This window comes from Mesorhizobium sp. B1-1-5 (genome assembly GCF_006443065.1).
GTDB lineage: Bacteria > Pseudomonadota > Alphaproteobacteria > Rhizobiales > Rhizobiaceae > Mesorhizobium.
The window spans coordinates 1-43,151 of sequence record NZ_VFWS01000039.1 but is presented as its reverse complement, the minus strand read 5'-3'; the positions used below and the strand labels follow the sequence as shown (position 1 = coordinate 43,151).

The window sequence follows — 43,151 nt, the reverse complement described above, 5'->3', positions numbered from 1 at the left end:
ATGATCCCGGCCCTGGCCAACTATTTCATCGCCATGTTCAAGGAGACGCCGCTGCTGTCGGCGATCACCGTGCTGGAACTGATGAACCAGGCCAAGAGCGTCGCCAACACCTATTACCGCTACATCGAACCGATGACGTTGGTCGGCGCCTTCTTCCTTGTCATCAGCCTCTGCTCCGTTGTGCTGTTGCGCTGGCTGGAGCATCGCTACGGCAGGATCGAAAGATGAAAGTCATGAACCCATTGCCCGACATCCGCCTCGAAACGGCGCGTCCTGCGCTGGACTCGCGTCCGCTGGAAAAGCGCGTCGGCCTGATCGCGCTTGCGACCGACCACACCAGCGAAGTGGATTTCCGACGCATGGTGGCGAGCGAGCGGATCGGCGTCTATGTCGCGCGCATTCCCTACGCCAATCCGACGACGCCGGATAATCTGCGCAAGATGCAGCCGTCGCTTTCGGCGGGCGCGGCGCTGATCCTGCCGGACGAGGCGCTCGATGCGATATGCTACTCGTGCACCTCTGCGTCGGTGGTGATCGGCGACGCCGAGATCGAGCAGGCAATCCATGCAGCCAAGCCCGGCGTGCCCGTCGTCACCCCGCCGAAGGCCGGCGTGCGCGGCCTGAACGCTTTTGGGGTGAAGCGCATCAGCATCCTGACTCCTTACACCGTCGAGACCAGCCGGCCGATGGCCGCCTATTTCGCCGCGCACGGCTTCGATATCCAAAGCTTCACCTGCCTCGGTTTCGAGGACGACCGCGAGATGGCGCGCATCACGCCGGCGTCCCTGGTCGAGCTGGCGCGCAACGTCACCCATCCGCAGGCCGATGCGCTGTTCGTCTCATGCACCGCGTTGCGCGCCGCACTGGCGGTTCCCGGCATGGAGGAGGCGATCGGACGTCCCGTCGTCACCAGCAACCAGGCCAGCGCCTGGAACTGCCTGCGGCTGTGCGGCGACGAAACGCCCCGGCCCGAATTCGGCCGGCTGTGGACGAAGCCGCTGGCCCAGTGAACGAAATGTCCGTGATCGAAATGATTGTTGAGCTTCAGCATATTCGCGCGGCGCGCGAGCGCATTGCAGGCAAGGTCGAGCGGACACCTATTGTGCTGTCGCAAAGCCTCTCGGACCGCGCGGGCCGTCCTGTTCATCTCAAGCTGGAGCATCACCAGACCACCGGCGCGTTCAAGCTGCGCGGCGCTTCCAATGCGATCGCAGCATTGAGCGCGGAAGAAAAATCGCGCGGCGTCGTCGCCGCCTCGACCGGCAATCACGGCCGCGCGCTGGCGCATGCGGCGAAGCTCGAAGGCATCCGCGCGGTGATCTGCATGTCTAGGCTGGTGCCGGAAAACAAGCTCGACGCCATCCGCCGCCTCGGCGCGGATATCCGCATCGTCGGCAACAGCCAGGACGACGCCCAGCAGGAAGTCGACAGGCTGGTGGCGGAAGAAGGGCTGGTCATGCTGCCGCCCTTTGACCATCCCGATATCGTCGCCGGGCAAGGCACGCTCGGATTGGAGATCATGGAGCAGGTGCCGGATGCCGCGGCCGTGCTGGTGCCGCTCTCCGGCGGCGGGCTGGCGGCCGGTGTTGCGGCCGCCGTCAAAGGCGTGAGCCCGCGCACCAAAGTCATCGGCATCTCGATGGCGCGCGGCGCAGCGATGAAGGCCAGCCTCGACGCCGGCCGGCCCATGCAGGTCGAGGAATTGCCGACACTGGCGGATTCGCTCGGCGGCGGCATCGGGCTCGACAACCGGGTGACCTTCGCCATGTGCCGCGATCTGCTCGACGACGTCGTGCTGCTTGACGAGGACGAGATCGCCTCCGGCATCCGCCATGCGTATGAAGAGGAGCGTGAGATTGTCGAAGGCGCCGGGGCCGTCGGCATAGGCGCGCTGCTTGCCGGCAAGGTCAAAGTGAGCGGCCCCACTGTTCTCATCCTCTCCGGCAAGAACATCGACATGGACCTGCACCGCCGCATCGTCTGCGGCGAGACAATCGCGGAGCGCGCAGCATGAGCCGCATAACCATTCTCACCGAAAGTGATCTGCGCAAGATCGTGACGCTCGATCTGGACGCCGTTGCCTGCGTCGAGAACGCTTTTCGCGCCTTGGCCACGCTGCCGGTGGCGATGCCACCGATCCTGCGGCTCGACATTCCCGAGCATCGCGGCGAGATCGACGTGAAGTCCGCCTATGTGCCGGGCATTGACGGTTTCGCCGTCAAGATAAGCTCCGGTTTCTTCGACAATCCGCAGCTCGGCCTGCCGAGCGGCGGCGGCATGATGGTGCTGCTTTCGGCCAAGACTGGTGTGGTCGAGGCGCTGCTGCTCGACAATGGCTATCTGACCGATATCCGCACGGCCGCCGCCGGCGCGGTCGCGGCCAAGCATTTGTCGCGCCAAGACTCAAGCGTAGCCGCGATCTTCGGCGCCGGCCTGCAGGCCGGCCTTCAATTGGAAGCGCTGCGCCTTGTCAGGCCGATCGAGGAAGCGCGCATCTGGGCGCGCGACGCCGCCAAGGCTGAAACCACCGCCGCGCGCCTGCGCGAGAAGCTCGGTATCCTGGTGCGGACCGAGCCGGATGCGGCGAACGCGGCAGCGGGCGCCGACATCATCGTCACCACCACGCCGTCGACCGAACCGCTGATCAAGGCCGGTTTCGTCTCCGCCAGCCAGCACATCACCGCCATGGGCTCGGACGCCGAGCACAAGAACGAGATCGCGCCGGCGATCCTGCGCATGGCCGATCTCTATGTCGCCGACAGCGCCAAGCAGACGCGGCGCCTGGGCGAGCTCCATCACGCCATCGAGGCGGCGGTCTTCGCCGCCGACGCCGAGGTCACGGAGCTCGGCCAGATCATCGCCGGCAGCAAGCCGGGACGGCGCTCGGCCAGCGACATCACCATCGCCGACCTCACCGGCACCGGCGTGCAGGACACCGCAATCGCCACTTTGGCTCGCGACCGTGCACGCGCCGCCAATGCCGGGCTCGATTTCGAAAGTTGATGCTGGCCGCCAGGCCCAACAAACGAGGACAACAAAATGCAGCCAAATTTGAAATTCTCGCGCGGCGAATATGCGGAGCGCCTCGCCAAGACACGAAAAGCCATGGAGGCTAAAGGCGTCGATCTGCTGATCGTCAGCGATCCCTCGAACATGGCCTGGCTGACAGGCTATGACGGTTGGTCATTCTATGTGCATCAGGCCGTCATCGTGCCGCCTTCCGGCGAGCCGGTCTGGTACGGCCGTGGCCAGGACGCCAACGGCGCCAAGCGCACCGCCTATCTCGCGCATGACGACATCATCGGCTACGCCGACAATTATGTGCAGTCGACCGAGCGGCATCCGATGGATTACCTCGCCAGCGTGCTGGCCGAGCGCGGCTGGGACAAGCTCAGCATCGGCGTCGAGATGGACAATTACTGGTTTTCGGCCGCAGCCTTCGCGGCGCTGCAGAAGCACCTGCCCAATGCCCGCTTTGCCGATGCCACAGCGCTGGTGAACTGGCAGCGCGCCGTGAAAAGCCCGACCGAGATCGAGTATATGCGCAACGCCGCTCGCATCGTCGAGGCCATGCACCAGCGTATCGTCGACAAGATCGAAGTCGGCATGCGCAAATGCGATTTGGTCGCCGAGATCTACGATGCCGGCACGCGCGGCGTCGCCGGCATCGGCGGCGACTATCCGGCGATCGTGCCGCTCTTGCCGTCGGGAGCGGACGCCTCGGCGCCGCATCTCACCTGGGACGACAAGCCGATGAAGGTGAACGAAGGCACGTTCTTCGAGATCGCCGGTTGCTACAACCGCTACCACTGCCCGCTGTCGCGCACTGTCTTCCTGGGCAAGCCGACGCAGGCGTTCCTCGATGCCGAGAAGGCCACACTTGAGGGCATGGAAGCAGGTCTGGCCGCCGCCAAGCCGGGCAATGCCTGCGAGGACATCGCCAATGCCTTCTTCGCCGTCTTGAAAAAGTACGGCATCGTCAAGGACAACCGCACCGGCTACTCGATCGGCCTTTCGTATCCGCCGGACTGGGGCGAGCGCACCATGAGCCTGCGCCCCGGCGACCGCACCGAGCTCAAGCCCGGCATGACCTTCCATTTCATGACCGGACTGTGGCTGGAGACGATGGGGTTGGAGATCACCGAGTCGATCCTGATCACCGACGCCGGCGTCGAGTGCCTGGCCAACGTGCCGCGCAAGCTGTTCGTGAAGGACTGAGCCGATGTCCGCTTTGCGTCCCTCGCCGATCGCGCCGACCGTCGACTTCGAGCGCGACGGCGTCCAGCACGGCTTCCTGCGCCTACCCTACAGCCGCGACGATTCCGCCTGGGGATCGGTGATGATCCCGGTCTGTGTCGTGCGCAACGGCAAGGGCTCCACGGCGCTGCTCACCGGCGGCAATCACGGCGACGAATATGAGGGGCCGCTGGCGCTCTTCGAACTCGCCCGCACGCTCGATCCGAAAAATGTCTCCGGCACGGTCATCATCGTGCCGGCGATGAACTATCCGGCGTTCCGGGCCGGCACGCGCACCTCGCCGATCGACAAGGGCAACATGAACCGTTCCTTCCCCGGCAGGCCGGACGGCACGGTGACCGAGAAGATCGCCGACTATTTCCAGCGCGAGCTGCTGCCGCGCGCAGACATCGTCTTCGACTTCCACTCGGGCGGAAAAACGCTGGACTTCGTGCCGTTCTGCGCGGCGCATACGTTGCCGGACAAGGCCCAAGAGAAAAAGGCCTTCGCCGCCGTCGAGGCTTTCTCGGCGCCGTTCTCGATGCGCATGACCGAGATCGACGCGGTCGGCATGTATGACACGGCCGCCGAGGAGATGGGCAAGGTCTTCGTCACCACCGAGCTCGGCGGCGGCGGAACTTCTCGCGCCGAGACGGTGCGGATCGCCCGGCGCGGCATCCTCAACGTGCTGCGCCACGCCGGCATCGTCGATGGTGCGGTCGAGAAGGGCAGAACTCAGTGGCTGGACATGCCGTCGGGTGATTGCTTCGCCTTCGCCGAGGATGACGGCATGATCGAGACGATGGTCGACCTCGGCGAGCCTGTGGAGAGCGGCCAGGTTGTCGCGTGCATACATCCGGTCGGGCGCACCGGGCAGGCGCCGCAGGAGATCAGGGCCAGGATGTCGGGACTGCTCGCCGCGCGTCATTTCCCGGGCCTGGTCAAGGCGGGCGACTGCGTCTCGGTGCTGGCCGTGGCCGTTCGCGAATAAGGTTGATGCGGTGCCCTACTGCACCACGCGCTTCTCGAGCTTGCGGGCAAGCGTGCGCCGGTGCAGGCCGAGCCGGCGCGCGGTTTCGGAGATGTTGAAGCCGGTCTCGACGAGCGTTTCGTGGATGCGCTCCCATTCGAGGTTCTTGATCGAGGTGGGGCGGCTGGTGAGCGGCACCGAAACGTCACCCTCGGCGCGGCCGAAGGCGGCTTCGATGTCATCGGTGTTGGCGGGCTTGGCCAGATAGTGGCCCGCGCCGAGCTTGATCGCCTCGACCGCCGTGGCGATGCTGGCAAATCCCGTCAGCACGACGATGCGCATCGACGGATTGCGGGCGCTGAGAAGCTTGACGCATTCGAGACCAGATCCCGATCCGAGCTTGAGATCGACGACGGCGTAGGCCGGGACGGCCGTTTCCAGCGCGACCAGCAGCGCCTCGCGATCGTGGCAGACCACGACGTCGTAGTCGCGCTTTTCAAACGAGCGTTTGAGCGTGCGCGCGAAGGTCGCATCATCCTCGACGACGAACAAGGATCGATCAGATTTCACGATCGTCTCCATAGGTCAGCGCCGCCAGCGGCAGCGAAAGGGTAACACGGGCGCCCTCGGCCATGTTGCGCGCCGAAACGTCGCCTCCAAGCTTGCGCACCACGTTGAACACCAGGAAGAGGCCCAGGCCGCCGCCTGGTCGCCCCTTGCTCGACATATAGGGCTGGCCGAGCGTGTCCAGGATATCCTTGTCGAAACCCGGTCCGCGATCCTCGACGGAGAGCACCAGCTTCTCATCCTGCCGCCCGGCGGTGACGCCGACCCAACCGTGCGATGCTTCCTGCGCATTGTCGAGCACATTGAAGATCACCTGCTTCAGCGCCGTGTCGGACACGATCTGCTCGTCCGGCTCGAAGCCGTTGCTGTAGCCGAGCTTGAGAGGCTGACGGCTGACGCGCCATTCCTCGACGAGATCGTCGAGGAAGCTGCGGATCGTGGTGCGGATCGTGCCCTCGCCCCGCGCCTGGCCGGAGGACATGAGAATGCCCGTGACGATGCCTTTGCAGCGTTCGATCTGCGCCTGCATCTCGGCCACGTCGTCGGAAAGCTCGCGGTTGCGCTTGACGCCGCGCATCTGGCGCCAGTCGGACAGGATGACCGATATTGTCGAGAGCGGTGTGCCCAGTTCATGCGCGGCACCCGAGGCCAGCAGGCCCATGCGCACGATGTGATCTTCCTCGGCCGAACGCTGGCGCAGGTCGGCGAGATAGGCATCGCGTTCGCGCAGGTTGCGGTTGATTCGTGTCATGAAGATCACGATCAGGCCCGCCGCGAGCACGAAGCAGATGAACATGCCGCGCAGATGCAGCGCCTGGAGGTCGCCGCCGCCGTGATGCGGAATGGCGATCGGCTGGAAAACGAAGATGAGGAAAACGAAGCAGGCCGAGGCCGCCACCACCAGGAGCCAGGTCGACCATGGCGCCAGCAGCGCAGCGCCGAGCGTGATCTGCAGCAGGTAAAGCGACACGAACGGATTCGAGACGCCGCCGCTCAGGTAGAGCTGCGTCGTCAGCGCCGCCATGTCGAAAATCAGCGCGACGAGGAGCTGCGCGTTGGAGATCCGGCGGTTGCCGCGCAGGGCGAGCAGGCTGAAGATGTTGAGGCCGACGAGGAAAAGCACCACGCCCGCCATCTCGGCGAGCGGCAGCGGGATGGCGAACCAGTATTGCGTGGCCAGGATGGTCAGCACCTGCCCCGCCACCGCCAGCCAGCGCAGCTGGATGAGCAGGAGCAGGTTCTTCCTGTTCGTGACGTCGGCATCCGAGGCTGCGCCTCCCTGCCGCGTTGGAGGAAGCGTCAGGAACGGCTTGTCGTGATGGGGCCACGCGATATTCATCACGCTACATCCCAGTTCCGGCGGCCGGCGAGGACCTGCCTGGCAAGCGCCATCGCCAGCATCCCTGCCAGGGCAAACCAGGTCAAAGCATAGACGAGATGGCTGTTGCGGAAGGTGACGACGGTCAACCCGCCGCGCGGCCAGCCAGCAGCGCCGGATGCCTCGGCATCGATGAAATAGGGCGCGACATCCGCCAGGCCGCGCGCCTTGGCGATTGCCGCGACGTCGCGCGAATACCAACGATCGGCAACCGGATCGTTGCTGCGCAGGAAACCGCCGCCGGGCTCGCTGATGCGCAGCAGCCCGTCAACCGTCGCCGGCGCGGCGAGCGCGGCCTTCTCCCGCTCGAACTCCACCTTGCGCTCCTGCGGGATGAAGCCGCGGTTGATGAGGACGGTGAAACCGCGGTCGTCGCGCATCGGCGTCAGCACCCAATAGCCGCCGCCAAGCTCGGTCACCGCCTGCACCAGCGTGTTGGCGCCGCCCTGCCAGCGCCCGGCCAGCCGCACATGGCGATATTCGTGATCCGGCGCGCTGAACCCGCTCCAGTCCTGCGGACCGGGCGCATCGACGACGGGAGCGTGGATGCGGTGGTCGACGCGGGCGATCAGATCGAGCTTCCAGACCCGTCTTTCCAGCTGCCAGACGCCGAGCCCGAGAAACACCAGAATGCCGAGAAGCCCAAGCGCCACAGCCAAGAATCGCGACGCGGAGCCCTTCGAGCCCGCATGAGAGCCGGTCATGTCCTTTGCCTCGGCTTTGGCCCTCCCCGCGCGCCACACGCCCACGCCCGAAATGGGGCTCATGGCATCTCCCGCATCTCGTGGAGCCCGGGCATCATGTTGGCGTTGAGGTGGTACATCACCCAGAGCGAGCCGCTCAGCACGATGACGACGAGAATCACTGTGAAGATGAGCGCCAGCATCGACCATCCGCCTTCCGACGCAGGGGTCATATGCAGGAAGAAGACCATGTGCACCACGATCTGCACCACCGCGAAGGCCATGATGATGATGGCCGCGGCCTGCTTGTTGTCCATGGCGCCGGTCATGACCATCCAGAACGGGATGGCAGTGAGGATCACCGACAGGACGAAGCCGATCAGGTAGCCCCTCAGCGACCCGTGCGCGGCGCCGCCATGGGTGTGGTCGCGATCGGCATGATCATGAGCGCTCATCTGAGCATCCCCATCAGGTAGACGAAGGTGAAGACGCCGATCCAGACGACGTCGAGGAAGTGCCAGAACATCGAAAGGCACATCAGCCGGCGGCGGTTAGCCTCGATGAGGCCGTGTCTCGCGACCTGCACCATCAGTGTCACCATCCAGACGATGCCGAAGGTCACGTGCAGGCCATGCGTGCCGACCAGGGTGAAGAAGGACGACAGGAAGGCGCTGCGCTGCGGCGTCGCGCCTTCATGGATCATGTGCGCGAATTCGTAAAGCTCGATGGAGAGGAACGCCAGGCCGAACAGGATGGTCACCACGAGCCAGGCTTGCGTCGCGCCGACGCGGCCCTTGTCCATGGTCAGCATGGCAAAGCCATAGGTGATCGAGGACAAGAGCAGCATGGTGGTGTTGACCGCCACCAGACCGAGATCGAACAGATCCTTCGGCGCCGGACCCGCCGCATAATTGCCGCCGAGCACGCCATAGGCCGCGAACAGCATGGCGAAGATCAGGCAGTCGCTCATCAGATAGAGCCAGAAGCCGAGCATGGTGCTGCCGCCTTCGGCGTGCGCGTGCTCTTCTTCCAGGTGGAAGACCGGTTCCGCGACGGCCGTGATCGCGCTCGATGCCATGCTTAATTCCTAGCCCTGAGCGGCGAGGAGCGTCGTTCTCGCCTCTTCCGTTTGCGCGACCTCGGCAGCCGGGATGTCGAAGTCGCGGTGGTAGTTGAAGGTGTGGCCGATCGCGGTTGCGATGAGGCAGACGAAGCTCAGCGCCGCCAGCCACCACATGTACCAGATCAGGCCGAAGCCGAGCGCGACGCTGAACACCGCCAGGACGACGCCGGTGCCGGTGTTGCGAGGCATGTGGATCGGCTTGAAGCCGGACAGCGGGCGCCGGTAGCCGGCCTTCTTCATGTCGAACCAGGCGTCGTTGTCGCGAATGACCGGCGTGAAGGCGAAGTTGTAGGCCGGCGGCGGCGAGGAGGTCGACCATTCGAGGGTGCGGCCGTCCCAGGGATCGCCGGTGTGATCGGCCAGCGTTTCGCGCTTGCGGATGGAGACGAATATCTGGACCAGGAAGGCGGCGATGCCGCAGGCGATCAGCACGGCGCCGAAAGCGGCGATCACGAACCAGATCTGCAGCGAGGGATCGTCGAAGACGCGCATGCGACGCGTCACGCCCATCAGGCCGAGAATATAGAGCGGCATGAAGGCGAGCCAGAAGCCGAGCACCCAGCACCAGAACGAGACCTTGCCCCAGAACGGATCGAGCCTGAAGCCGAAGGCCTTGGGCCACCAATAGGCGATGCCGGCGAACAGGCCGAAGAGCACGCCGCCGATGATGACGTTATGGAAATGCGCGATCAGGAACAGGCTGTTGTGCAGCACGAAGTCGGCGGGCGGCACGGCAAGCAGCACGCCGGTCATGCCACCGACGACGAAGGTGAGCATGAAGGCCACCGTCCACATCATCGGCAATTCGAAGCGGATGCGGCCGCGATACATGGTGAACAGCCAGTTGAATATCTTCGCCCCGGTCGGGATCGAGATGATCATCGTGGTGATGCCGAAGAAGGAATTGACGCTGGCGCCGGAGCCCATGGTGAAGAAGTGGTGCAGCCAGACGAGATAGGACAGGATGGTGATGACTATCGTGGCATAGACCATCGAGGTGTAGCCGAACAGGCGCTTGCCGGAGAAGGTAGAGGTGACCTCGGAGAAGACGCCGAACAGCGGCAGGATGAGGATGTAGACCTCGGGGTGGCCCCATATCCAGATGAGGTTCACATACATCATCGGGTTGCCGCCGAAGTCGTTGGTGAAGAAGTTGGTGCCGACATAGCGGTCGAGCGCGAGCAACGTCAGCACCGCCGTCAGCACCGGGAAGGACGCCACGATCAGCACGTTGGTGCAGAGCGAGGTCCAGGTGAAGACCGGCATGCGCATCATGGTCATGCCGGGGGCGCGCATCTTGATGATGGTGCAGATCAGGTTGATGCCGGACAATGTCGTGCCGACGCCGGCGACCTGCAGCGCCCAGATGTAGTAATCGACGCCGACGTCGGGACTGTAATTGATGCCGGAGAGCGGCGGATAGGCCAGCCAACCGGTGCGGGCGAACTCGCCGACGAACAGCGAGGCCATGACCAGGATCGCGCCGCCGACCGTCATCCAGAAGCTGAAATTGTTGAGGAAAGGGAACGAGACGTCGCGCGCGCCGATCTGCAGCGGCACGACGAAGTTCATCAGCCCGGTGACGAAAGGCATCGCCACGAAGAAGATCATGATCACGCCATGGGCGGTGAAGATCTGGTCGTAGTGATGAGCGTTGAGATAACCCTCGGAACCGTTGAAGGCGATGGCCTGCTGAAGGCGCATCATGATGGCGTCTGAGAAGCCGCGCAGCAACATGACGAGGCCGAGCGCCATGTACATGATGCCGATCTTCTTGTGGTCGACGCTGGTGAACCACTCGCGCCACAGATAGCCCCAAAGCTTGAAATAGGTGACCGCGCCGAGCACCGCGAGGCCGCCCAACGCCACGACGATGAAGGTGACGACGACGATCGGCTCGTGCAGCGGCAGCGACTCCAGAGTGAGGCGGCCGAAGATGAACTTGGTCAGCGTCTCAGGCATCCGTCATCCCTCACAATTCGAAGCGCAGCAGGCCGAGCGACGGCGTCTCGGCGTCGGCGCGGCGGCTGCCTTCCCTGGACTGAGCAGCCCTGCCCCGCGCAGTGGGGAAAGATCGCGCACCGGCCAATATTTCGCGCCGGCATCGCGGGCCGCGCGCGAGGCGGCGGCCGCTTCCTCGGCCGTGCAGATGCTGGCGACATAGGACGGATCGTTGCCGAACACCGCGCCGCGCCGGGCAAGCTTGTCGTATTGCAGCGGCAAGGTGTTGCGCACGCCGGCCAGGCCAAGGCCGCCCTTGGCGTCGATCGACATCATCTCGTTCATGCACATCTTGCCGCGCTCGACGCACAGATTGAGGATCGCGCCATAGAGGTCGGAATCGACGGAGGCATAGTGGCGGACCGGCTCGTTCTCGCTCGGACGCTCGAGATCGAGATAGGTCTCGCGGCTGAGCGTAGCCTGCGCACCTTTGGTCTGCGTCACCCACTCACCGAAGGCCTGATCGGAGAGGCCGTGGAACGCAAAGCGCATGCCGGAGAAGCCGGCGCCGCTGTAGTTGGCCGAGAAGCCGGAATAGGTGCCTGGACGGTTGATGACCGCGTGCAGCTTCGTCTCCATGGCGGGCATGGCGTAGATCTGCCCGGCAAGAGCCGGAATGTAGAAGGAGTTCATCACCGTCGAGGAGGTGATGCGGAAGTCGATCGGCTGGTTGACCGGCGCCGCCAGCTCGTTGACGGAAGCAATGCCGTAATCCGGATAGATGAAGAGCCATTTCCAATCAAGCGCGACGACGTCGACCCTGAGCGGCTTGTGGTTCTGGGTGACCGGCTGTCCTGGTTCGATCCGGTCGATGCGCCGGTAGGGATCGAGCAGATGGGAGCCGAGCCAAGTGAGCGCGCCGAGGCAAATGATGACGAGCAGGGGTGCCGCCCAGATCACCAGTTCCAGCTTGGTCGAATGGTCCCAGTCCGGCGTGTAGATCGCCGTGGTGCTGGATTGCCGGTAGCGCCAGGCGAACAGCACGGTCAGCGCCATGACCGGCAGGATGATGAGCAGCATCAGCAGTGTCGAGACGACGAGCAGGTCGCGCTGCTGCACTGCCACGTCGCCCGCGGGCGCCAGCACGACCAGATCGCAGCCGCTCAGCAGCACGGCGAGCGGAAAAAGAAGCAAGGCTCCGGATCGTCTCATCAAACGCTGCCCTCGATGGCCCTGCAGCAGGATCTGTGCAGGTTGCGATGCGATATGGACCAACGGCTACTGCCGCAGGCACGGCGACGACATTGGACAATTTGTCCAATGCCCAGCCGGTATGGCTTTCGCGAAAGTGTGCACGCATAATGGGATGACGACAACATCGCATCTGGATGACGACAGCGTCGCATCTGGATGACGACAACATCGCGTCTGGATAACGACAACATCGCGTCGGGACGGCGACAATCGCGTTCCGAACTTTAGCTCGACGGAAACGATGGCTGAAACTTCGACTTCCGAAACGGACAGCAGACTGATCGGCTCGCATCACGGCCAGGTCAGCGCTGGCGATATCGCGGTCGGCGTGATCATCGGCAGGACGTCGGAATTCTTCGATTTCTTCGTCTATGCGATCGCTTCCGTGATCGTGTTCCCCAAGCTTGTGTTCCCAACGCACGACCCGCTGGTCGGAACGCTTTACTCCTTCGCCATCTTCGCGCTGGCCTTCATCGCGCGCCCGTTCGGCACCGTGCTGTTCATGGCGATCGACCGCGCCTATGGCCGCGGCGCCAAGCTGACGATCGCGCTGTTCCTGCTCGGCACCTCGACGGTCGCCATGGCGTTCCTGCCCTCCTATGAGGATGTCGGCGCGGTCGCCGCCTGGCTGCTGGCGCTCACCCGCTTCCTGCAGGGCCTAGCGCTCGGCGGGACATGGGACGGACTGCCCTCCCTCCTGGCCCTGAATGCGCCGCAGAACCGGCGCGGCATCTATGCGATGATCCCGCAGCTCGGCGCGCCGATCGGCCTCATCGTGGCAAGCTCGCTGTTTGCCTTCTTCGTCGCCAACCTCTCGGCCGACGACTTCTTCGCCTGGGGCTGGCGCTATCCCTTCTTCGTCGCCTTCGCCATCAACGTCGTGGCGCTGTTTGCCAGACTGCGCATCGTGGTGACGCCCGAGTTCTCTAAACTCTATGAGAGCGGCGACCTGCAGCCGACCCGCATCAGGGACATGATCCGCACGGAAGGCCGTAATGTCGTCGTCGGCGCCTTCGCGCCGCTGGCGAGCTTCGCCCTGTTTCACATGGTGACGGTGTTCCCGCTGTCCTGGGTGTTCCTGTTCACCAATGAAGGGCCGGAGCATTTCCTGGTTATCGAGGCGGTGAGCGCGCTGTTCGGCATCGCGGCGATCGTCGCATCAGGCCCGCTGGCCGACCGCGTCGGACGTCGCGCCCTGCTCGGCGGCGGCGCCGTCGCCATCGCAGCCTTCAGCGGCTTCGCCCCGCAGCTTCTCAATGGCGGCACCTTTGGCGAGACGGTATTCATGGTGCTCGGCTTCATCCTGCTGGGCTTGAGCTTCGGGCAATCCTCGGGCGTCGTCGCATCGAGCTTCTCGCGCCAGCACCGCTATACCGGCTCGGCGGTGACATCGGACCTGGCCTGGATGTTCGGCGCCGGCTTCGCGCCGCTCGCGGCGCTGCTCCTGGCCGGCAATTTCGGCCTCATCGCCGCCGGCGCCTACCTGCTTTCGGGCGCCGCCTGCACGCTGATCGCGCTTTGGATCGACAGGCAGGCACGCCGGGCCGACTGAACGAGCGGCGAGCTCGGTTAGTCGCCGCTCTATCCCTTTGTTTTTGACGCAGTTCCAGACGGAAGGTTATGGCGAAGGCGCCGAACTCAACCGCTCACACTTTTCCCGGAATTGCTCTGACCTGCAATCAGACCTGGTAGAAATCCCGATACCATTCCACGAAGCGCGGGACGCCGATCTCGATCGGAATCCTGGGCTTGAAGCCGATCACCGCCTCGAGCGAAGCGACGTCGGCATAAGTCGCAGGCACATCGCCCGGTTGCAGCGGCATCAGGTTGCGGATTGCCTTGCGCCCGAGAGCGTCTTCCAGAACGTCGATCAGCCGGCTGAGCTCGACAGGCGAGCTGTCGCCGATGTTATGGATCCTGAACGGCGCGGTGCTCGTCGCGGGGTCCGGCGCAGCGCTTGTCCAATCGGGATTGGGCGTCGCTGGATGCTGCATGACGCGGGCCACTCCCTCGACGATGTCGTCGATGTAGGTGAAATCCCGCTGCATGTTGCCATGGTTGAAGACATCGATCGGCTGACCGGCGAGAATGGCCTTGGTGAAGATGAACAAGGCCATGTCGGGCCGTCCCCACGGACCGTAGACGGTGAAGAAGCGCAGGCCTGTCGTCGGCAGCCCGAACAGATGGCTGTAGGTGTGGGCCATCAGCTCGTTTGCCTTCTTGCTGGCGGCATAGAGGCTGAGGGGATGGTCGGCGGAATCATGCACCGAGAACGGCATGCGCGTACTGCCGCCATAGATCGAGCTTGACGATGCATAGACGAGATGGCCGACCGAGGCCTGCCGGCACCCTTCCAGGATGTTGAGGAAGCCGTTTAGATTGCTTTGGGCATAGACATGCGGATTGACCAGCGAGTAGCGGACGCCCGCCTGCGCGGCGAGGTTGACGACGATCTGCGGCGCGACCGACGCAAAGACCCCCGAGATGCCATCGCGGTCGGCGAGATCGACATGCTCGAAATGAAAGTTTGAGAACGCCTTCAGCCGCTCGAGCCGCGCCTGCTTCAAGGTGACGTCGTAATACTCGTTCATGGAATCGAGGCCGACGACCTGCCGGCCTTCGGCAAGCAGCCTCTGGCAAAGGTGAAAACCTATGAAGCCGGCTGCGCCGGTGACCAGGATCGGCCTGCTCGACGTCAATGCATACCCCTAACGCTGCAGTCAGACCTTGCAGGCCATCGAGAACTTGCGCCTTTTACGGCAGGGCTGCAATGAATTCAACGACACGCGTTCTCTCGCCGTCGTCGCCAGCGTGAGGCCAGCGGCAAGATCGGCCGCCAGATGTCTGTATTGCCGAGGCGCACGCAGCCGCCGCCGGGATCCGACAGCGGAAAAGCGATCTCAAGCCAACGCTGATATGCGAGCGTGATCAGCGGTCGGGCACTTCCGTGCGGAACAAGATTGCGCGTACACTCCGGATCGGGAATTTGGTTTTCTTGGTGATCCCTGTTCCTTGGGGCAAACTGCTGGCGGGCTGTCAGGAGGAGAAATGAGAGCACGCGCGGCGACGGTCGGAGACCTGGAAGATGTTTTCCGCGGCCTGTCCAAGCGAATGTCGGACGAATATGTGGCGGCCGGCAAGGACAGCAAAAGCGCCTATGACAATCTGATGATGAACCTGAAGGAAGGCCGGGCGCATGCGCTCGTGCAGGACGACAGGACGGTGGCGATCATCGCCTGGCATGAGCACGCGGACGCCGCCGACACGCTCTTTGCCGCGCAGGAGGACTTCTTCAACGCCACGACTGTCCGCTTCTGCAAGCGCCACATCCGCCATGTCCAGGCGCTGGCCGGCAACCTTCCCGTCCATTCGCGCAGTTGGCTGAACAGGCCCGACGTCGCGAAATGGTTCCGCGTGATCGGTTATGTCGACCGAGGGCGCGAGAACGGCGCCACCTTGTTCGAGCTGCCGTCGGCTGCAAACGGCTGAGGGAAGCTGACAGACCGCCTCCGGATTTGCCGGTGCGCCGCCGTCTGGCGGCGGCGTCCGCGCCCATCACTGCGGTTGTCACAGGCTTACGAGCCGAACCAGCGCGACCGTCGACTTGAGCCGAACTTTTCCTTGTCGGCACGCAACGCCACCGAAGGCTCATAGTAGTTGCCTGTCGGCGCGGGGCCAGAAAAGAAATCGACCTCGACCTTGCCGATGCGGCCGCCACCGAATTCGATGTAACAGGTGCCGAAGCCGTCATAGAGCGTGCCGTTTCCGCTGCCACGCAGCTTGGCGACGAGTGCTGAGGCAACGGCGCGCGCGGCACCTTCGGCGAAGACGCCGGCCTTGGGCGTCCCGGTGTTGGCGCCGTCACCGACCGCGTAGACATTCCGGTATTTCGTCTCGAGCGTGCGCGGGTTGACCGGGATCCAGCCGTTCTCCGACATGCCGCTTTCCAGCACGACCGGCGGCACGCGATGTTTGGGGACGCCGAGGAAAAGGTCGAACGGCATTTCGGTGCCGTCGTCGAGCACCGCCACGTTTCGGCTATTGTCGACCGAGGCGACGCGACGGCTGGGAATGAACTTGATGCCGCGCTCGGCGAAAGCCGCAAGCAGCGCCTTCGAAGTATCGGGCGACGGCGGCACCGGGCTGCCGAGCGGGAGCACCAGCGATACCTCACAGGCCTCGCGCACGCCTTGCCGCACCAGATAGTCATGCAGCATCAACACGCATTCGCTCGGGGCCGGCGGGCATTTGTAGGGCGCGCCGCAGACGCCGACCATCGCCCTGCCTTTCTTGAAGCCCGGCAACACGTCGCGCAGCCGATCCGCGCCGGCAACCGAATAGAACTCGTTGGTGCCCGACAGCCCAGGCGTAGCGTCGAAATCATATTCAGCGCCAAGCGCGACAATCAGGTAATCGGCATCGTAGACACCGTCGTCGGTGGTGACACGGCGCCTTTCTGGATCGATCGCGGTGATGGTGCGCCTCAGCAATTTCACGCCGGGCTTGGCGTAACGGTTGTAGGGCAAGCGGACCGCCTCCGCCGCCTTCAGGCCGAACATGACGTCGAGTTTCGAAAAGCCGAACACGAAGGCGTCGCTCTTGTCGATGAGCGTGACATCGATGCCGTCGCCCATTGCCTCGGACAGCAGCGTCGTCAGTTCCAGGCCGCCAAAGCCCGCTCCCAGGACGACGATGCGCGGTTTGTTTGCAGTGCTCATCTCGGTTCCCCACGTCTTGGCGCTATGCAGAAGCGCCGGATTGAATTTGCTCACTGTCTTTCGGTTGTGGGGCGGCGGGGATGTGTCTCTCACGTCCTCGCCGCCGATGCCCGTCGCCTCAGATCTCGATGCCTGACCTGTCAGGTCAGCACAGGCTGCGGCACGATGCGGATATAGGGTTTCGGTTCCTTCCAGCCCTGCGGATAGAGCTGCTTTGCTTCATCGTTCGACACCGAACCGGCGATGATGACGTCGTCGCCGGGCTTCCAGTTCACCGGAGTCGCCAGGCGATGCTTGGCCGTCAGTTGCAGGGAGTCGACGACGCGCAGCACCTCGTCGAAGTTGCGGCCCGTCGTCATCGGGTAGGATATGACGAGCTTGATCTTCTTGTCGGGGCCGATGACGTAGACATTGCGAACCGTCTGATTGTCGGCGGCGGTGCGGCCGTCGGCGCTGTTGCCCGCCGACGCCGGAAGCATGTCGTAGAGCTGCGAGACGGCGAGCGTCGGGTCGCCGATCATCGGGAAGTTCGGCGCCATGCCTTGCGTCTCGGCGATGTCCTTCGCCCAGCCGGCATGCTTCTCGACCGGGTCGACGGACAGGCCGATGACCTTGACGCCGCGCTTGTCGAATTCGGGCTTGAGGCGCGCCATGTAACCGAGCTCGGTGGTGCAGACCGGCGTGTAGTCCTTAGGATGCGAGAACAGGATGCCCCAGTCCTTGCCCAGCCACTCGTGGAAGGAGATCGGACCTTGCGTGGTGTCGGCGGTGAAGTCGGGGGCGATGTCTGCGATACGGAGTGACATGGTCATTTCCTTTCGGTTGGATTTTGATTGCGAAGGCATATTAGGAAATCTATGTTCCGCCAGCGTTCCCCGACCACCGCCGGCTGGTGATTGCTTTGGCGCCGGCTCTCCTTCTTCCGGATGGTGCTTTGATGCGCGTTTCGATCCATCTGCTCGGCCGCTTCGCCGTCAGTGTCGACGGCCGGGCGATACCAGGGGCCGACTGGCGACGCGAACGCGCCGCCGCGCTGGTCAAGCTGCTCGCGCTGAGGCCCGCGCATCGCATGCACCGCGAGCAGGTGATGGAGACTTTCTGGCCCGACGCCGAGCTGGAAGCGGCCGGCGGCAGCCTCCGCAAAGCCGTCCATTTCGCGCGCCGCGCGCTTGGCGCCCATGAACTAATCGAGATCGGCAACGACATAATCGCGCTCGCACCCGATGCGGAGCTCGACATCGATATCGAAAACTTCGAGACGGCCGCAAAAGCGGCGCTCCGGGGCGGCGACAAAAGCACTTTCGAACATGCGGCCGACCTCTATGGCGGCAGGCTCTTGCCCGACGACCTTTTCGTCGAATGGCTCGACACCCCCCGCGCGCAGATACAGCAACGCTACAGCGACCTGTTGCGCGCCGGCGGCTTGTGGCAGCGGCTCATCGCGCTCGACCCGGCCGACGAGCAGGCGCAATGCGCACTGATGCAGGCGGCGCTCGATGCCGGCAACCGCGTCGAGGCGATCCGCCAGTTCAACCAGCTTCGCGACAACCTGCATGCCGAGCTCGGCGTCGGGCCGAGCGCCGCGACGATCGCGCTCTACGAGAAGGCGCTGACGCTATCAGGCACGGAGACAGTCAGCCCCTCGGAGCGCATCCGCACCTCGCTTGCCTGGGGCCTGGTGCACCTGCAGAGCGGCGAGTTCGACAGGGCGAGCGAGATCGCGCGGCAGACACGCGATCTGGCGCTGGGCGCCGATTTGCCGCGCGAGGTCGGCGAGGCGAGCGCGCTGCTGGGACTTGCCTCGATGATGCAGGCGCGATGGCCGCAGCTGTTCCGGTCCGAATTCATCGAATGGGTCCGCGCCAAGCCGGCCTTCGTGCAACATGTCTTCGATGGACATCTGTGCCTGTCCGAGTTCTGTCTGTGCAGCGCCAAAGGCCATGCCGAAGTCGCCGGGCTGGCCGAGGAACTGCTCGCGGTGGCCGAGGAGGCGGAATCGAGCGCCGGGCGCGGTCTCGCCTGCCTGCTCCTCGGCGAGGCGGCGTTGTTTTCGGGCGAGCTCGACAAAGCCGAGCAATTCCTTACTGAAGCCGAGCGGCTGCTCCTCGAGTCGGACGCGGTTGCCGGCCGTGTGCTGGCGATCGAGCGGCTGGCCGAGATCGCCCTGGAGCGCGGCCAGAAATGGCGAGCCAGTCGCCTGATCCAGCGCGGCCTCACCGATGCCGAACGTTCCTGGCTTTCGCCGCATCTCATCATGCGCATGCAGGCGCTGGCGGTGCGGGCGGCATCGACGCCGAAAATGGTCGCCGAGGAGATCCTCGCGGGCGACAGGCTGTTGACGCCGGGCGCCTGCCAGCCATGCTCGATGGCGTTGCGCACCGCCTCTGCGATCGCGCTTGCCGAGGCGGGCGAATTGGAACAGGTCGACCGCCGCCTGAACGACGCTGAACGCATCGCCGGCATGTGGCAAGGCGGCCCTTGGGCAGCAGCGCTTTGGGAGGCGCGGGGCGTGCAGCGGCGGGCACAGGACAAGGAAGTGCGCGCGCGCGCCGCCTTCGAGGAGGCGGCCGGCCGCTACGAAGAGCTTGGTCGGCCCCGCGACCAGGCCCGATGCCTGGCGCGGATGGGAGGCCACGGCTGATCTTGCGCCGGAGGCCAATCGGCGAGATGGTAAGGCAGGCAGCCGGGGGCGCTGGCACGCCGGGATATGCATGGCTGCTGGAAATCGAGATGTCACGCGCTTGCCTGGCCCTTGTTGCCCTGGTTGCCCTGGCGGGACCGACAGAGGCGGGCGGGCAGGCGTCTCACCTGCTCGATGGCTCCGAGCTTGCAACGACTTACTCGGGCGAATCCGACCTCGTGACCGCCTATACGACCGGAATGGCGCGCTATCGCCTGCTGCTCGCCGGAGTTATCGGCACCGCCAACCTCGCCGCCCCGCTCGAACCTCTTCAGCTGCGGCCTGAATTCCAGCAGCGGACATGGCGTTCCTCGGATGGCAGCCTGCTGCAGGGTTTTGCCGGCAAGGGCGGCTTCCGGCTGACCACAGGCAACTGCGTAACCCGCATCTGCATAGCCAGCGAGTGCAGCGAGGCCGGCTGGCCGCTCTATGCCTGCAGCGACGGGCGCAAACGCAAGATGTCGGTCAACAGCTTCGTGACGGCAACATTCGACGGCGTCACCTACCGGCGGCTGAGCGCGCCGCAGGAGTGACGTTGGACGACCCGAAGTAGGTGACGGAGCCGCTTGCGCCCATCTCGCCAGGCGTGGCATCGGTTGCGGCGTTTTGAGACGTTCGAAGACAAAGATAGTGGCACGCCAACCCGACAGACAATCCATCGTCGCCAAAGTCAACCTCGCCCGAGCGCTGTCCAAGCTTGGCTTCTGCTCGCGCACGCAGGCCGAGCGTCTCGTCGTCGACGGCCGCGTGCAGGTCAACGGCAAGACGGTGCGCGATGCCTTGCTGCGCATCGATCCCGATGGCGACCGCATCACCGTCGACGGCGAGCGCGTCATTGCCGAGCGCACGGTCTATCTGATGGTCAACAAGCCGCGCGGGCTGGTCACCACCCGCGACGACCCGGAGGGCCGCGGCACCGTCTATGACTGCCTGGGAGGGCTTGACCTGCCGTTCGTGTCGCCCGTCGGCCGGCTAGACAAGGCGAGCGAAGGGCTGCTTTTGATGAGCAACGACACGCGCTGGGCAAACGGCCTGCTCGACCCCGCCTCGCATGTCGCCAAGACCTATCACGTGCAGATCGCGGCCGCGCCCGACGAGGAAATGCTGGAGCGCTGTCGTCAGGGCGCCGTCCTCGACGGCGAGTTGCTCACGGCAAGCTCGATCGCGCTGTTGCGCAGCGGCGGGCGGACAGCCTGGCTGGAGATCGTGCTCGACGAGGGACGCAACCGGCAGATCCGCAGGCTGCTCGCCGCCTTCGACATCGAGGTGCTGAGGCTGGTCAGGGTGGCGATCGGGCGGCTGCAGCTTGGCGAGCTTGCCAAGGGCAAGGCGCGGCATTTGACGGCCGAGGAGCTGGCGATGGTCAGAGTCTAGCCGAAACGCCTCAGCCTCGTCATCCACGGGCGGAGCAGGAGCGAAGCGGACGCGCAGACCCGAGGATCCATTCCGTGACCTGGCGCAAAGGGTAAAGGCGGTGCAAGACAGGGGTCGCTCTGCACCGCGGCAACGCTCATTGGTAACGGCATGGATTCTAGGGTCTGCGCCGCGTCGCTTCGCTCCTTGCTCCGCCCGTGGATGACGAGGCTGAGGGGTTTCGCCTAATCTCCAGAGACGCCTGAGCTGCTATCGAGCTGCGGCTACTTCTGGTTCCACCGCCGGATGACCGGCTCGGTCAGATCATGCTCGTAGCCCAGGATGCTAAGGCTGGCGGTATCGAGCACAAAGTGCTCGCCGCCTTCCGGCGGCAGGCCGACCCAGCGCGCTGCGAAGACACGCAGGAAATGCGAGCTGGAGAAGATGAGCACATTGCCGGCAATCGCGCGCAGCCCGGCAATGATGGCATCGGCGCGTGCGCCGACATCGGCCGCCGTCTCGCCGCCCGGACAGCCGTCGCGGAACAATTGCCAGCCGGGTCGCTTGGACAGGATCTCCTTGGTCGTCACGCCTTCATAAGCGCCGTAGTCCCATTCCTGCAGGTCGGATTTCTTCACCGCGGGCTCGCCGAAGCCGGCGAGCCGGCAGGTGTCGAAAGCGCGCTGCGAGGGGCTTGACCAGACCGCCTGGAACGTCAGCCCCTTGAGCCGATCGGAGATGCCGCGCGCGGCCTCTTCGCCTTTGGCGGTCAAGGGGATATCGGTGCGGCCGGTGTGCCTGCCCGAGGCGCTCCACTCCGTCTCGCCATGGCGAACGACATAGATCTCGGGAAACGCACTGCTCATCGACCGCCCCTGAATGCAACGGGAATGCACCGGCAGGAGTGCCGCGCCGCGCCACCCTATGCGGCAGCCGACAAAAAGAACAGGCCGCGGCGCTTGCCGCGGCCTGCTCGGCATCGGGAGGATGCTGGTTGGCTAGGCGGGCTGCAGGCCGCCCGAGAGCGCAAGATCTGCCTCTTCCGGCAACTGGCCGGCCATGGCGGCGGCGAATTGCTTCTGGTCGAGCTCGCCTTCCCAGCGGGCCACGACGATGGTCGCGACCGCGTTGCCGACAAAGTTGGTGAGCGCGCGGCATTCCGACATGAAGCGGTCGACGCCGAGGATCAGCGCCATGCCGGCGACCGGCACCGAGGGCACGACCGAGAGCGTCGCGGCCAAAGTGATGAAGCCGGCGCCGGTGATGCCGGCGGCGCCCTTAGAGCTCAGCATGGCGACCAGCAGAAGCAGTATCTGGTCGCCGAAGGTGAGCGGCGTATCGGTCGCCTGGGCGATGAACAGCGCTGCCAGCGTCATGTAGATGTTGGTGCCATCGAGGTTGAAGGAATAGCCGGTCGGGATGACCAGGCCGACCACCGAGCGGTTGCAGCCGGCGCGCTCCATCTTGGCCATCAGGCCGGGCAGCGCCGCCTCGGAGGACGAGGTGCCGAGCACCAGGAGCAATTCCTCCTTGATGTAGCGGATCAGCGCCAGGATGGAGAAGCCGTTATACCATGCCACAGCGCCGAGCACGACGAGCACGAAGAGCAGCGACGTCAGATAGAAAGTGCCGATCAGCAAGGCGAGGTTGGCGATCGCGCCGATGCCGTATTTGCCGACGGTGAAAGCCATGGCGCCGAAAGCGCCGATCGGGGCGGCCTTCATCAGTATGGCGACGAGGCGGAAGACCGGCGCGGTCAGCGCCTGCAGGAAATCGACGACCGGACGGCCACGTTCGCCAACCATCGCCAGCGCGATGCCGAACAGCACCGAGAAGAACAGCACCTGCAGGATGTCGCCTTGGGCGAAGGCGCCGGTGATGGTGTCCGGAATGATGTTCATCAGGAAGCCGACGATCGTCGTGTCATGCGCCTTCTCGGTGAAGGTCGCCACCTTCGATGGGTCGAGGGTCGCGGGGTTGATGTGCATGCCGGCGCCGGGCTGGATAACGTTCGACACGACGAGGCCGACGATGAGCGCCAGCGTCGAGAAGACAAGGAAATAGATCATCGCCTTGCCGGCGACGCGGCCGACCTTGTGCAGGTCGGAAACGCCGGCGATGCCGGTCGCCACGGTGAGGAAGATCACCGGTGCAATGACCATCTTGACCAGCTTGATGAAGGCGTCGCCAAGCGGCTTCAGCGAGGCGCCCAGGTCGGGATAGAAATGGCCAAGCAAGATGCCGGCGGCGATCGCCACCAGGACCTGGACATAGAGATGCCGGTAAAAGGGAACCTTGCCGCGCGGTTCGGCGGCAGCGATTGCTGTCTGCATGATATCCTCCGTTCGGCCCCCGATCGAAACGCTCGACCTCCCAGGGGGCTGTTGACCTCCACAGCCTCGCGGCTGCTGCGGAAGCATCTGCAACGCGCGTGCCAGATGGTGCCGGGTGTCTCTCTTTGTTGATTTTGTTTGATTTTTCGATTTTGCGACAAGTGCTTTGGAGAAGGCTAGTGCGGCTATCCGCATAGATCGATTTGCGGTTTGTGCGAAATCATGCACAGATGCGGCATGCTGCAACGCCCTGCCGCTGTCCTTACTGCCACGCCCGAACTGCTTGCCGGGCGGGCGCGTCGCGCCTGGCTGCTGTTCGCGGCGGTGGCGCTGCTGATCGTGCTCGCGGCGCTTTACGGCGCCGGCCTCTACGGCCGTTCGACCGAGATCGAGGCTTTAGCCACGCAAGGGCGCACCGACGCCAACCTCAAGGTCGCGCTGTTGCGCGCTGTGTTGGAAAATCCGCGCGCGCTACCGCTGCTTTTGTCGGAGGACCAGCAGGTGCATGACGCGCTGACGCAACGCAGCCCTGCCGCGATCGACGTGCTCAACCGCAAGCTCGAAGGGCTGGTGTCCGGCACCAAGGCCTCGGTGCTCTATGTCACCGGCACGGACGGCTTGGCGATCGCTTCCAGCAATTGGCGCGAGCCGGTGAGCTTCGTCGGCAACGACTATGGTTTCCGCGCCTACTTCTCGGGCGCGATGCAGTCCGGCACGGCCGAATATTTCGCGCTCGGCAATGTCAGCAAGCGCCCAGGCCTCTACATCTCGCGCCGTGTCGACGGCGCTTCGGGGCCGCTCGGCGTCGTCGTGGTCAAGATGGAATTCGACCAGCTCGAGGCCGACTGGCACGAGGCCAACCGCCCCGCCTATGTCAGCGATGCGCATGGCGTGGTGCTGATCACCAGCGTGCCCTCCTGGCGCTTCCTGACGACAGAACCGCTCAGCCGGCCGGTGCTCGCCGATATCCGCGCTAGCCGGCAATTCGGCGATGCGCCGCTGGTATCCTTGCCGGTCACCAAACCGCAGCCGCTCAGCTCCGATGTCGCGCTGGTCCATGCCATCATGCCCGGGGGCAGCGACGCCGAGTATCTGCGGCTGTCGACCGCGGTGCCGTCGACGCCGTGGCGGCTCGACTATCTCGTTCCGGCCGACGCGCCGATCGCGGCGGCGCAGCGCGAGATGCGGCTGCTGACACTGGGTGTCCTTGTCCCGCTCCTTGCATTAGCCGCCTATCTGTTGTGGCGCAGGCAGTCCGCGCAGATGCGGATCGCCGCCGAGCAGGCCGCGCGGGCCGAGCTCGAGCGCCGCGTCGTCGAGCGCACGCAGGATCTCAGCCTGGCACGCGACCGGCTGCAGGCCGAGATCGCCGACCATCGCAGCACCGAGGCCAAGCTGCAGGTCATGCAGCAGGAGCTGGTGCAGGCCAACCGGCTTGCCACGCTTGGCCAGGTCGCGGCCGGCGTCGCGCATGAGATCAACCAGCCGGTGGCGACGATCCGCGCCTATGCCGACAATGCGCGCGTCTTCCTGGAGCGCAAGCAGAGCGCGTCGGCCGAAGAGAACCTTGGCGCCATCGCCGCGCTGACCGAGCGCATCGGCTCGATCACCGAAGAGCTGAAAGCCTTTGCCCGCAAGGGCCGCACCGCCGCCGAGCCGGTTGAGCTGCGCAGCGTGATCGAAGGCGCCGTGGTGTTGCTCAGGAGCCGCTTCGCCGGCCGGCTGGACGCGCTGGCGATCACGCTGCCGCCGCCGGCGCTGAAGGTGATGGGCAACCGGCTGCGGTTGGAGCAGGTGCTGATCAACCTTTTCCAGAACGCGCTTGAGGCGCTCGATGGCCGTGATGGCGCGCGGGTCGAAGTCTTCGCCACCGAAACCACCGAAGACGTGGCGCTGGTCGTTTCCGACAACGGACCGGGCATCCCGCCTGCGATCCTGAAATCGCTGTTCACGCCCTTCACCACCTCCAAGGAAAAAGGCCTCGGGCTCGGCCTCGTCATCTCAAAGGACATCGTCGCCGACTATGGCGGGCGCATCGAGGTTTCGAGCAGCGGCCAGGGAACACGCTTCACCATCCATCTGTCGAAGGCCGGCGCATGACGAAGCATGAACCGGCACCAGTGATCCTGATCGACGACGACAGTGATCTTCTCAAGGCGACTAAGCAGACGCTGGAGCTAGCCGGCTTTGCGGTATCCGCCTACGCGGTGGCGAAGGAAGCGCTGGCAGCGCTCGACAGGAATTTCGCCGGCGTGGTGGTGTCGGATATCCGCATGCCGGAAATCGACGGGCTGCAGCTTTTCGACCGCGTGCTGCGGCTCGACCCCGATATCCCCGTCATCCTGGTCACCGGCCATGGCGACATCGCCATGGCGGTCAAGGCGATCAAGGACGGCGCCTACGACTTCATCACCAAGCCTTTTGCCGCCGACCGGCTGGCGCAGAGCGTCGCGCGCGCCGCGGAAAAACGCCGCCTGGTGATGGAAAACCGCGCTTTACGAGAAGCGGCAGAGCAGGCGCAGGAGGGATTGCCGCTGATCGGCCAGACGCCGGCGATCGAGCGGCTGCGCCGGACATTGCGGCAGATCGCCGATACCGATGTCGACGTGCTGGTGACCGGCGAGACCGGCTCCGGCAAGGAGGTGGTGGCGAGCCTGCTGCATCGCTGGAGCCGCCGCGCCAAGGGCAATTTCGTCGCGCTCAACTGTGGCACGCTGCCGGAGACGGTGATCGAAAGCGAATTGTTCGGCCATGAGGCCGGCGCCTTCACCGGCGCGCAGAAGAAGCGCGTCGGCCGTATCGAGCATTCGAGCGGCGGCACGCTGTTTCTCGACGAGATCGAAAGCATGCCGGCCTCGACACAGGTGCAGATGCTGCGCGTCTTGGAAATGCGCGAGGTGACGCCGCTCGGTACCAATGAGGTGCGGCCGGTCGACCTGAGGGTGGTCGCGGCAGCCAAGGTCGATCTCGGCGATGCCAGCCAGCGCGGCGCTTTCCGCGAGGATCTCTATTACCGGCTCAATGTGGTGACGCTGTCGATCCCGCCGCTGCGCGAGCGGCGGGACGACGTGCCGTTGTTGTTCGGATACTTCGCCGAGCGGGCGGCGGCCCGCTTCAGGCGCGCCGTGCCGGCAATCTCCGCCTCGGTCCAGCGCCATCTCAGCGACCATGACTGGCCGGGCAATGTGCGCGAGCTCGCTCATTTCGCCGAACGTTTCGTGCTCGGGCTGGAGGACGTTGCCGGATCGCCTTCCCCGGCGGCAACGGAACGCGACACCTCCGTGCCCTTGCCTGAGCGGCTCGATCGCTACGAGGCCGAGATCATCCGCGAGACACTTGGCCGCAATGACGGCGACGTCCGGCGTACCATCGAGGCGCTCGGCATCCCGCGTAAGACCTTCTACGACAAGCTGCAGCGGCACGGCATCGTGCGCAGTGATTTTTCCAGGTAGATCAGGGCCTGAGGTGAGCATGATATCGTCGGAAAACCGCTTCACACTTTTCGGCATCATGCTGTGGGAACCGCAACGCCGCTACGCCGTTGAAACCGACCGGGAAACCGTGGCACGCCGGCATCAGCCGGGCGGCGAATGCGTCGCAGTGGCGGTTTTGCCGGGTTGCGCTCGGCAGGCGTTGATGGTTTGTTGCCGCCCAGCGGAGAACGAATGATGCGCGAATCCCTCGGTCAAGACGAATATGGCTCGACCAGCCCCTTCGACCCTGACGACCTGCCCAATCTCAATGCGATGGGGCCGGCGATGGGTGGCGGCAATGATTTCGAGAAATACGCGGTCGCCGTCATCATCGTCTTCGGCGCGCTGATCATCGGCGGCCTGATGGCCGCCTCCATGTCCTTCGGCCACCGCAACGGCTTCCTGTTCGCGCTTGGCGGCGCCACGGCGGCCTGGATCTCGGGCAATGCGCTGCTGCTCGACCGGCCGCGCATCTATGCGCTGTTCGTCGCTATCGCCGCCGTGATGCTGATCGCCTCGACCATCACGCTGGTCACCTGATCAATTAATATCCCAAAGCCTCACCGGCGGCAGCGCGGCTGTCGATGGCGCCGTTGTAGCGAGCTCCGCCGCCTTTCTCGATCTGTGCCAGGCTCTTGCCACCGACTAGGATGCCGGCCGCCTGCCCCCAGGTTTGGTCGCTGAGATCGAGGTGATAGCCCATGCCGGCAAGCAGCTTCTCCGTGTCCGGCGACAGCCCGAATGGTTCGACATAGACCGTGTCCGGCAGCCATTGATGATGGATACGCGGAGCGTCGATCGCCTGCTGGATGTCCATGCCGTGGTCGATGACGTTGACGATCGCCTCCAGCGTGATGGTGATGATGCGCGAGCCGCCCGGGCTGCCGATGACCATGAACGGCTTGCCGTCCTTGGTCACGATCGTCGGGCTCATCGAGGATAAGGGCGTCTTCTTCGGCTGGATGGCGTTGGCCTCGCCCTGGACCAGGCCGTAGAGGTTGGGCACGCCCGGCTTCTGGGTGAAATCGTCCATCTCGTTGTTGAGCAGGATGCCGGTGCCGTCGGCGACGACGCCGGCGCCGAAGGAGCCGTTCAGCGTGTAGGTGACCGCCACCGCGTTGCCGTCCTTGTCGATGATCGAATAATGCGTGGTTTCCTTCGACTCGCCGAAGCCTTTCGGCATCAGCTCCTTCGAGACGCCCGCGCGAAAGGGATCGATCTTGTCGCGGATGTCTTTCGCATAGGCCTTGTCGATTAGCTTCGAGACCGGATTGTCGACGAAATCCGGGTCGCCGAGCGCCGAGTTGCGGTCGACATAGGCGTGGCGCATGGCTTCCACCATGACGTGAACCGTCTCGGCCGAGCCGGCGCCGAGATAAGAGAGCGGATAGCCCTCTAATACATTAAGGATCTCGCAGATGATGACGCCGCCCGAACTCGGCGGCGGCGAGGAAATGATCTCGTAGCCGCGATAGGAACAGGTCACCGGCTTCAGCTCACGCACGGCATATTGCTCGAAATCGGGCTTGGCGAGGATGCCGCCTTTCGCGCCGCTCGCCTTGACGATTTCATCGGCGATGGCGCCGTTGTAGAAAGCGTCCGGGCCTTTGTCCGAGATCGCCGAAAGGGAGGCGGCAAGGTCCGGCTGAACGAGCTTCTCGCCTATGCCGTAAGGCTTGCCGTCCTTTTTCAGGAAGATCGCGGCGGCAGCCGGGTCCTTCGCCAGCCGCTCGGCGCCGCCGGCGAATGACGCGGCGTCGCCCTGGTTAAGCACGAAGCCGTCTTTGGCGTATGCAATCGCCGGCGCCATCAATTCCTGCCGCGGAAGCGTGCCGTATTTCTCACGCGCCATCTCGAAGCCCGCGACCGAGCCAGGCACGCCGACCGCGAGATAGCCGTCGAGGCTGGCGCCTTTGATCGGCTTGCCGTCCTTGTCGAGATACATGGTTTTGGTCGCCGCGAGCGGCGCGCGCTCCCGGAAATCGAGAAAGGTCGTGCGGCCGTCCTTCATGCGCACGGTCATGAAGCCGCCGCCGCCGATATTGCCGGCATTGGGATAGACCACGGCGAGCACATAGCCGACGGCGACCGCGGCATCGACCGCGTTGCCGCCTTTCTTCAGCACGTCGACGCCGACTTCGGTTGCAAGATGCTGGGCAGTCACCACCATGCCGTGCTCGCCCTTGGCGGGAGTTGGCGAAGCGGCGAAGACGGTGGTCGGCGTGAAGGCAAAGGTGAGCGAAAGGCTGATGGCGATCAGCGTCCGGCGGGTCAAGGGCATGGCGGTGCTCCAAATGCTGCGTACGTAGAAGAGCTACTTGGAGCGGCCGAGTCCATCCATCAATACGACCGAACACATATTGGTTTTCGCCCGCTGGCAAGTTCCAGGTTGCAGGAAGAGAGAGCCGAGGCCGATGCCAGCCAATCTCCCCCGCAAGAGGGGAGATGCCCGGCAGGGCAGACGGGAGCGCGAAGGATCGTCAACCTTCGGATGCTCGACTATCTCCAACCGTTTAATGTGCAAACGGAAGATTTTGAGATGTTGGCGGGACAGCGCCCCCCTCCGTCCTGCCGGACATCTCCCCCACAAGGAGGGAGATCGGCCAATCTCAAACGATGCCGCCGCCGCCACCCGCAACAGCCGGCCGCTCCGCCGCGACCTTGGCCCGGTAGCCGGCCTCGCGATAGGCGGCGACCGGATCGATGGCGCCGCCGGTTTTCAGCCGCGCCATGGCGAGGATCGGCTCGACGTCGGTGCGGTAGGCCGCCTTTAGCGTCTGCGTCGCCATCAGCGCGTCATTGGCATCCTGGAAACCTTCCAGCGCCATGCGGTCGACCAGCAGCGCCTGCGCATAGGCGCGCTGCACCTCGACGGCAGACAGCATCAGGCTTTCGATCGGATCGGTGACGTTGTGGCTCTGGTCGAGCATATGCGCGGGGTGGAAACCCTTGGCGCCCGAAAGCTCCGCATCGACCAGCTCGTTGAAGACGAGGAACAGCCGGTACGGGTCGATCGAGCCGGCGTCGAGATCGTCGTCGCCATATTTGGAATCGTTGAAGTGGAAGCCGCCGAGCTTGCCGAACTGGATCAGCCGCGACACGATCATCTCGATGTTGACGTTGGGCGCGTGGTGGCCGAGATCGACCAGGCAGAAGGCCTTGTCGCCGAGTTCTTTGGCGATGATGTAGTTGGTGCCCCAGTCCTGCACGACCGTCGAATAGAAGGCCGGCTCATACATCTTGTGCTCGGTGAACAGCCGCCAGTCGTACGGTAGGCCGGCATAGATTTCGCGCATGGCGTCGAGATAGCGCTCGAAGGCCTTCGCGAAATTGACCTGGCCGGGGAAGTTGGAGCCGTCGCCGATCCACACCGTCAGCGCTTTCGATCCAAGCGTCTTACCGATCTCGATGCATTCGAGATTGTGCTCGACTGCTTGCCTGCGCGTGCCGGCATCGGCATGCGACAGCGAGCCGAATTTGTAGGAGAGCTTCTGGTCCTTGGCGTCGGAGAAGGTGTTGGAATTCATGGCGTCGAAGCCGAGGCCGAAGCGCGAGGCCGCCTGCTTCAACCGGTTCGGATCCGCCTTGTCCCACGGGATGTGCAGCGAGACGGTTGGTGTTGCCTGCGTCAGTTGGCTGATAACGGCGCAGTCCTCGATCTTGTCGAAGATGTCGCGCGGCTCGCCGGCGCCTGGAAAACGGGCAAAGCGCGTGCCGCCGGTGCCGACGCCCCAGGACGGGATCGCGACGCCGAATTTCTCGACCTTGTCGCGGATAGCGTCGATGGCGATACCGCGCCGGTCGAGGCGCTCGCCGAGCGCAGCGTAGTCGCGCTCGAGGTCGGCTTCGCGCGTGGCGTTGCTTTTTTCGACGACGTCAGTCGAGATGATCGTTTCGGACACTGCACTTTCTCCCAGTATTCGTCGGCTGGCGTCGCCCCTCATCCGCCCTTCGGGCACCTTCTCCCCGTAGAACGGGGAGAAGGGAAGTGCGCGCCTAACGCGTAAAGCTCTGCGCGTTGCCGGCGTCGACGTTGACGATGTTCCCCGTGGACTTGGCAGACATGTCCGAGGCGAAGAAATAGATCGCTTCGGCGATGTCCTCCGGGAAGACCGAGCGCTTCAGCATCGAGCGCGAGCGGTAATGCTCCTCAAGGTCGTCGGTCGACATCTTATAGGCGGCGGCGCGCTGTTCCTTCCATTCGCCGGACCAGATCTTGGAGCCGCGCAGCACGGCGTCCGGATTGACGACATTGACCCTGATCTGCGCCTCCGCCCCTTCCAGCGCGAGGCAGCGGGCCAGATGGATCTCGGCAGCCTTGGCCGTGCAGTAGGCGGACGCGTTCGGCGAAGCGGCAAGCCCGTTCTTGGAGGCGACGAAGACGACATTGCCGCCGATCTTCTGGGCGCGGAACAACCGGAAGGCCTCGCGCGAAACGAGGAAATAGCCGGTGGACAGGATGTCCATGTTCTTGTTCCACAAGGCCAGCGTCGTTTCCTCGATCGGCGCCGAGGAGGCCAGACCTGCGTTGGACACCAGGATGTCGATGCCGCCGAACTCGACCGCAGTCTCGGCGAAGCCGGAAAGCACCTGATCTTCCGAGGTCACATCGATCCGCACCGGACGGACGAGGTCCTTGCCGTAGGTTTTCGAAAGCTCGTCGTTGGCGCTGGCCAATGCGGCCTCGTCGATGTCGGCCAGCATCACGCAGGCGCCTTCGCGCAGCAGCCGGGTGGCGGTGGCGCGGCCGATGCCGCCGGCGCCGCCGGTGACCAGCGCGATCTGACCGGCAAGCGCCTTCGGCTTCGGCAGTCGCTGCAGCTTGGCCTCCTCGAGCTGCCAGTATTCGATGTCGAAGGCTTCCTGTGCAGGCAGGCCGACATAGGACGAGACGGTCGAGGCGCCGCGCATGACATTGATGGCGTTAACATAGAACTCGCCAGAAATGCGCGCCGTCGCCTTGTCGCCGGCAAAGGTGAACATGCCGACGCCCGGCATCAGATAGACCACGGCATTGGGATCGCGGATGGCGGGCGAGTCCGGATGCTTGCAGGCATCATAGTAGGCCTGATACCCGACGCGGTATTCGGCGATGTCGTCGGCCAGCCGCGCAATGACGGCATCGACATCCGGCTTTGCCGGATCGAACTCGATCACCAGCGGCCGGATCTTGGTGCGCAGGAAGTGATCGGGGCATGAGGTGCCGAGCGCCGCCAGCGGCCGCAAGTCCTTCGAATTGACGAATTCGAGCACGGCGGGCTGGTCGTCGAAATGGCCGAGCTTATGGCTCTTTTCGGAGATAAGGCCGCGGATCCGCGGCATCAGCTTGGCCGCGATGGCGCGGCGCGCGGAAGCGTCGAGCGATTGGACCGCCTCGCCGCCGAAGATCGCCTTGCCCTGCGATTTGCGCTCGAACCAGTCGATCGCCTGGTTGATCACCGAGATCGTCGTCTCGTAGCACTCCTTGGGCGTGTCACCCCAGGTGAACAGGCCATGGCTTTCCAGCACGACGCCCTTGGCATCCGGGTTTTCGAGGCAGAATTTCTCCAGCCACAGGCCGAGCTCGAAGCCCGGCCGCTTCCACGGCAGCCAGCCGATGGCGTCGCCGAAGATCTCCTTGGTGATCGCCTTGGAATCCTTGGCGGCGGCGACCGCGATGATGGCGTCGGGATGCATGTGGTCGACGCAAGCCTTCGGCACGAAGGCATGCAGCGGCGTGTCGATCGAGGCCGCGCGCGGATTGAGGTTGAAGGTGCAGTGGGGCAGATAGGCCACCATCTCATCCTCATGCGCAGGCCCGCGATACAGGCCTTTCAGCGCGCGCAGCTTTTGCATGTAGAGGGTGGCGAAACCGTCAAGCTTGATCGAGGCGCTGTCGCCGCCCGAGCCCTTGACCCACAGCACCTCGACCTCCTCACCGGTGAGCGGGTCCTTCTGCCAGAACTTGGACGAGGTGTTGCCGCCGCCATAGTTGGTGACGCGCTTGTCGGATCCCAGCGTGTTCGAGCGATAAACCAAGAGCTCAGGACCGCTCATCCCTTCGGCCTTTGCATCGTCCCAAAGATTGGCGAGGCGCGAGCCGGAGCGCTTGTCGAGCATAGGTATCCTCCCTTGGAGCGCGATGCCGCGCCCCTCGTTTCTCGACCGGGAATGTCTACGCAAGCGTCGCGCTTGTCAATCACAAACGATCAATATCGATCATATTGCACTGCACAATGAAAATATATGATCGGAAATGATTGACACTGCGCGTTTTCTAAGGCCTGATGCTTGGGCAGGGAGGAACCATGCACGAGAAAGAGCGCCACAGGATCATTCTGTCCGCCGTCCAGGAAAAGCCTGTGGTGACGGTGCAAGAGATGGTCGAGCTGACGGACTCTTCCGAAGCGACGATCCGGCGCGACATCGCGGCGCTGCATGTCCAGAAGCGCCTGCGCCGGGTGCGCGGCGGCGCCGAGGCGATCTCGCCGCCGCAGTTCATCGGCCTTGCCGGCCGGCCCTTCTCGGTCAACGAAACGTTGAACGCCGCGCAGAAGCGGGCGATCGCCCGCGAAGCCGTGAGCCTTTGCACGGACGGCGAACCGATCATCATCAATGGCGGCACCACCACTTTCCAGATGGTGCATTTCCTGACCGGACGCCGCATGCCAATTTTCACCAATTCCTTCCCGATCGCCGAGCATCTGCTCAAGCACTCGAAGAACACGGTGATGCTGTCGGGCGGCACGATCTACCGCGAGCAGAACATCATCCTGTCGCCCTTCGACAATGACGTGACGCGCAACTTCTATGCGCGGCGCATGTTCATGGGCGCGCAAGGTTTGGGGCCGCTCGGGCTGATGGAAGGCGATCCGCTGCTGATCCAGGCGGAGCAGAAGCTGATCGACCAGGCCGACGAACTGGTGGTGCTGGTCGATTCTTCGAAATTCCGCATGCGCTCGAGCCTGATCCTGTGCGGGCTGTCGCGCATCGCAACCGTGATCACCGACGACGGCATCGAGGACCGCGAGGCCAAGATGCTGGAAACAGCGGGGGTGGCGCTGATCGTCGCCCGCAGACAGTCAAGCGACAAGGAGGAATCTTCACTGCAGGCCTGAGGGAAACTCACGCTCGCAGCGGCGATGGAATGCAACGCTCAAGGGAGGATATTCGATGAGCTTTTTGAAGAAACTGCTGGTTACGGCGGCCTTTTCCGCCGCCATGTTCGTGAATGCCGCCTATGCCGAAAACGTCAAGATCGCGCTGGTGGTGAAGTCGCTCGGCAACGGCTTCTTCGACGCCGCCAACAAGGGCGCCGAGGAAGCGGCCAAGGAACTGGGCGATGTCGACGTCATCTATACCGGCCCGACCAAGGCTACCGCCGAAGCGCAGATCGAGGTGATCAATTCGCTGATCGCGCAGAAGGTCAATGCGATCGCCGTCTCGGCCAATGACGCCGACGCGCTGGTGCCGGTGCTGAAGAAGGCGATGGACCGCGGCATCACCGTGATCTCGTGGGACTCCGGCGTCGCCAAGGAAGGCCGCCAGCTCCACCTCAACCCGTCCGACACCGGCCTGATCGGCGAGACCATCATCAAGCTCGCCGCCGACTACCTGCCGGAAGGCGGCGACGTCGCGATCCTGTCGGCCTCCTCGACGGCGACCAACCAGAACGCCTGGATCGAAGCGGCCAAGAAGGTGCTGCCGGAGAAGTTCCCTAAGATCAAGCTGGTCGCCACCGTCTATGGCGATGACGACTCAGCCAAGAGCACGGATGAAGCCAAGGGCCTCTTGAAGTCCTACCCGAACCTCAAGGCGATCATCGCGCCGACCACGGTGGGCGTCGTCGCCGCCGCGCAGGTCGTCACCGACGAGAACCTGATCGGCAAGGTCAACGTCACAGGCCTCGCGCTGCCGTCGGAGTTCAAGAAGTTCATCGACAACGGCGCTTCGCAGGCTGTCGCTCTCTGGAACCCGATCGACCTCGGCTATTCGGCGATCTACCTTGCCCATGACCTGGCGGTGAAGAAGGAAGAAGCCAAGCCCGGCGCAACGCTGTCGATCGGCCGCGTCGGCAAGGTGACGCTCGACGACACCAACTCGGCCGCGATGGCTCCGCCTTTCCAGTTCGACAAGAGCAACATCGAGAAGTTCTCCAAGATCTATTGATCCTGAGAACCAGGGCGCAGTCCCCTCATCCGGCCGCTTCGCGGCCACCTTCTCCCCGGCGGGGAGAAGAGCCTGGAGCCAAGCTCGGAAATCTCCTCTCCCCTCGGGGAGAGGTCGACCGAGCGAAGCGGGGGTCGGGTGAGGGGAAGTCTACACGCAATAGATTGACTGGGCTTGAGACGATTATGGACACGACGGCCCATGACGGCACGGTAAAGGAGCGGCTCCCCGCCTCCGCTCCTCGCCTGACACTCTCAGGCATCTCGAAAAGTTTCCCGGGCGTGCGCGCGCTGCACAATGTCAGCCTGTCGCTCTATCCGGGACAGGTCACGGCACTGATCGGCGAGAACGGCGCCGGCAAGTCGACGCTGGTCAAGATCATGACCGGCATCTACCAGCCCGATTCAGGCGAGATCGGCATCGACGGCCTGGCCACGACGCTGCCCAGCGCGCATGCCGCCTTCGGCTACGGCATCACCGCCATCCACCAGGAGACAGTGCTGTTCGACGATCTTTCGGTCGCCGAAAACATTTTTCTCGGCCATGCGCCGCGCACCCGCTTCGGCACCATCGATTGGCGCACTATGCGCAAGAACGCGCGCGAAGTGCTGGAGACGATGCGCGCCGGCCACATCGATGCCGACACGCGGCTGAAGGACCTCGGCATCGCCAACAAACATCTGGTGGCCGTTGCCCGCGCCATGTCGATCGACGCGCGCATCGTCATCATGGACGAGCCGACCGCTGCCCTGTCGATGAAGGAGATCGAGGAGCTTTTCCTGCTGATCGAATTCCTGAAGAGCGAAGGCAAGGCGGTGCTCTTCATCAGCCATAAGTTCGACGAGATCTACCGCATCGCCGACCGCTACACCGTCTTCCGCGACGGCGAAATGGTGGGCGAAGGCCTGCTGAAAGACACCGGCCAGAACGAGATCGTGCGCATGATGGTCGGCCGCAACGTCGACCACATCTTCCCGCAGCGCGAGCCGAAGATCGGCGCGCCGGTGCTGTCCATCTCCGGCCTGTCGCACCCGACAGAGTTCGACGACATCGGCTTCGAATTGCGCAAGGGCGAGATTCTCGGCTTCTACGGGCTGGTCGGCGCCGGGCGCAGCGAGGTGATGCAGGCGATCGCCGGCATCACCCGCACCAGCCGAGGCACCATCTCACTGGACGGCAAGACGATCGCACCGAAGTCGGCGGCGGATTCGATCGAGGCCGGCATCGTCTACGTGCCGGAAGAGCGCGGCAAGCAGGGCGTGGTGATCGGCCTGCCGATCTTCCAGAATGTTTCTCTCCCTTCACTGGCGCGCACCTCGAAATCCGGCGTGCTGAGGCTGGCGGAAGAGTTCTCGCTCGCGCGCTCCTACACCGAGCGGCTCGATCTGCGCGCCTCCTCGCTCAGCCAGGATGTCGGCACGCTTTCCGGCGGCAACCAGCAGAAAGTGGTCATCGCCAAATGGCTGGCCACAGCGCCCAAGGTGATCATCCTCGACGAGCCGACCAAGGGCATCGATATCGGTTCCAAGGCCGCCGTGCACGGCTTCATGGCCGAGCTGGTCGCGCAAGGCCTGTCAGTGATCATGGTCTCCTCGGAACTGCCCGAAATCCTCGGCATGTCCGACCGCGTCGTGGTCATGCGCGAGGGCCGCATCGCGGCGACCTACGACAACAAAGGGCTGGACGCCGAGACGCTGGTTCGGACGGCAGCGGGGATCGCGGCATGAAGAGCTTCCTCAAACATCGCGAGATCTGGCTGCTTGCCGGCATCGTCGTGCTGATCGGCCTGATCTCGACGCGCTTCCCCGGCTTCGCCGACCCCGCCAATCTGCGCCAGGTGTTCAATGACACGTCGATCCTGATGATCCTGGCGCTCGGCCAGATGGTGGTGATCCTGACGCGCTCGATCGACCTGTCGATGGCGTCCAATCTCTGCTTCACCGGCATGGTGGTGGCGATGCTCAATGCCGCGCATCCGGCGATCCCGATCCCGGTGCTGATCGTGATCGCGCTTGCCATCGGACTGGCGCTTGGCGCGATCAACGGCTTCCTGGTGTGGCGGCTGAACATCCCGTCGATCGTGGTGACGCTGGGCACGCTGACGATCTATCGAGGCGCCACCTTCGTCGTCTCGGGCGGCGCCTGGGTCAATGCCGACCAGATGAGCCCGGACTTCATCAATTTCCAGCGCGCCGCTTTCCTCGGCCTGCCGGTTCTGTCCTGGATAGCGATCATCGTGATCGCGCTGTTCTTCGTGGTCATGACGCGCACGCAGATCGGCCGCTCGATCCACGCCATCGGCGTCAATCCGACCGCCTCGGTCTATGCCGGCATCGATGTCGGCCGCACCAAATTCATCGTCTTTTGCATTTCCGGCATGATCGGCGGGCTTGCAGGCTATCTGTGGATCTCGCGCTACGTCATCGCCTCGGTCGAGGTCGCCAACGGCTATGAGCTCAACATCATCGCCGCCTGCGTCATCGGCGGCATCTCGATCGCCGGCGGCATCGGCTCGGTCGGCGGCGCGGTGCTGGGCGCGCTGTTCCTCGGCATCATCTCCAACGCGCTGCCGGTCATAAACATCTCGCCCTTCTGGCAGATGGCGATCTCGGGCAGCGCCATCATCCTGGCCGTGGTGCTCAACGCGCGCGGCGAGCGCCGGCAAGGCCGCATCATCCTGAGAAAGGCGGAAGCGGCATGACCGACACCCCTGCCCCGCGCCGTATCCCCGACCGGTTGGACAAGCCGCTGTCGTCGGCGATCTTCTCCTGGGAGGCGCTGCTAATCGTCATCGCGATCGTTATCTTCGCGGTGAACAGTTTTGCTTCGCCCTATTTTCTCGATCCGTGGTCGCTGTCGGACCTGACCTTCAACGTCACCGAAAAGGGCCTAATCGCTTTAGCCATGGCGCTGCTGATCATCTCGGGCGAGATCGACCTGTCGGTCGCGGCGATCGTGGCTTTAGCCTCGACGATGATGGGCATGGCAGTGCAGGCCGGCGCGGGAACGCCGGTGCTGGTGGCGATCGGCGTCGTCGTGGGACTCGGCTGCGGCGCCTTCAACGGGCTGCTGGTCACCCGGCTCGGCCTGCCTTCCATCGTCGTCACCATCGGCACGATGAGCCTGTTTCGCGGCATCGCCTTCATCATCCTCGGCGACAAGGCCTACAAAGGCTATCCGGAGAGCTTCGCCTTCTTCGGCCAGGGCTATGTCTGGTGGGTTTTCTCGTTCGAGCTGGCGCTGTTCCTCGTCGCGGCTTTGATCTATTGGTTCGTACTGCATCGCACGAGCTTCGGCCGCCGCGTCTTCGCCATCGGCAACAACCCCGTCGCCTGCCAGTTTTCCGGCGTGCGCGTCGACCGCATCAAATTCATCCTGTTCTGCCTGACCGGGCTGATGTCGGGCATAGCCTCGGTGCTGATCACCTCGCGGCTTGGCTCGACGCGGCCGTCGATCGCGCAGGGCTACGAGCTTGAGGCGATCACCATGGTGGTGCTTGGGGGTGTGTCGATCCTCGGCGGCGCCGGCAGCATCCTGGGCGTCGTGCTCGCCGCCTTCATCATGGGGCTGGTGACGTTCGGCCTCGGACTGCTCAACGTGCCCGGCATCGTCATGTCGATCTTCATCGGCCTGCTGCTGATCATCGTCATTGCGCTGCCGATCGTCTGGCGGCGGCTGCGCGAGGGGCGCTTCGCCTGATGGAGAAATACGCCTTCAAGATGAAGCTCAATCCCGGCATGAAGGCCGAGTACAAGCGCCGCCATGACGAGATCTGGCCCGAGCTGGTCGCGCTGCTGAGAGAGGCCGGCGTCTCCGACTATTCGATCCACCTCGACGAGGAAACCAACATCCTGTTCGGGGTGCTGTGGCGCCGCGACGACCACGGCATGGCCGATCTTCCGAAGCACCCGGTGATGCAGCGCTGGTGGGCGCATATGGCCGACGTCATGGAGACCAAACCCGACAACGAGCCGGTGGCGGCGCCGCTGGAAACCGTGTTCCATATGGCATGATCGTCGCCGTCATCGATATCGGCAAGACCAACGCCAAGGTGGCGCTGGTCGATCTCGCGACGCTGAGCGAGATCGCGTTGCGCCGCTTCACCAACGCGCCGGTGCGGCTGGCGCCCTACCCGCATCACGATGTCGAGGCGCTGTGGACGTTCATCCTGAACAGCTTCGCCGATCTCACCCGCGAACGGCGGATCGATGCTATCTCGATCACCACGCATGGCGCGACCGGCGCGCTGGTCGACCGCTCAGGCGAACTGGTGCTGCCTGTGCTCGATTACGAATTCGACGGTCCCGACCAGCTTGCGGCCGATTACGACGCCGTGCGTCCGCCCTTCGGCGAAACAGGCACGCCGCGGCTGCCGATCGGCCTCAATCTCGGCGCGCAGTTCTTCTGGCAGCAGAAGCGTTTCCCGGCGGAATTCACCAAGGCCGCCGCGATGCTGATGTACCCGCAATACTGGGCGCTGCGGCTGACCGGCGTCGCCGCCAATGAGGTGAGCTCGCTCGGCTGCCACACCGATCTCTGGAATCCCTGGACGTCCGATTACTCGTCGCTGGTCGACAGGATGGGCTGGCGCCGGCTGATGGCACCGGTGCGACCGGCAAAGGATCGGCTTGGCCCGATCCTGCCGGAGCTGGCGCGGCGGACAGGGCTCGACCCGCAGACGCCCGTGTTCTGCGGACTGCATGACTCCAATGCTTCTCTGCTACCGCACCTTTTGTCCGACACACCGCCCTTCTCCGTCGTCTCGACCGGCACATGGGTGGTGTCGATGGCGGTGGGCGGTAGGAGGGTGGAGCTCGACCCGGCGCGCGACACGCTGGTCAATGTCAACGCGCTCGGCGATCCGGTGCCTTCGGCGCGCTTCATGGGCGGACGCGAGTTCTCGCTGCTGACCGAGGGCCAAAGCCAAGAGTGGAGCGAAGACGATGTTGCCGCCGTTCTGGCGCGGCGGGTGCTGCTACTGCCTGCCACTCAACGGGGCTCCGGGCCCTTCCCGCATCGCGACGCAGAGTGGATCAATGCCGAGAACTTGAGCGCCGGCCAGCGCTTCGCCGCCATCTCGTTCTATCTGGCGCTGACGACCGCGACCTGCCTGGAATTGATCGGCGGCAACGGCGCGACGACTGTCGAAGGGCCTTTCGCGCAGAACCGGCTCTTCATCCGCATGCTGGCGGCAGCGACAGGGCGGCCGGTCGTTGCCTCGGAGACCTCGACCGGGACCAGCATCGGCGCCGCGCTGTTGGCGTCGGACGGCGCTACCGTTTTGAGCAAAGGCGAACGCACCAGGCCTCCGGCCGAGCGCGTCTGGCGCGATTATGTAAGGGCGTGGCGGTTGGCGGTTCAGACGTAACCGACCACTATCTGGCAGGTTGGCGCTGCCCCTCATTGCCCTGCCGGGCATTTCTCACCGTATAGTGACGCGGGGAGAAAAACGCTGTCGTCGACGTTTCGCCAATTGTCTGCGTTGTAAAATGGACGCCGGCATCGCGGCCAGCTCTCTTCTGCCCTTCAACGGGGAGAAGGTGCCGGCAGGCGGATGAGGGGCAGCGCCGACCTCGGCAATTAGACCTCTCAGCGCGCTGTACCGTACAGCAATCCTTTGGGATCGATCTGCGGCTTTCTGCCGGCGACGACGTCGGCCAGGAATTGTCCCGAGCCGCAGGCCATGGTCCAGCCGACATGGCCGTGGCCGGTGTCGAGATAGAGATTGCGGTATTTCGCCCGGCCGATGACCGGCACCGAATTCGGCATCATCGGCCGCAAGCCGGCCCAGAGCACGGCCTTCTTCTCGTCGAAGGCGCCGGGAAAAAGATCCTTGCCGGTTTCCAGGATGGTCCTGAAATCACCCGGCTTGAAGCTGCGGTCGAAGCCGGTGAATTCGGCGGTCGAGGACATGCGCAGGCGATTGCCGAGCCTGGAATAGCCGATCAGCCGGTCCTCGTCGGCGCCGCCCATGGTCGGCCCCTTGCTCTCGTCCTCCAAGGGGATCGTCGCTGTATAGCCCTTCACCGGATAGACCGGCAGGTCGATGCCGTAGCGGCGGCCGAGCAGGCCGCTTTCCGGCCCCATGGAGATGACGACGGCATCACCGGTGACCGGTCCTGCCGAGGTCATCACCGCGCGCACCCGGTCTCCCTCGATGTCGAGGCCCTCGACCGCCGTGCCGAACAGGAATTTCACGCCGAGCTTCTCGGCTGCATAGGCGGCGAGCCGGTCGGTGAACTGCTTGGAATCGCCGGTCTGGTCGATCGGCGAATAGATCCCGCCGGCAATCTTGTCCTTCACGCCGGCAAGGCCAGGCTCCAGCTCAACCAGACGCTCGCGGCCGACGATCTCGATCGGCAGGCCGTGCTCGCCGAGATAGCGGTAATTGTCGGTGCCGGTGTCAAAACTCTTTTGCGAGCGGAAGAAATAGAGAATGCCCTTCTTGCGTTCGTCGTAATGGATGCCGGCTTCCTCCGACAGTTGATTGATGCAGTCGCGGGAATGGAGCGCGAGCCTCAACTTGACATCGGTGTTGGCGCGCAGCCGCGTCACCGTGCATTCGCGCAGGAAGCGCAGGCTCCAGGCATAGAAATAGGGATCGAGGCGCAACCTGACCTTGATGCCGAGATCGTGGTTCCAGAGCGCGCGCAGGAAGGTCTTCAGCGCGGCGGGCGAAGCCCAGGCGGTGGCGTCGCCCGGCGACACCAGGCCGGCATTGGACTGGCTGGTGCCACGCGCCGCCGCTTCATGGCGCTCGATCACCGTCACCTGGTGACCGTCCTTAGCCAGATAATAGGCGGCCGCCGTGCCAACCACGCCGGCGCCGAGAACCAAGACCTTCATGCCGTTCCCTCAAGGATCATGGGGCGGCGCGCCCCCGCGCACCGCTGCATGAGGCTCAATACCGCGTCTATAGGCGCCCCGCGAGCCCTTGGCCCAACAGCTTAGGTTCGAACGGAGTTCTTGGTCGTCAGGATCCGTTCCCAGGCCAGCGCGTCGTTGACGATCAGGTCGAGATCGTCGCGCTGCGGCGTCCAGCCGAGTTCCTTGCGGGCAAGCTCGGAATTGGCGACCACGGCTGCCGCGTCGCCCGGCCGGCGGTCGCCCATGCGCACATCGAAGTCGTGCCCGAAGGCGCGGCGCACGCTGTCGATCACCTCCAGCACCGAATAGCCGTGGCTGTAGCCGCAATTGGCGACGAGACTCCCGCCGCCATCGCGCAGCCGCTGCAGCGCCAGCCGGTGCGCGGCGGCGAGATCGCTGACATGGATGTAGTCGCGCATGCAGGTGCCGTCCGGCGTCGCATAATCGGTGCCGAAGACCTGCATGAAGGGCCGCTTGCCGAGCGCGGTCTCGCAGGCGACCTTGATCAGATGCGTGGCACCGGGCGTCGATTGTCCCGTGCGGCCCTTTGGATCGGCGCCGGCGACATTGAAATAGCGCAGCGCCGTATAGCGGATGTCGTGCGCCAGCGCCGCGTCGCGCAGCATCCATTCGCTCATCAGCTTGGAAAGACCATATGGCGATTCGGGCGCGAGCCGCGCATCCTCACGCACCGGCTCCAGCCCGGCGCCGCCATAGACGGCGGCGGTGGAGGAGAAAATGAAATGCGGCACGCCCTCGCGCACGGCCGTCTCGATCAGCGTGCGGGTCTTGCAGGTGTTGTTTTCGTAATAGCCAAGTGGGTCGGCGACCGATTCCGGCACCACGATCGAGCCGGCAAAGTGGATGATGGCGTCGACCTTGTTGTCGCGAATGATCCGGCCGACCAGATCACGATCGGCGACATCGCCGACGGTGAGCTTTGCTTCTGGGGCGACCGCCCATTCGAAGCCGGTGGAAAGCCGGTCGAGCACCACGACGCTCTCGCCGGCGTCCAGCAGTTCCCAGACCATGTGGCTGCCGATATAACCGGCACCGCCCGTCACCAAAACCGTCATCATCTACCTCGCTGATCAAGATTTATCGGAAACTGTCTCAACAGCCACCGCGCTGGAAAACCCGCCGCAAGCCCACTAGCCTCCCTATGTTAACTCCGTAACAGTTCGTCGCGCCCGAGGCATCGTACTGAAACCAAGTTGCTTCAAACAGCCAGGAATAGGCCACGATCCGGCATCGTTAGGAACAGGGCACGGGCGTGGCATTTTGACCGGTTGGGCGCGGTGGACGCGGCATGGGGCAGTGATTATGATCCGGCCCAAAATTGGGAAGTCGACATGAACTATCAGCGGTTCTTCGAGGATGCGATCGACCAGCTCCACGCCGAGCGTCGCTACCGCGTTTTCGCCGAC

At 64.3% G+C, this 43,151-nt stretch carries 38 protein-coding genes and 1 pseudogene; 22 read left to right on the top strand and 17 right to left on the bottom strand.

All coding sequences use genetic code 11. The features are described 5' to 3' along the window. The 6 genes and pseudogenes from FJ980_RS14780 to doeB all read left to right on the top strand — a co-directional run. Positions 1-228: pseudogene (locus tag FJ980_RS14780) on the top strand (ectoine/hydroxyectoine ABC transporter permease subunit EhuD); the annotation flags it as partial. Between the two features lie 5 nt (positions 229-233). Then, positions 234-1,010, top strand: coding sequence for an ectoine utilization protein EutA (eutA, locus tag FJ980_RS14775; protein ID WP_140543823.1), 777 nt, complete (start codon positions 234-236; stop codon positions 1,008-1,010). Positions 1,011-1,030: 20 nt separating this feature from the next. Further along, entirely contained in the window at positions 1,031-2,014 is a 984-nt protein-coding gene (gene eutB / locus FJ980_RS14770) for a hydroxyectoine utilization dehydratase EutB (RefSeq protein WP_140543821.1), read from the top strand. After that, positions 2,011-3,003 (top strand): cyclodeaminase, encoded by a 993-nt coding sequence (locus tag FJ980_RS14765; protein ID WP_140543809.1) that lies wholly within the window; start codon positions 2,011-2,013, stop codon positions 3,001-3,003. Before eutB ends, FJ980_RS14765 begins: the two co-directional genes overlap by 4 nt. A 36-nt stretch (positions 3,004-3,039) precedes the next feature. Then, positions 3,040-4,218 carry an ectoine hydrolase DoeA gene (gene doeA, locus FJ980_RS14760; RefSeq protein WP_140543807.1) on the top strand — a complete coding sequence of 393 codons (1,179 nt, stop codon included), beginning with the start codon at positions 3,040-3,042 and terminating at the stop codon, positions 4,216-4,218. A gap of 4 nt (positions 4,219-4,222) precedes the next feature. Beyond that, positions 4,223-5,227 carry a N(2)-acetyl-L-2,4-diaminobutanoate deacetylase DoeB gene (gene doeB, locus FJ980_RS14755; protein WP_140543805.1) on the top strand — a complete coding sequence of 335 codons (1,005 nt, stop codon included), beginning with the start codon at positions 4,223-4,225 and terminating at the stop codon, positions 5,225-5,227. A 15-nt stretch (positions 5,228-5,242) separates the two neighbouring features. Here the strand turns inward: doeB and FJ980_RS14750 are convergent, their stop codons facing one another. The 7 genes from FJ980_RS14750 to cyoA are packed head-to-tail and all read right to left on the bottom strand — an operon-like array spanning position 5,243 to position 12,110. Further along, positions 5,243-5,776, bottom strand: coding sequence for a response regulator transcription factor (locus FJ980_RS14750; protein ID WP_210199992.1), 534 nt, complete (start codon positions 5,774-5,776; stop codon positions 5,243-5,245). After that, complete coding sequence (locus FJ980_RS14745; protein WP_140543803.1) at positions 5,766-7,112, bottom strand: ATP-binding protein; 1,347 nt, start codon at positions 7,110-7,112, stop codon at positions 5,766-5,768. Before FJ980_RS14745 ends, FJ980_RS14750 begins: the two co-directional genes overlap by 11 nt. Further along, positions 7,112-7,855 (bottom strand): SURF1 family protein, encoded by a 744-nt coding sequence (locus FJ980_RS14740; protein WP_140543819.1) that lies wholly within the window; start codon positions 7,853-7,855, stop codon positions 7,112-7,114. The genes FJ980_RS14745 and FJ980_RS14740 overlap by 1 nt, the downstream gene beginning before the upstream one ends. Positions 7,856-7,914: 59 nt before the next feature. Continuing rightward, positions 7,915-8,289, bottom strand: a complete 375-nt coding sequence (gene cyoD, locus FJ980_RS14735) for a cytochrome o ubiquinol oxidase subunit IV (protein WP_140543801.1) — start codon at positions 8,287-8,289, stop codon at positions 7,915-7,917. Next, positions 8,286-8,912, bottom strand: coding sequence for a cytochrome o ubiquinol oxidase subunit III (gene cyoC / locus FJ980_RS14730; RefSeq protein ID WP_140543799.1), 627 nt, complete (start codon positions 8,910-8,912; stop codon positions 8,286-8,288). The genes cyoD and cyoC overlap by 4 nt, the downstream gene beginning before the upstream one ends. A gap of 9 nt (positions 8,913-8,921) precedes the next feature. After that, positions 8,922-10,919 (bottom strand): cytochrome o ubiquinol oxidase subunit I, encoded by a 1,998-nt coding sequence (gene cyoB, locus FJ980_RS14725; RefSeq protein ID WP_140543797.1) that lies wholly within the window; start codon positions 10,917-10,919, stop codon positions 8,922-8,924. A 3-nt stretch (positions 10,920-10,922) separates the two neighbouring features. Beyond that, positions 10,923-12,110, bottom strand: coding sequence for a ubiquinol oxidase subunit II (cyoA, locus tag FJ980_RS14720; protein WP_140543795.1), 1,188 nt, complete (start codon positions 12,108-12,110; stop codon positions 10,923-10,925). A 283-nt stretch (positions 12,111-12,393) separates the two neighbouring features. On the opposite strand from cyoA, the gene FJ980_RS14715 reads away from it, so the two are divergent. Beyond that, the gene (locus tag FJ980_RS14715) at positions 12,394-13,704 is read left to right on the top strand and encodes an MFS transporter (RefSeq protein ID WP_140543793.1); all 1,311 of its coding nucleotides are present in this window, start codon (positions 12,394-12,396) and stop codon (positions 13,702-13,704) included. 127 nt (positions 13,705-13,831) lie between these two features. Here FJ980_RS14715 and FJ980_RS14710 read toward each other — a convergent pair whose 3' ends face one another. Further along, positions 13,832-14,851 carry an NAD-dependent epimerase gene (locus FJ980_RS14710; RefSeq protein ID WP_140543791.1) on the bottom strand — a complete coding sequence of 340 codons (1,020 nt, stop codon included), beginning with the start codon at positions 14,849-14,851 and terminating at the stop codon, positions 13,832-13,834. A 349-nt stretch (positions 14,852-15,200) separates the two neighbouring features. Here FJ980_RS14710 and FJ980_RS14705 point away from each other — a divergent pair, with 349 nt between their 5' ends. Further along, positions 15,201-15,641 (top strand): hypothetical protein, encoded by a 441-nt coding sequence (locus FJ980_RS14705; RefSeq protein WP_140543789.1) that lies wholly within the window; start codon positions 15,201-15,203, stop codon positions 15,639-15,641. A gap of 86 nt (positions 15,642-15,727) precedes the next feature. Here the strand turns inward: FJ980_RS14705 and FJ980_RS14700 are convergent, their stop codons facing one another. Both FJ980_RS14700 and FJ980_RS14695 read right to left on the bottom strand, forming a co-directional pair. After that, positions 15,728-16,870 carry an FAD/NAD(P)-binding oxidoreductase gene (locus FJ980_RS14700; protein ID WP_140543787.1) on the bottom strand — a complete coding sequence of 381 codons (1,143 nt, stop codon included), beginning with the start codon at positions 16,868-16,870 and terminating at the stop codon, positions 15,728-15,730. A gap of 140 nt (positions 16,871-17,010) precedes the next feature. After that, a complete protein-coding gene (locus FJ980_RS14695) occupies positions 17,011-17,676 on the bottom strand; it encodes a peroxiredoxin (protein ID WP_140543785.1) in 666 nt (221 codons plus the stop codon). A gap of 131 nt (positions 17,677-17,807) precedes the next feature. Between FJ980_RS14695 and FJ980_RS14690 the strand changes: the two genes are divergently transcribed. From FJ980_RS14690 to FJ980_RS14680, 3 genes are all read left to right on the top strand, one after another. After that, on the top strand, positions 17,808-19,511 hold the full coding sequence (locus tag FJ980_RS14690; RefSeq protein WP_140543783.1) for a BTAD domain-containing putative transcriptional regulator: 1,704 nt from the start codon (positions 17,808-17,810) through the stop codon (positions 19,509-19,511). 89 nt (positions 19,512-19,600) lie between these two features. Continuing rightward, positions 19,601-20,083: a hypothetical protein gene (locus FJ980_RS14685; RefSeq protein ID WP_246676421.1), complete on the top strand. Its 483-nt coding sequence runs from the start codon at positions 19,601-19,603 to the stop codon at positions 20,081-20,083. A 97-nt stretch (positions 20,084-20,180) separates the two neighbouring features. Continuing rightward, positions 20,181-20,924: a pseudouridine synthase gene (locus FJ980_RS14680; protein ID WP_246676420.1), complete on the top strand. Its 744-nt coding sequence runs from the start codon at positions 20,181-20,183 to the stop codon at positions 20,922-20,924. Between the two features lie 263 nt (positions 20,925-21,187). On the opposite strand, the gene FJ980_RS14675 is transcribed toward FJ980_RS14680, so the two are convergent. Beyond that, positions 21,188-21,769 (bottom strand): histidine phosphatase family protein, encoded by a 582-nt coding sequence (locus FJ980_RS14675; protein WP_140543781.1) that lies wholly within the window; start codon positions 21,767-21,769, stop codon positions 21,188-21,190. A 132-nt stretch (positions 21,770-21,901) separates the two neighbouring features. Further along, the gene (locus FJ980_RS14670) at positions 21,902-23,236 is read right to left on the bottom strand and encodes a dicarboxylate/amino acid:cation symporter (protein ID WP_140543779.1); all 1,335 of its coding nucleotides are present in this window, start codon (positions 23,234-23,236) and stop codon (positions 21,902-21,904) included. A 237-nt stretch (positions 23,237-23,473) separates the two neighbouring features. Between FJ980_RS14670 and FJ980_RS14665 the strand changes: the two genes are divergently transcribed. From FJ980_RS14665 to FJ980_RS14650, 4 genes are read left to right on the top strand one after another with little or no spacing between them, the layout of a single operon-like run. Then, positions 23,474-25,336, top strand: a complete 1,863-nt coding sequence (locus tag FJ980_RS14665; RefSeq protein WP_246676419.1) for a sensor histidine kinase — start codon at positions 23,474-23,476, stop codon at positions 25,334-25,336. After that, a complete protein-coding gene (locus FJ980_RS14660; RefSeq protein ID WP_140543775.1) occupies positions 25,333-26,688 on the top strand; it encodes a sigma-54 dependent transcriptional regulator in 1,356 nt (451 codons plus the stop codon). The genes FJ980_RS14665 and FJ980_RS14660 overlap by 4 nt, the downstream gene beginning before the upstream one ends. A gap of 19 nt (positions 26,689-26,707) precedes the next feature. Next, positions 26,708-26,905, top strand: coding sequence for a hypothetical protein (locus FJ980_RS14655; RefSeq protein ID WP_140543773.1), 198 nt, complete (start codon positions 26,708-26,710; stop codon positions 26,903-26,905). Beyond that, positions 26,902-27,249 carry a hypothetical protein gene (locus FJ980_RS14650; protein WP_224608676.1) on the top strand — a complete coding sequence of 116 codons (348 nt, stop codon included), beginning with the start codon at positions 26,902-26,904 and terminating at the stop codon, positions 27,247-27,249. The genes FJ980_RS14655 and FJ980_RS14650 overlap by 4 nt, the downstream gene beginning before the upstream one ends. A gap of 4 nt (positions 27,250-27,253) precedes the next feature. On the opposite strand, the gene ggt is transcribed toward FJ980_RS14650, so the two are convergent. The 3 genes from ggt to FJ980_RS14635 form a co-directional block, all read right to left on the bottom strand. Then, the gene (gene ggt, locus FJ980_RS14645) at positions 27,254-28,990 is read right to left on the bottom strand and encodes a gamma-glutamyltransferase (protein WP_140543771.1); all 1,737 of its coding nucleotides are present in this window, start codon (positions 28,988-28,990) and stop codon (positions 27,254-27,256) included. A gap of 328 nt (positions 28,991-29,318) precedes the next feature. Beyond that, the gene (gene rhaI / locus FJ980_RS14640; protein ID WP_140543769.1) at positions 29,319-30,653 is read right to left on the bottom strand and encodes an L-rhamnose catabolism isomerase; all 1,335 of its coding nucleotides are present in this window, start codon (positions 30,651-30,653) and stop codon (positions 29,319-29,321) included. Positions 30,654-30,705: 52 nt separating this feature from the next. After that, positions 30,706-32,808, bottom strand: a complete 2,103-nt coding sequence (locus FJ980_RS14635; protein ID WP_140543767.1) for a bifunctional rhamnulose-1-phosphate aldolase/short-chain dehydrogenase — start codon at positions 32,806-32,808, stop codon at positions 30,706-30,708. 188 nt (positions 32,809-32,996) lie between these two features. Here FJ980_RS14635 and FJ980_RS14630 point away from each other — a divergent pair, with 188 nt between their 5' ends. The 7 genes from FJ980_RS14630 (at position 32,997) to FJ980_RS14600 (ending at position 40,225) form a co-directional block, all read left to right on the top strand. Next, entirely contained in the window at positions 32,997-33,806 is an 810-nt protein-coding gene (locus FJ980_RS14630; RefSeq protein ID WP_140543765.1) for a DeoR/GlpR family DNA-binding transcription regulator, read from the top strand. A gap of 55 nt (positions 33,807-33,861) precedes the next feature. After that, positions 33,862-34,857 (top strand): rhamnose ABC transporter substrate-binding protein, encoded by a 996-nt coding sequence (rhaS, locus tag FJ980_RS14625; RefSeq protein WP_140543763.1) that lies wholly within the window; start codon positions 33,862-33,864, stop codon positions 34,855-34,857. Between the two features lie 185 nt (positions 34,858-35,042). After that, complete coding sequence (locus tag FJ980_RS14620; RefSeq protein WP_140543761.1) at positions 35,043-36,584, top strand: sugar ABC transporter ATP-binding protein; 1,542 nt, start codon at positions 35,043-35,045, stop codon at positions 36,582-36,584. Beyond that, entirely contained in the window at positions 36,581-37,558 is a 978-nt protein-coding gene (locus FJ980_RS14615; RefSeq protein WP_140543760.1) for an ABC transporter permease, read from the top strand. Before FJ980_RS14620 ends, FJ980_RS14615 begins: the two co-directional genes overlap by 4 nt. After that, positions 37,555-38,556, top strand: a complete 1,002-nt coding sequence (locus tag FJ980_RS14610; RefSeq protein WP_140543759.1) for an ABC transporter permease — start codon at positions 37,555-37,557, stop codon at positions 38,554-38,556. The genes FJ980_RS14615 and FJ980_RS14610 overlap by 4 nt, the downstream gene beginning before the upstream one ends. After that, a complete protein-coding gene (gene rhaM / locus FJ980_RS14605) occupies positions 38,556-38,870 on the top strand; it encodes an L-rhamnose mutarotase (RefSeq protein ID WP_181181204.1) in 315 nt (104 codons plus the stop codon). The genes FJ980_RS14610 and rhaM overlap by 1 nt, the downstream gene beginning before the upstream one ends. After that, a complete protein-coding gene (locus FJ980_RS14600; RefSeq protein ID WP_140543757.1) occupies positions 38,867-40,225 on the top strand; it encodes an FGGY-family carbohydrate kinase in 1,359 nt (452 codons plus the stop codon). Before rhaM ends, FJ980_RS14600 begins: the two co-directional genes overlap by 4 nt. A gap of 221 nt (positions 40,226-40,446) precedes the next feature. On the opposite strand, the gene FJ980_RS14595 is transcribed toward FJ980_RS14600, so the two are convergent. Both FJ980_RS14595 and galE read right to left on the bottom strand, forming a co-directional pair. Continuing rightward, positions 40,447-41,703 carry a D-amino acid dehydrogenase gene (locus tag FJ980_RS14595; protein ID WP_140543756.1) on the bottom strand — a complete coding sequence of 419 codons (1,257 nt, stop codon included), beginning with the start codon at positions 41,701-41,703 and terminating at the stop codon, positions 40,447-40,449. 101 nt (positions 41,704-41,804) lie between these two features. Then, positions 41,805-42,800: a UDP-glucose 4-epimerase GalE gene (galE, locus tag FJ980_RS14590; protein WP_140543811.1), complete on the bottom strand. Its 996-nt coding sequence runs from the start codon at positions 42,798-42,800 to the stop codon at positions 41,805-41,807. Positions 42,801-43,151: the final 351 nt, after the last annotated feature.

Coding starts and splice junctions, on each gene's coding strand:
- eutA (WP_140543823.1), top strand. CDS start 234: ATGAACCCATTGCCCGACATCCGCCTCGAAACGGCGCGTCCTGCGCTG.
- eutB (WP_140543821.1), top strand. CDS start 1,031: ATGATTGTTGAGCTTCAGCATATTCGCGCGGCGCGCGAGCGCATTGCA.
- FJ980_RS14765 (WP_140543809.1), top strand. CDS start 2,011: ATGAGCCGCATAACCATTCTCACCGAAAGTGATCTGCGCAAGATCGTG.
- doeA (WP_140543807.1), top strand. CDS start 3,040: ATGCAGCCAAATTTGAAATTCTCGCGCGGCGAATATGCGGAGCGCCTC.
- doeB (WP_140543805.1), top strand. CDS start 4,223: ATGTCCGCTTTGCGTCCCTCGCCGATCGCGCCGACCGTCGACTTCGAG.
- FJ980_RS14745 (WP_140543803.1), bottom strand. CDS start 7,112: ATGAATATCGCGTGGCCCCATCACGACAAGCCGTTCCTGACGCTTCCT.
- FJ980_RS14740 (WP_140543819.1), bottom strand. CDS start 7,855: ATGACCGGCTCTCATGCGGGCTCGAAGGGCTCCGCGTCGCGATTCTTG.
- cyoD (WP_140543801.1), bottom strand. CDS start 8,289: ATGAGCGCTCATGATCATGCCGATCGCGACCACACCCATGGCGGCGCC.
- cyoC (WP_140543799.1), bottom strand. CDS start 8,912: ATGGCATCGAGCGCGATCACGGCCGTCGCGGAACCGGTCTTCCACCTG.
- cyoB (WP_140543797.1), bottom strand. CDS start 10,919: ATGCCTGAGACGCTGACCAAGTTCATCTTCGGCCGCCTCACTCTGGAG.
- cyoA (WP_140543795.1), bottom strand. CDS start 12,110: ATGAGACGATCCGGAGCCTTGCTTCTTTTTCCGCTCGCCGTGCTGCTG.
- FJ980_RS14715 (WP_140543793.1), top strand. CDS start 12,394: ATGGCTGAAACTTCGACTTCCGAAACGGACAGCAGACTGATCGGCTCG.
- FJ980_RS14705 (WP_140543789.1), top strand. CDS start 15,201: ATGAGAGCACGCGCGGCGACGGTCGGAGACCTGGAAGATGTTTTCCGC.
- FJ980_RS14700 (WP_140543787.1), bottom strand. CDS start 16,870: ATGAGCACTGCAAACAAACCGCGCATCGTCGTCCTGGGAGCGGGCTTT.
- FJ980_RS14695 (WP_140543785.1), bottom strand. CDS start 17,676: ATGTCACTCCGTATCGCAGACATCGCCCCCGACTTCACCGCCGACACC.
- FJ980_RS14690 (WP_140543783.1), top strand. CDS start 17,808: ATGCGCGTTTCGATCCATCTGCTCGGCCGCTTCGCCGTCAGTGTCGAC.
- FJ980_RS14685 (WP_246676421.1), top strand. CDS start 19,601: ATGTCACGCGCTTGCCTGGCCCTTGTTGCCCTGGTTGCCCTGGCGGGA.
- FJ980_RS14675 (WP_140543781.1), bottom strand. CDS start 21,769: ATGAGCAGTGCGTTTCCCGAGATCTATGTCGTTCGCCATGGCGAGACG.
- FJ980_RS14670 (WP_140543779.1), bottom strand. CDS start 23,236: ATGCAGACAGCAATCGCTGCCGCCGAACCGCGCGGCAAGGTTCCCTTT.
- FJ980_RS14665 (WP_246676419.1), top strand. CDS start 23,474: ATGCTGCAACGCCCTGCCGCTGTCCTTACTGCCACGCCCGAACTGCTT.
- FJ980_RS14660 (WP_140543775.1), top strand. CDS start 25,333: ATGACGAAGCATGAACCGGCACCAGTGATCCTGATCGACGACGACAGT.
- FJ980_RS14655 (WP_140543773.1), top strand. CDS start 26,708: ATGATATCGTCGGAAAACCGCTTCACACTTTTCGGCATCATGCTGTGG.
- FJ980_RS14650 (WP_224608676.1), top strand. CDS start 26,902: ATGATGCGCGAATCCCTCGGTCAAGACGAATATGGCTCGACCAGCCCC.
- ggt (WP_140543771.1), bottom strand. CDS start 28,990: ATGCCCTTGACCCGCCGGACGCTGATCGCCATCAGCCTTTCGCTCACC.
- rhaI (WP_140543769.1), bottom strand. CDS start 30,653: ATGAGGGGCGACGCCAGCCGACGAATACTGGGAGAAAGTGCAGTGTCC.
- FJ980_RS14635 (WP_140543767.1), bottom strand. CDS start 32,808: ATGCTCGACAAGCGCTCCGGCTCGCGCCTCGCCAATCTTTGGGACGAT.
- FJ980_RS14630 (WP_140543765.1), top strand. CDS start 32,997: ATGCACGAGAAAGAGCGCCACAGGATCATTCTGTCCGCCGTCCAGGAA.
- rhaS (WP_140543763.1), top strand. CDS start 33,862: ATGAGCTTTTTGAAGAAACTGCTGGTTACGGCGGCCTTTTCCGCCGCC.
- FJ980_RS14620 (WP_140543761.1), top strand. CDS start 35,043: ATGGACACGACGGCCCATGACGGCACGGTAAAGGAGCGGCTCCCCGCC.
- FJ980_RS14615 (WP_140543760.1), top strand. CDS start 36,581: ATGAAGAGCTTCCTCAAACATCGCGAGATCTGGCTGCTTGCCGGCATC.
- FJ980_RS14610 (WP_140543759.1), top strand. CDS start 37,555: ATGACCGACACCCCTGCCCCGCGCCGTATCCCCGACCGGTTGGACAAG.
- rhaM (WP_181181204.1), top strand. CDS start 38,556: ATGGAGAAATACGCCTTCAAGATGAAGCTCAATCCCGGCATGAAGGCC.
- FJ980_RS14600 (WP_140543757.1), top strand. CDS start 38,867: ATGATCGTCGCCGTCATCGATATCGGCAAGACCAACGCCAAGGTGGCG.
- FJ980_RS14595 (WP_140543756.1), bottom strand. CDS start 41,703: ATGAAGGTCTTGGTTCTCGGCGCCGGCGTGGTTGGCACGGCGGCCGCC.
- galE (WP_140543811.1), bottom strand. CDS start 42,800: ATGACGGTTTTGGTGACGGGCGGTGCCGGTTATATCGGCAGCCACATG.